Origin of the sequence: Erwinia sp. S38, from assembly GCF_016624545.1 — a bacterium.
GTDB lineage: Bacteria > Pseudomonadota > Gammaproteobacteria > Enterobacterales > Enterobacteriaceae > Erwinia > Erwinia coffeiphila.
The window spans coordinates 1-57,671 of the sequence record NZ_JACVTS010000015.1; the positions used below are offsets into that span (position 1 = coordinate 1).

Sequence of the window (57,671 nt, forward strand, 5' to 3'; positions counted from 1 at the left end):
CCCCACGACCCCACCACCACGCCGAGACAAATTACCGAGGTATGCAGAGTATTAATCAGCGAGGTGTTTTCGGTCACCCTGAACACCCTGGCGGACATCGCGGGCGTCAACGTAATTCCGGTCAGTCCCATCATCATCACCGATAGCAGCACGGCGGTTTTACTTTCCACCAGCGTGTAAAGCCCGATCAGCGCCGCAATTAATAGCAGGCCACCGTAAAATATCACCCGCAGCGGTATTTTATCCGCCACGCGGCCAACGATAATATTGCCGATCACACTGCATAAACCGTAGGCAAACAGAATGGCGGGGATCGATTTTGTTGAGAAACCCGCAGCCCCGGAAAAATAAGGCACGAAATAGCTGAATACGGCAAATGTGGCGGCAATAATAAAGAAGCTGGTGCTGTAGGCCAGCCACAGTCCGGGGTGAAATACAGAATTCACCTCAGCCCGAATACTGCCCTGTTTTTCCGCCTTCACCTCGGGAACAAACAGCATAATTCCCAGCGCAGCCAGCGCGGTCAGCACAATCACCAGAGAAAATGCCGCACGCCAGCCGAGATAGCGATCGAGCAGCGCTGACAGGGGCAGGCCAAAAACCATCGCTATCATCATTCCACCTAACACAATCGACGCCGCCACGCCAAAACGGGCAGGATCGACCATCTTCGACGCCGCCAGCAGAGCAAAACCAAAGAATGCGGCAGAGGATAAACCGGTAAAGAATCGCGCCACCGCCAGCAGTTCCCAGGAGTGCGAAAAGGTGGCAACGCTCTGCGCCGCAAGAAACAGCAGGCTGATGACGAGCAGCGCGGTCTTATTACCCACCTTAATTAAAACGGCCGCCAGCAGCGGACCGCCAACCACCATCCCCAGTGAATAAATGGTGATCAGATAACCGATATCGGGAATGGAAACCTGCAGGTCCTGCGCCATCGAACTGATTAATCCGGCCACCATAAATTCAGACGTGGTCATGGCAAATAACGTAAATCCCAGTATATATATTGGCAAAGGCATAATAACCATCCGGTAGTAATACAGCGTTTTAGATGATTCTCACCTTAATTTAAAAATCGCTGCCCGGTAAACGCGCCGATATTCATATTGGTTATGATAAAAATCATAAGCATCCTGTTATCCCTGAAGTGACAAACTCGCTAATATAGTCGGGCGATATTCCACAGCGGCAAACAGAGAATGGCAACGATATGGATCTGAACGCGTTAAAAATATTCGTTAAGGTCGGCGAGCTGCAAAGCTTTACCCGTGCGGCGCACGCACTGGGCTTCACTCAGTCCGGCATCTCCCGCTCGGTGGCCCGGCTGGAGGAAGACCTGAAAATCTCGCTAATCAACCGCAACACCCACAGCATCAGCCTGACGCCGGACGGGCAGTTTCTCTATGCAGCCTCCAGGGGACTGATCCGGCAGATGGATGAGATTGAGCACCGCTTAGATCAGCGCAGCAGCGTAGTCGAAGGCGCGCTGAAAATCACTACGCCCTCCGCCTTTGGCCGCCTGGTCGCCATGCCGCTGCTGGCAGAAATGCTGCATCGCCACCCGCAGCTGACCATTGATACCGTGATGAGCGATCGCGTGGTGGATATCATTGAGGACGGTTTTGATGCCGCCATTCGCATCGGCGACGTTGAGGATCAGCAGGTGATTGCCCGCCGGATAAAAGATCTGCGGCTGGTCACCGTCGCTTCCCCGTCCTTCGTTGCACGTTACGGTTGCCCCGCGACGCCTGCCGAACTCAGCCATTTCAACTGCCTGACGGTGAAAGGGCAAAAAGACGGGCGCAGCACCGACTGGATGTTCCGCCATCAGGGCGAAGATCTGCGGGTCAGCGTAACGGGAAATATGAGCGTCGATAACGCCGATGTGCTGCTGGACGCCGCGCTCAACGGCATCGGGCTGGTACAGGTGATGGATTTCGCCGTGGAACCGCTGATTGCCAGCGGCAAACTGGTGGAAGTACTGCCCGACTTTTCCGGCTTTACCCGCCCGCTGCATCTGATCTACTCCCCTTCCCGCCACCGTTCGCCGAAGATCACCGCGCTGTTGCAGGCTTTCGGCGTTGTCGATTTGGCAACGGCGGTGAAAGCGCGCTAGATAGCGCAGATGGCCGATCCGCCATCCGGCCGGTTTATTTCTCGGGGTGCAACAGCAGCTGGCGGAATTTATCGATATCGCAAATGACATAGTCGCTGGCGACCTTCTCAAGATACTTTTCGTCCACCAGCTGATGTAGTGTACGGCGGTAGGTGCGCTCGGAGCAGCCAAAGCGTTCGGCTTCCCGATAAACCTGTGAAAAATCGACCAGCGGTTTGTTCTGCTGATACCGTTCATACAGATCCGACACGATATTTAGCATCAGCGGCTGGAGGAAACGCTCCATGGTTTTCGCCATGCCGCGCTGGTAGCTGGTCGACAGCAGCTGGCTGAGCCAGACGCCGACCTCCGCATGGCGGGTCAGCAGCTCGTCCATCATCGTCCGGGGGATCACCTTCACCGTCATCGATTCATGGGCCACCACCGAAAACTGGCTGGGCGTATGGGTCAGATATTCAATTTCCCCGATGATCGTATCGCTGACGAAGCGCTGGCCGAGGCTGAAGGTTTTCCCGTTACCCGCGTTGTAATGCATGGTGTATTCACCCAGTGCAATCCAGTAAAGGGCTTTAATCTCCTCGCCCTGTCGCAGGATAACCTCACCGGCTCCCATCAGTTTACTTTTCAACGGTGCCGCATTAACCGCATCGCGCAGGATCTGATGCCCACGCTGCGCAAACTGCTGAATAATTGTCATAATATCGCGCTCTCAACGGCAAAAAAGTGGCTGAGACTAGCCGCCCGGCTGAAGCATTGTCAATACGCTATCAGCCGTTCATTCTCGCACTCCTTTCTTCAGCACACCGCGTTTTCTGTGGATTCACCGCCGCACAGAACGGCAAATAAATGAATTTTGTGATCGCCGTCGGCCAGGTCCGGACATTTGCCTTTTTCACGCCGCGCCGGGATTTCTACCATCGGGGCCTGAACCACAGCAGGAGCACTCTGATGACGCCACATATTAATGCCAGGCCCGGCGACTTCGCCGACACCGTAATTATGCCGGGCGATCCGCTGCGCGCGCAGCGTATTGCGGAAACGTATCTGACCGACGCCAGGCGCGTCTGCGATACCCGCAACATGTTCGGCTACACCGGCTACTACAAGGGGAAACGCCTCTCCGTCATGGCGCACGGCATGGGCATCCCTTCCGTTTCGATCTATGTCCACGAACTGATTACCGGCTTTGAGGTGAAAACGCTGATCCGCGTGGGCACCTGCGGCGCGGTGGATGACGGCGTGGATATGCGCAACGTCATCGTCGCCACCGGAGCGGGAACCTCGTCGTCGGTCAACCGCGACCGCTTCGGCGGCTACGACTACGCCGCCGTGGCGGATTTCGATCTGCTGCGCCACTGCTGGACCGTGGCACAACATCAGCAGATCCCCGCGCAGTTCGGCAACACCTTCACCAACGACCTGCTGTACGACAAGCCCGCCGGAATGCTGCCCGCGCTGCGCAAAATGAACATACTGGCCGTCGAAATGGAAACCTCGGCGCTGTATACCCTCGCCGCACAGCATCGCGCCAGGGCATTAAGCCTGCTGACCGCCTGTATTAACAGCAATACCGGCGAAGAACCCGCCGCAGAACAACAACAAACCGCGTTAGACAATATGTTCCGGCTGGCATTAGAAACCGCCATTTTTAGCGATTGAACCTCTTGATAAGGCTTATCCGATGACAAACTCTACACAGCAGCCCACCTCCGGCGGGCTAAAAGTTGAAGCCAACGGCGTCAATGCCGTCCCGGAATCTGAACGCTACGGCTCGCCGTCCGGGCTGTTCCCGGTGTGGTTTTCCTGGAACGTCTCAATCCTCGGCATCGCCTACGGGATTTACGTTTACTCCCTGGGACTGAATGTCTGGCAGTCGATCAGCGCCGGTATTGTCGGCTATCTGATCTCCTGCTTCCTGGTGGGTATTCTGGCCGTCGGCGGCCCGCGAACCGGCCTGCCGACGCTGACCCAGACCCGCTTCTGCTTTGGCTATCACGGCAATAAATTCCCGACTCTGTTTGCCTATATTTCCAATATGGGCTGGAAGATCACCCTGATCACCCTCGCCTCCACCTCCGGCGCGGCGCTGTTTGCCAAACTCTGGCCCGCCGCCTTCGCGCTGGCCGACGGTAAGCCGACGCTCGGCTGCATACTCGGCTGGTTTATTCTCAGCCTGGCGCTGACCATGTCGGTGGCGGTCTATGGCCACCAGCTGATTATGAAGGTGGAAAAATACATCGCCTGGCTGACCGGCTTTATGAGCATTATCTTTATTTTCCTGATCCTGCCGCACATTCACTGGGATCGCGTGGGCGTCAGCGCCCATCAGGGCAGCCTGCTGACCTGGATCGGCGGCGCGGTGATGGCGATGACCATGGTGGGACTGGGCTTCCTGAACTATGGCGGCGATTTTGCCCGCTATCTGCCGAAGAAAACCCCGGCCTCGAAGGTGATTTTCTGGACCACGGCGGGCATCTCCTTCCCGGTCAGTATTCTGCTGATCCTGGGAACCCTGCTGGCCGACAGCAACCCCGACCTCAGCGCAGCGGCGGCGCAGTCACCGATATCCTCGCTGACCGACCTGCTGCCAATGTGGTTCTACGTACCGTTCTCCGTGGTGATTATTATCTCCCTGCTGTCGGCGGCGATTACCGGTATCTACAGCTCCGGTCTGGCGCTGCTGGCGCTCGGCCTGCCGGTCAGCCGCGCGGCGACCACCGCGATCAATGCACTGATTATCGGCTTCGGTGCGTTCTATCTGATGTTTATCTCCGACTCCTTTCTGTCGACCTTCCAGTCATTCCTGGCGTCGATCTCGGTGGTCATCGGCTCCGCCGGAGCTATTCAGCTGATTGATTTCGTGCGGCAGAAGCGCCTGGGCTGGGATGTGACCCTGGCCAACAAACCCGAATCGGGCGGCAGAAGCGGACGCTGGACGGCGCTGCTGGCGCTGTGCGTCGCCACGCTGGTCGGCCTGGGGACCATTACCTCCAGCGATCCTTATATCGCACATATCGTCGGGTTTTTACTGACCGATGAAGCCCGCAAAAGCCTGTTTGCCACCGCTAATATTGGCGTGATTGTGTCGATGGTGACCGGCGGCGGGATCTATGCGCTGCTGACTTTTGTGCTGAAGATTGAATCGGTTTCGGCATCTGATACTCAGAGCAGAAACCTTAAGGCGAACCATCCGCAGAAAGCGCTGTAACATACTTAGCGATAGCCGCTGCGCCGGCGAAAGCACATCAGACAGGCGCGGTGGCACAGCGAAGCCGGACGTTAAGCGTATAACGTTCGGCCTTCGCCGCATAAACCGGGCGGGCGTCTATTCTCCCCGGCGGATATCACCGGGGAAAAGTCGGTCAAAGTTCGAAGCGGTCCAGATTCATCACCCGGGTCCAGGCGGCAACAAAGTCCTTCACAAACTTCTCTTTCGCATCCTCACTGGCGTAAACCTCCGCCGAAGCGCGCAGCACGGCGTTGGAGCCAAACACCAGATCCGCGCGGGTGGCAGTATATTTCACCTCCCCGCTCTGACGATCGCGCCCTTCAAACCGCTCGGCGCTGGCATCTGTCGCTTTCCATTCGGTACGCATATCCAGCAGATTAACGAAGAAGTCGGCGGTCAGTTCGCCCGGCCGGTCGGTAAATATTCCGTGCTGGCTGCCGTCGTAGTTGGCACCCAGCGCACGCAGTCCACCCACCAGCACCGTCAGTTCCGGCACGGTCAGCGTCAGCTGCTGGGCTTTATCGATCAGCAGGTTTTCAGTCGAACCGCCGCCGTGCCCGCGATAGTTGCGGAAACCATCGGCCAGCGGCTTCAGCCAGGCGAATGATTCGACATCGGTCTGATCCTGACGTGCATCCACGCGGCCCGGGGTAAACGGCACCTCGATGTCCACTCCGGCCGCCTTCGCCGCCAGTTCCACGCCCACCGCACCGGCCAGCACAATCACATCCGCCAGCGAAGCTTTTTGCACCGACTGCTGGATCGCTTCCAGCTTCGGCAGCACGCGGGCGGCAACGGCGTTGACCTTCCATTCGCGCTGCGGCAGCAGGGCCAGCCGTGCCCCGTTGGCACCGCCGCGCTTATCGCCGCCGCGGAAGGTGGAGGCCGAAGCCCACGCCACCGACACCAGCTCACTGACCGTCAAACCGGAGGATTTGATTTTCTCTTTCAGTAACGCAATATCGCCGACCGTTGGGTGATAAACCGGCTGCGGCAGCGGGTCCTGCCAGATTAAATCTTCTTTCGGGACTTCCGGTCCGATGTAGCGTGCTTTCGGCCCCATATCGCGGTGGGTCAGCTTGTACCAGGCGCGGGCGAAGGCTTCATTAAACGCCTGCGGATCGTTCAGGAAGCGGCGCGAAATCTTCTCGAATTCCGGATCGAAGCGCAGGGTCAGATCGGTGACCAGCATGGTTGGCTTATGCTTCTTCGCACTGTCGAAGGCATCGGGGATCACATCCCCCGCATTGCTGGCTTCAAACTGAATCGCCCCTGCCGGGCTGCGGGTCTGCACCCACTCGTATTTGAACAGGTTCTCGAAGAAATAGTTGCTCCACTGGGTTGGCGTTTGCGACCAGGTCACTTCCAGACCGGAGGTAATGGCATGCGCACCGGACCCGCTGCCGTAGCTGCTGGCCCAGCCCAGGCCCTGAGCTTCAATCGGTGCGGCTTCCGGATCGGCGCCCACGTGGCTGGCCGGTGCCGCCCCGTGGGTTTTCCCCAGCGTATGGCCACCGGCAATCAGCGCAACGATCTCTTCATCGTTCATACCCATATTGCCGAAGGTGGCGCGAATGGCGGGTGCCGCCGAAGCCGGATCGCCGCTGTGTTCCGGGCCTTCCGGGTTGACGTAGATCAGCCCCATTTCGGTTGCCCCCAGCGGCGACTGCGCCAGCGCTTCCGGATGACGGTGCTCAAGCCAGGTTTTTTCATCACCCCAGTTCACATCCTGATCCGGTTCCCAGACGTCTTCACGCCCGGCACCGAAGCCGAAGGTGCGGAAGCCGGAGTTTTCCAGCGCCACGTTACCGGCAAGAATATAGAGGTCGGCCCAGGAAATTTTCTGGCCGTATTTCTGCTTCACCGGCCACAGCAGGCGGCGCGCTTTATCCAGGCTGACGTTATCAGGCCAGGAGTTGAGCGGCGCAAAGCGCTGCTGACCGCGTCCGGAGCCGCCGCGTCCGTCAACCGAGCGGTAGGTCCCCGCGCTGTGCCACGCCATACGAATAAACAGTCCGATATAGCTGCCCCAGTCGGCGGGCCACCAGGACTGCGAATCGGTCAGCAGCGCTTTCAGATCGCCTTTCAGCGCGGAATAGTCGAGTTTGGCGAACTCTTTACGGTAATCAAAAGATTCACCTAATGGATTAGATCGGGAGGAGTGCTGGTTTAACAGGTCAACGCGCAGCTGGCTAGGCCACCAGTCGCGATTGCCCGTGCCGCCGCCGGAGGTTTGATTCGGTTTCCCCGCATGGAAAGGGCATTTACCGGCCGGGGCTTCTCTGTCTGCTTCAACAATCGGCTTTGCATCGTTTGCTTCTTGATCGGTCGAATTGCTCATTGCTCTACTCCTGTTGTTATTCTCTGGCTACTCTATACGCGGGTTTAAGCGGGTCACATTTGAAACACCCTATATATTTAATAGCCTTTTCCTTACTTTCTGAGAGAAGTAATAAACAAAACCTATTAAACAAGAGGTTAGTCAACTCCAGATTGGGATAGTCTTATTTTCAGTGATTTTACAGCCGTTGAATGAGCCGTAACGCAAAAAGCCTGCATTATGCAGGCTTTTATGCAGGAAAATCGCCGTTTAGAGCGCTTTCAGCACGGCACTCAGAATGCTCAGCGCCCTGTGGAATTGGGCATCAGGAATAGTGAGCGGATAAAGAAAGCGGATAACATTGCCGTCAGTGCCGCAGGAGAGCAGCAGCAGACCGTTTTCCAGCGCTTGCTGTTGTACCTTGCGAGTCAGCTCCGCCGACGGCTGGCCGGTGGCCGGATCGTTCAGCTCAACGGCAACCATCGATCCCAGCGCGCGAACCTCCGCAATCGCCGCGCATTCCGTTTTCAGGCCGTTCAGCACCTCAGCCAGTTCGCTGCCGAGGCGGCGGGAGCGTTCGCAAAGCCGCTCACCGTCGATAATATCCAGCACCGCATGCGCGGCGGCCAGCGCCAGCGGATTCCCCGCGTAAGTACCGCCCAGTCCACCCGGTGCCGGTGCATCCATCACCTCGGCCTTACCGGCCACCGCCGACAGCGGCAGACCACCCGCCAGGCTTTTCGCCATCGTCAGCAAATCGACTTCCACATCCGGGTAATGCTCCATCGCAAACATCTCGCCGGTGCGGGCAAAACCGGCCTGTACCTCATCGGCAATCATCAAAATACCGTGCCGATCGCAAAGCTCACGCAGCGCCCGCATAAAATCGGCCGGAGCAATATTAAAACCGCCTTCCCCCTGGACCGGTTCCAGAATAATCGCCGCCACCTGCTTCGGGTCGATATCGGTTTTAAACAGCGTTTCCAGGCTGGCAAGGGCCTCTTCGGTGGACACGCCGTGCAGCGCATTAGGGTAACGGGCGTGGAAGACCTGTCCGGGGAACGGCCCGAAGCCCAGCTTATAGGGGGCCACTTTGCCGGTCAGCGCCATGGTCATAAAGGTACGACCGTGGAAAGCACCGCCAAAAGCAATCACGCCGGGGCGCCCGGTATACGCGCGGGCAATTTTCACCGCGTTTTCCACCGCTTCTGCACCCGTGGAGAAGAATGCCGTTTTGCACGGCGCGGCAATCGGCACGCGCTGGTTAATTTTCTCGGCCAGCGAGACGTAGCTTTCATAGGGAACAATCTGGTAGGCGGTATGCGTAAACTGCGTCAGCTGGCGGGTGACGGCCTCAATGATTTTTGCATGGCGATGCCCGGTATTCAGCACCGCGATCCCGGCGGAAAAATCAATATATTCGCGCCCTTCCACATCCCACAGCGTGGCATTCTCCGCCCGTTCGGCAAAGAAATTACACATCACGCCGATGCCACGAGGTGTGGCCTGCTGACGTCGTTGATTCAGTTCTGCGTTAGTCATCATATCCCTCACTTAAAGTCGGCAACTGGCGGATACCGCACGTTGAACGAACAGGTATGAATGATTATATAGCCCTGAACTGACATCTAAGGCGAGAGCCCATACCGATTTTTTAACCGGAACCATGACTCTCGCTTCCCGCCCTTCACTCAGAACGAATAAAGCAACCCGACTGAAAAATCGGTGGAATGGTCTTTAAATACGATATTGCTCTCGCGGACGTTTTTACCGAGTTTCGTGTAGCTGACGTCAGCATAGCTCCACCAGTTCTTATTGAAAATATGTGTCCATGTCAGGCGGGTATCTACGCTGTATAATCCCGATCCTGCTTTATATTTCGCATACCCCGAATGCGCACTCTGTGTCTCGGATATTCCGTAGAAGGTATTATTCGATCGGGCATCACCAAAGTTTGCATTAGAACCAATAACCAACGTATCACTGTCATTGGACCATATGTTGTAATTTATTCCCGCACGATATTTAACCCCCTGACTGTCGGTTAATGGCGCGGTTAAATTCGCTTCAATAGAGAATTGGTTACCGTAACTCCAACCCAGCGTGGTCGATGAAGTTAATGCTCCTTTTATCGACCCCATTCCTTTGAGTTTTGCTGAGCCTTCTTTCCAGCTTGAATTTTTATCACTACGTCCGGATGAATATCCCAGCGCCTGTGAAAAATAAAATCCATCCGTAAGTTCAAACATCATCCCCAGCCCTTCGGCATCATCCAGGAAAATGTTATTGTACTGAAAATGAAAGAAAGGCGACGGAGTGAAGGTTCTTTCATCAGAACCGCTGTATTTCCCGGCACTGACAAAGCCTAAACCAACTGTACTTACATGGTGTTCATTTTCAGCTGCACTAACCAATCCTGAAAAAAACACGCCTGTAAAAACACCCGCAGTGGATAAGCATTTAAAATTCATCTTCTTCATTCCCCAAATATATCTTATACTTCCTGAAACAAAGATTATTACTTGACCCAGTCAAGATACTGACAACTCACCATCAAGGTTTTATCAAGATGAAAAAAGTGTTAATCGTAGAAGATGACCTGGATGCAGCAAATGTACTTGAAGCCTATCTAAAAAGGGATCAATTCCACACGATGATAGCCAGTGATGGACAACGAGGATATGACCTTATCCTGAGTTGGAAACCGGACCTGATTCTTCTTGACGTAATGCTGCCAAATAAGAGCGGCACCGAAGTTTTATTGGATATCAGAAGAAAGAGCGACGTCCCAATCATTATGATCACCGCGATTGGTGAAGGCAGTGATAAAATCAGTGCGTTAAGATTTGGTGCTGATGATTATATCGTCAAACCTTACAATCCCGGAGAAGTGGTCGCCCGGATCCATGCCGTTTTACGGCGGAGTTCAGCTGTAAAAATAGTAAAAGAACTGCAGTTTGAAAATATTTATGCCGACACCGATGCGTTCAGAGCCTACGTCGAGATCGAAGGGGGGAATAATCATCTGGAATTGACACCAACAGAGATGAAGCTTTTGTTTACCTTCATGGCTCATCCTTTTAAGGCCTTTAGTCGCCAGTCGCTTCTTGAAGCCTGTGACCCGGAAAGTGATGCTCTGGAACGAGTAGTAGACACTCATGTCTACAATTTAAGAAAAAAACTGGATCTCGCCGGAAAAAAAGGAATGATTACTAACATTAGAGGCATTGGTTACAGGTTTAGCGACAAATGAAATTTCGAAATTATTTATTTTCAAGAAATAAAAAAAACACTATCACTCTTTGGCGCTGGATCTGCACCAGACTGCTTTCACTGGCGATAGGCGCTATCCTTATAATCACCTCCATTATTTGGTTAAGATATTATATCCCTGCCGTATTAATGAAAAACAAAATACCAGAGAGTGAGCGAAACGAACTTAATTTTTTGATTAAAGACCCTACAATTGACATAAATCGCTATCATGAAATTATTGACAAATGGTACGGACTAGAATTTTCAAATCCTGATTTTGAATTTTCAGACTGGGCTCTGGTGATCTCTCTCGTCATGGCTTCTATCCCTGTCATCATTTTCATCACGCTAAGAGCTGTCAGACCCTTATCAAAACATATTTCGCATCTGGCCGAGGTCGCGCGCGCGGTTGCTAAAGGCAATTTTGACGTCAAGGTGGAAACGCCAGGATCGGTACCCATCGAACTCAACCGATTGACTGAAGACTTAAATCTTATGTCGGTACAGCTCGCTCGTTATGATAAAGAGTTAAAAGCATCACATGTTGCCATTGCGCATGAGCTGCGCTCCCCCCTTACCGCGGCTATAGGTCGTCTGCAGGGTCTGATTGATGGCGTCTTCAGTCCCGATGCGGATCAGCATTTAATGGTCATGCGGCAGCTACAGCACCTTAACCACCTGGTTGAAGATCTTCATCTCCTGTCACTGGCGCGTGCAGGCGAGCTGTATCTCAATTATCAAAAAATTGCTATCAATGATGTGGTTCGAGAGAAAGTGTCATGGCTCAAGCCGAAACTACTGGAACTGGGTGTGGAGGTGAATATTTATGGTGAAAAAGAGTTGATGTGCTATGCCGATCATTTCAGGATAGGCCAGGTCATCTCTATTTTACTGGATAATGCGTTAAGATATGCCGCAGAGGGAAAAATAATAGACCTTACCCTCTTGAATGTAGACAACAATATCCTCGTGAATATCAGGGATTATGGCAATGGTGTGTCAGATTCCTTTTTAGAAGAAATGTTTTTACGATTCTCTCGTGCCGAAACGTCCAGATCAAGAAACTCCGGGGGCTCAGGATTGGGATTATCGATTGCGGATGCTATCTGCCATGCTCATCATGGCTCAATTTCAGTCAAAAAAAATGAGGATGGTGGACTGACATTTACCGTTTCCATCCCCAGGAATGATGACGCCAATAAATAATCCTGGCCCAGGTTAACCTGGTATATACAGGTTAACCCTTTAAATAAGAGAATTAAATCACCACCTTTCCGGTCTTCATGACGTTAGCCCACCTTCGTTTGTAATCCCACTCGGCTTCAAGAGAACCAATTGAAAAATGCATGATTTTATTCCTTTCTTCAGCATAACGTTTTGCAGACTCAATATTTTTCCACATCAGTAAACTTCCCGTACTCAATGCCGAATGCTTCGGGTTAACGCCACCATTAGGGACATCAAAATAGATCATGCCCGAACTCTCCGCGCGGAAAACAAGATCGAAGGCGGAGGGTTCTCCTGCAACAAAAAGTACATAGCCAAACATAAGATGCCTGAGAGATGTTATTGTGTCCTTTAATTCTTCTCTGCCATAGCATCTCACCGTATTCTGGAATCTGTTATTGAATAATCTGATATAGATATCTACCAGTTCCTCAACGGAAAAATGAGTTTGATCGATACATTCCCCGCCTGCCGCGATGAATTTTCGGTACTCATTACGCCGGTTTTTGTGCGTTCGGCTGGAAAAGGTTTCTTTTACCAGACAAATGGTCTTTTTTCGTGCCAGAGTGTAATTGACATTTAACAGACACTCTTTCATCAGAGGCGATATCCGATTACCTGATTCCGGCAGAAGAAATCGTTTTGTTTTATCTAATGGGAAAAGGACTTCATCATAAGAAAAGGGATAGCGGGACCACAGGTTAATGCCGATATCTTTATCATCAACGACCGGATAGGCTGCTACAACGTTTCCCTTCACCCTCTTATGATAATACGCCAGTTTCTTACCTGTTTTTTGCGTTGCATAATCCAGGACGTCAGGGTGAACGTTAACGCTGCCGCCGAACATCTCATAACACGCGCGATATATTTCTGCACTGCACGTCGACCAGCCATATAAACGTCGTTTAAGATTAATCATGAAATTAACACTCTTTAAAAAATCAGAGTGTATAATCATTATGTCAACACCAGGTCAAGGCCGCATTAAGGAATACAGTTCTTACCTTCTCTTCTTATTAACCTATCGAAAGCATCAAAACCAAACCCTCTCATCTTGATAATGTCTTGATAAATCCCCGAATCAGAATTAACAGACTTATGACATCCTGTTCAGATACGTGAATTCAATACTTCATGATGAAACAGAAGAATTGAAAACCTCCTGAATTTTAATTTTCATGACTGATGACAACCTCATCGAATCATAAAGGAATATTATGTCCCATCAAGATGATGTAATAATGCTTCCCCTGCCCTTATCGCCATGGAAACTCTGTTTGTCGCTTTTTCAGGGAAAACATATCCCCCATGAACTCTGGAATTCGAAAAAATTCCGTCACAAGTTTTTAGCGCGCAGTCTGCTTATGCCGTTTACGACGCATAAACTGTTAAAACTGCTTACCGGGCATCCCAGCTACGAGAGACTCCTGCTTGCTCAGCCGCGCCTGCCGTGCAGACTACATCGCCCTTATCTGACCAGCATCCTCAGTCGACAGGATGGGTTGGAGGCGATTTTGTACCATTACACCGTTATGCAGACGGTTGTCACTCCCGATGTTTTTAACCGGCATCTTGATAACTCGCTGTGTATCGCAGAATTTGAAACGAAATACGCAGAATCGTTTCGTCTTAACTTTGTCTCCACGCACAAATTAGACCGAGAAGGCGAATCCAGTCTTATTCTTAGCGATGGCGCGGGTGATTTGCTGTGCTCCGTCACCTTCACGCTGATTGAGTGTGACGGCGTAAGAGGGATGATGGTGGGTGGCTTACAGGGTCCCAATGGTGAAAGCGCTCGGGAAAGGATCCAGCGCGCGACTAAAAATCTTCACGGCATGTTTCCCAAAAGGCTGGTTTTCGAGTTCCTACTGTCTATCGCGCAACGCTTTAAGGTGAAGACAGTACTGGCCGTATCTAACAGAACGCATGTTTATCAGTCACTGAGATACAGGAACCGTAAAAAACACATGCATGCAGACTATGATGAATTCTGGGAAAAATCAGGCGGCTACCCATCATTTGATGATTATTATTTGCTCCCTACCAGCACTCACAGAAAGGCACTTGAAGATATACCGAGCAAAAAAAGGTCCGAATACCGCAAACGCTATCAGCTACTGGATGACATTTCTGCCCAGATCGATCGGCAACTTTCCAGTAACCGCTGCATCTGAGCAGCTAAGGGGATTTGAGCAAAACCGGTCGCTGCAAACATCGCTTCAAATGGCTGCACGGTTGAAGGCGTTGGGGCGGCTTGCTGCACTGGCGCAAGTATGTCCCTATAGCCTGACGCACGGACAACAACCACCGAATTCAATATGTAAACTTAGTACACTTCACAAAACCACGTTACGGACTCAGTTTGTAGAGCCAGATTTCCCACAGCCATCTCCGCTATCAAGGGGACGGGGGGAAACTGCGCTAAGCCGGACGTAACGCGCCATGGACGGCGCGTTCCGAGGCACGCAGGGATGCGGGTTTTGCCGCTCCGGCGTGCGCAGTCTCCCCCCGGCCCTGACCACGATCGTCCGGGCGACCTTCGCACAGCCATCACCGGTCTGGCCCCCCGATCGCCCAGCCAGCCAGTCAACGATCCGATCAGCCGATCAGCCAGTTACACCACCGCTGCCCCCGGCCGCCAGCTCATTGCCTGCTGCTGCAACCCCCACATCTCGGCATACAGCCCGTCCGCCGCCATCAACTGCTGATGATCCCCCTGCTCCACAATCCGCCCGTCATCCATCACCACAATCCGATCGGCATAGCGTACCGAAGAGAGCTTATGGGCAATCACTAGAACCGTTTTCCCTGCGGTCAGCGACTGCATCGCCAGCTGGATATCGCGCTCATTTTCCGGGTCCAGCGACGCGCTGGCCTCATCGAGAATAATCAGCGGCGCATCCTTCAGCAGCGCGCGGGCAATCGACAGCCGCTGTAGCTCGCCGCCCGAAAGATGCACCCCGCCCGCGCCCACCAGCGTATCCATCCCGTCGGGCAGACTGTCGATCAGCGGCAGCAGCCGCGCGGCTTCGCACACCCGCCGCAGCGCCTGCAAATCCGCATCCGGCTTCGCCACCCGCAGGTTATTGGTGATGGTGTCATTCAGCACGTAGCTCTGCTGAAACACCACGCTGATATACGACTGCCAGTGGCTGGCGTCCATCTTCGCGGTATCAATCCGCTGCGAATCGCTGCCGACCCAGATAGTGCCGCCCTCCAGCGCCCAGAAGCGGGCAATCAGCGATGCCAGCGTTGATTTCCCCGAGCCGGACGGCCCGACCAGCGCAGTCACCTGCTGTGCCTCAATGGTCAGATTCAGCCGTTCGAACAGGCGCGGTTTATCGGGATAAGCAAAGCTGACGTTCTCCAGCCGAATGCGTAGCCGGTCGGGATCGCGCATCTCATTGCCCTGCGGCAGCTCCGGCAGATCGAACACTTTGGCAATGCGCCCGGCGGCCAGACCAAAGTAGTTCAGCTCGGCGAGGAACATCGAAATATTCAGCAGCGGGCGGAAGAAGCGCACGGCGGCGATCAGGAACATCAGCACCTCGGCCATCGGCAGGGTCTGCCCCAGCCAGGCCCAGCTGACCGCCGCCAGCAGCACGATAAATCCGCACTCCACCAGCAGATTAAAGCTGTAAACCGGCCAGGCGCTGGCCTTCTCGGCGGTCAGAGACTGCCGCCAGGTCGTCTCCAGCACCTTATCCAGTCGGCCAAACGCCTGCCCGGTCATCCGGCTGGCCTTCAGCTCTTTAATGCCGTCGATATACTCCATCAGCGCATCGTTCAGGCGGAACATCAGCGCCTGCATCTGCGCCGTCCAGCGGCGCGCGTAGCGGCGGGTCAGCAGGAAAGCCGCCACCGCCAGCGGCAGGGTCGACAGCATCGCCAGCCCCATACGCCAGTCCTTAAACAGCAGACCCAGCGCGAAGAAGCACACCACGGAAACGCTGGCGATAAACGGCGCGTACAGATGGGTGAAGATCTTCTCGCTCATATCGATATCCTTCAGCAGCGTATTGTTCACGCTGCTCATATCGGTGCGATAAAAGAAGCCCATCGGCAGCCGCCGCAGGTGTTCACCCAGCGATTTGCGCAGCTGATATCCGGCGCGGAAGCCCATCAGCGACAGGTTGAAGTTCAGCACCCTTGCCAGCGCCACGCGCACCAGCATCAACAGCAGGCAGCCCGCCGCCAGCGTGAACTGCCAGCGTAAATCCGGCGCGCCTGAAAGCATGTCGAGCAGGATGTAAAACAGCAGCGCGTAAGGCACCGAGGCGAGAAACGCATCCAGCACCGTCAGCAGCACCATTTTGCGCAGGCCGCTAAGCGCGTTGCCGACCTGTTTCATCAGCTTGAAAATATCATTCATGCACCACCTCCGGCTGCCGTACCGGCAGATGCCATTCGCGCGCCTGCTGGTGCGCCTGCCACATATGCAGATACAGCGGACAGGCCGCCAGCAGTTCAGCGTGCGGCCCTTCCGCCACGTTCGCTCCCTGGGACATCACCACAATCTTATCGACCTCGGTCAGCGTGTTCAGCCGGTGGGCAATCACCAGCACCGTTTTGCCCTGCATCAGCGCCGACAGCGCCTGCTGGATCAGCGCCTCGTTGCGCGCATCGGAAAACGCCGTCGCTTCGTCGAGGATCAGGATCGGCGCGTTTCTGGCGATGGCGCGGGCGATCGCCAGCCGCTGCGCCTGCCCGCCGCTGAGCATGCCGGGCCGTATTGGGGTGTCATAGCCCTGCGGCAGGGCGCGGATAAAGTCATCGGCGCAGGCCGCACGCGCCGCCGCCCGGATCTGCGACTCGCTCAGTGCGGTGTTGCGCATGCGGATATTGTTCTCCACCGTTTCTTCAAAGATAAACACGTCCTGGAATACCACGCTGACCAGCGACATCAGCTGCTCCAGCGGCATCGCCGTGATCGGCACGTCGCCAATCAGCACCTCGCCGCGCTGGTATTCGTACAGCCGGGGGATCAGCTGCGCTGCGGTGGTTTTCCCCGCGCCGCTGGGGCCAACGATAGCGGTGATCTGATGCTGGCGGGCGGTAAAACTGAGGTTTTCCAGCGTCGCTTTCTGACTGTTGCCGTGGGTAAAACCGACCTGCTCGAAGCGGATATCGTAGTGCTTCAGCGTCGCCCACTGCCCGCCTTCCTGCTGCACGGGCATGGTGGCGAAGTCGCGAATGTTTTCCACCCCTTTCAGCAGCTCGCTGAACATGCCGGCAAACTGCAGCAGATTAAACAGAGGCTCCATCAGCCCCACGCCAAGCAGCAGGAACATAAACAGCGTCGCCAGCGTCACCTCGCCCTGGGCGAACAGCCAGATCCCCACCGGCATCAGGCACAGCAGCCCGATGTCGATGCTGATTTTGAACAGCGCCATCGGCGTACGCGTGTCGCGTAGCCAGCCGCTGACCAGCTGATAGTGCTCATCCACCGCGCGGGCATAGCGGCGATGGGAGTCCACCGTCATATTGAAGGTTTTTACCAGCGGCATGCTTTTCACAAAGTCGGTGATGCTGGTATGCAGATCCGCCACCACCCGGTGATAGTCGCCGATGCGCCCGCTGAAGCCGCGAAAGATCCAGCACTGCATCAGGATCGCCACCGGCAGCGGGATCAGCGCCACCAGCGCCAGCCGCCAGTCAAAGAAAAACAGCAGCAGCGCGGCGGCGGGCGGGGTGACAATCGCTGCCGCCATATCCGGCAGATGATGGGCGACAAAAGTTTCGATGCGGCCAATATCGTCGGAGATAATCTTCTTCAACCGGGCGGAAGTATGCTGGTGGCAGACGCTGAGCGGCAGCCTGCCGACCCGTTCGATCACCCGGCGGCGCAGGTCGAACAGCAGCCGGAAGGCCGCCTGGTGCGACAGCAGGCCGGAGGTGAGCTGCAGGGCGATTTTCAACGCCAGCGCCAGCGCCGCCAGCCCGACCCACTGCCACACCTGTCCGGCGGTCAGCCCGCGATCGTTGAGCATACCGTCCACCAGCCGCCAGACCAGCACGTACGGCACCAGCGCCAGCAGCGAATAGCACACCGCCAGGCTCATCGACAGCGCCAGCCGCGCCCGCTGGGTGCTGACCAGCGCCATCAGCCAGCGAAAGGCGCTGCCGTTTTGCGGCTCGCTCATTGCGCCACCTCATTCAGCGGCTGCGGTTCATCGGGTGAACGGTCCGGCACGCGGCGGAAGCAGCGCATAATCACCAGCGCAATCACCGCGCCGAACAGGGCAGCCATATAGAAGGTGTTGGCAAAGCCGAGGTAGTGCGCCAGCGTGCCGCCAATCACCATCGCCGTGCTGCTGCCGAGCACTTCGCAGCACTGAAGCAGGGTAAAGTCGGTGCCCGGCTGCACCACCGAACCGTCTTTTTCCCCTTCGCTCCAGCACATAAACCAGGCGAACAGCGCCACGCAGCACAAGTTAAAGAAGAAGCCTTCCAGCACGAAGAAGGTGAAGACCCACTGGGTGGAGGCGCGATCCGCACTTAAAGACAGCGCCATCCCCAGCCAGCACAGCAGGCTGCCCGACAGGCCGATCAGCGTCAGCCGCGCGCTGCTCAGCCAGCGGTGCAGCACGCCGGATGCCACGGCCCCGGCGATATAGCTGACGATCAGCACGCTGCCGGAGATCAGCGCGATCTGGTCGAGGCTGACGCCCATATCCACCAGCAGCGGCGACACCAGGCTGGCACCCAGGGTGCTGGCGGATTTAAACAGCAGCGCGGTGAGGATCACCGGCTTCCAGTGTTTGCGGCGGAAGATATAGCGCAGTGCAGCGCCCTTCTCGCCCAGCGGTGCCACTTCAGCGGGCTGGCGGGCAAAGTGGCGCAGATGAAGCTGGAACGGCAGATGGCAGACCACCTGGATCAGCAGGCACAGCAGCACCGTGCCCTGCCAGCCGGTGCGGTAAAAGACATACAGGCTGACCACTCCGCCCACCAGCATACCGAGGCTGAAGCCCGCCACCTGGCCGACGTTGACGTTAACGTGGCGGCTACCGGCGAAGGTGCGCACCGCCAGCGCATCCACCGCCACATCCTGAGTGGCGTAGAACAGGTTCACCGCCGTGACCATCACCACCAGGCCGATAATATGCCCGGCGGGATCGAACCAGAACAGCGCCGCGATCGCCGCCAGCGACAAGAGTTTTAACAGCTGTATCCACGCCAGCCCGGCGGGCAGCGCGCGGAAGCCCCACGGGCGGCGGTTCTCCAGCCACGAAGCCCAGATAAACTTAAACGCCCACGGCAGCATACTCAGGCCAACCAGGCCGATAAAGCGCAGATCCGCCCCCTGCTCGCGCAGTATTCCCGGCAGGGCAAACAGGGCAAAGCCCAGCGGCGTGCCCTGCGCGCAGTAAAGGCCGAACAGGCTGACGATATTCGCATTATATTTCATGATATTCCTTCACTGAGGCACCGGATGCACGGCCGCACTCGCGGTTTAAAAATTCCAGCAGCGCACTGCGCTGATGCTGAAGATAGAAATGACCGCCGCTAAACACCTTCAGGTTGAAGCGATGTCCGGTCACCCTTTCCCACTGCGACATCTCCTCCACCGACACTTCGCTGTCGCGCTCGCCGACGGCGGCAAAGACCGGGCAGCTGAGTTTTTCCGTGCAGCGGCGCTGGTAGGTTTCAATCGCCTGGAAATCGGCGCGAAATACCGGCATCAATAGCGTCAGCAGCTCGCTGGCCTGCCCCGACGGCATCTCATCACCGGAAAGCCGGGTGACTTTATCCATCAGGCGGCTGTCGCTCTGGCGGTAGTAGTCGCTGCCGCTGTTGCGGTGCGGGGGCAGGCGGCCGGACACCGCCAGCCCGTCCACCGGTCTGCCCTGTTTTTGCAGGCGCAGCGCCACTTCAAACGCCAGCGCCGCCCCCATGCTGTGTCCGAAGAAAAAGGTCGGACGGCGCGGCAGAAAGTGGCAGGCGGCGGCCAGCCGATCGGCCATCTGATGCAGGCAGGTCAGCGGCGTTTCGTTCATCCGCGCGCCGTGGCCCGGCAGCTGGGTGGCGTAAAGCGCGCTTTCCTGCGCCACGCCGTCGCGCCACGGCAGAAAGTACTCGGCCATGCCCCCGGCGTGATGGAAGCAGACCAGCTGCCGGGAGGTGCCCGCACGCAGCAGGCGTAAAGGTTGTTCAGTCATCGTCTTGCTCCTCGCCCTGATTAAACGCGGCCCACGCGGCGGCAGGCAGCGGCGGCGGCGCGTCGAAGGTCACGCTCTGCGGATTGCCGACCTGGCTCATCAGATCCTTCCAGGCGGCGGTCAGCGCCAGCAGCTGCTGGGCATGCTGCGGCTGAGGATCGGCCATCCGCGCGGCAAATTCCCGCAGCGCATGGCGCACCGCCGACGGCCACTGTTCCGCCAGCACGCCGTCCAGATCGTCACGGTTATCCTCGGCCAGCGCGTACAGCGGCGTGCGGTAATAGTGCGGCGCATGCTCCGGCGGCAGCGGTTCACGGCAGCCGGTTTCGGTGCGTTCGCGCGGGATATGCATCTGCGCATGCCACAGCACCGGGCCGTGGGTATTGGCCAGCAGCAGGTTGCCGCCCGGCAGGCCCACGCAGATGCGGTGCATAATGTGGAAGTGATTATCGGGATCGGCGGGGTCGAGCTGATTTTGCAGATTCAGCGCGATCGGTACCCCGGCAATCACCCCACGCAGCGGGCTGAACGGCGGCGTGCCCTGCATCTGCGATCGCAGCGCCTGGCTCCAGCCGTCCGGCGCTTCAAAGGCGCAGGGGGCGAAGCGGCCAAAGGCGCGGCCCAGAATATCCAGCAGGCTACAGATCACCTGCACGCCGCAGGTGGCATCGATAAACAGCGCCTTTTGCTCCGCCAGCGCGTGCTGCACCACGCGGATGAAGCGCCGCACCGCCGGACTGTGCGGATAGTGGGTGTTCACGTGATAGGTGCAGCCGTGTTTACGGGCCAGCTTCAGGCACTGCGCCACGTCGCTCTGATAAACCGGATGCTCCTGCAATACCGAGATGCCGCGCTGCAACAGCGCCCGGGCGATTTCGCTGCCCGCCCCGCCGACGATGGCCGAGCGGATCACCACGCAGGCGATATCAATATCCCCCGGCAGATCGTCCACCTGCTGATAGAGCGGCACGCCGTACTTTTCCGCCAGATCGCGGGATCGCTGGCTGCCGCGCGCCACAATGCCCGCCAGCTCAAACCCGGCGAACGGCTGATTAAACGCGGAAAGATAGACCTGGCCAAACAGCGTACCGCAGACCACCACGCGTAACGGACGGCTCATAGCTCCCCCTCGGTAAACTGTGGCTGTTCGGCAGGCAGCACGCTGGAAGTGAACTGCGCCAGCAGGCCACGCGCGTGCAGCGCATTGAGCAGCGGTTCCGCCGTCAGTACCTGCGGCAGCCACTTCAGACCGCCCGCTGGCTGGCGCAGCAGCGCATCCGCCGCCAGCGCCGCCACGCTGCCGGTCAGGCGGTAGCTGTTGGCGAAGCGCAGCCGCAGCTCCAGGTTGACCGGCTGCCCGGCCTGGGTGCCCCGCGCCTGGAGCCAGAAGTGCTGCTGTTCGCCTTCGGCAGCGGTCAGTTCGGTGCTCAGCCGCACCAGTTCCGCCTGCGCCTCATCCTGCTGCTGGCAGGCCAGCAGCATCTGCGCATCGGCCACCAGGCTGTAGGCGGCCAGATTGCCCAGCCCGAACTCGCCGGCCAGCTGCTCCAGCTCGAAGCTGAGGAACGGCAGCGCGTCAAACGGCCGGGCGGCGGTGGGAATCCTCACCCGCTGCTGCACCGAAGCCCGCTGCATTTCCCCGTTGGCAATCACCGTGCCTGCCCGGCCCTGCTCCTGATAAGGATTGAGGCTGGCAATGAAATCCGCAGCGGAAACGGCGGTAAAGCGCTCGATGCCGCCGCCGTAAAGGGTGATATGGGAAACGTGCGCCAGCCGCGCCAGCGCATAGCGCGGCAGCATCGCCGCCAGGCCGGGGGTTAACCCGGCTCCCAGCACGCAGGCGCGTTGGGCCAGCGCGTGTTGCAGCCTGCCGTCCTGAGCGATTTCACGCCACAGCGGCGGATCGCCCGCCACATCAACGTAGTCCGCCCCCGCCAGCAGCGCCGCCTGCGCCACCCGCACGCCAATCAGCGAAGACGGACCGGCAGCGTTGAGCACCAGATCGGCCCCGCGACAGACGTCCGCCAGCGCCTGCGCATCGAAGATATCGCACTGCCGGTAGTCCGCTTCCAGCCCGCCGGGGCTGCGCCCGACCACCGTTACCCGGTAATCGAGCGACCGCAGCAGCGCTACCGCCGCGCGGCCTACTTCCCCCCGGCCGCCGGTGACAATAATGTGTTTCATCCTGCCCTCCGCTGCTGTTCCAGATGCTGCGCCAGCGGCGCGACGTTTTCCGCGCTCATGCAGCTGAAGTGGTCGCCCTGCAAATAGACATAGCGCACTTCATCGATGCACACCCCTTCCCAGAACGACTTCATATCGCGCTGGAGCGCAGGCAACAGATAGGTATCGCCCTGCTGGCAGGCGAAGGTCATCTCCCCGGCAAAAAAGCCCGGCTTGTAGCAGCAGATGCCGCGAATGCTGTGGCGGAACACCGCGCACATGCGCTGCCACTCGGCTTCCGCCAGGGCGGGCTGGCCGCCGGAATTGCCGACGATGGCGGCGGTCAGCTCGTTCAGACGCTGCTCCGGCGTGCGCTGCTGTACTTCTTCATAGGCGCTGGCGAAAGCGGTTTTGCCCTGTTCACGGGCGACGCGCGCCACGCACTGCGGAGTGATGGACGCCGGGTTGCGGTGCAGGATCTGCTGATAGACCTCCTCCAGCTCCAGTCTGTCCAGCGGCCACGGTGCATCAATGCCCAGCGCCCAGACGATAGCCATATCGATCATCAGCGGATCGTCAATCACATAAGGAATGCGGTAGCTGCTGGCTACCGTGACCGACGCCAGCGGGGTCTGGTTTTCCATCGCCTGACGGGCGATTTCATACGCCAGCAGGCCGCCTTTGCAGTAGCCGAACAGGTGAGCGTCCGGCGCGACGGCGCGGATCTCCGCCAGATAGTCGCTGGCCAGCCGCGCGATCAGCCCCTCGGCGGGCAGGTCGAGGAAGGCCTCGGTATTGGCAACGCTGATGGCGTATACCGGTCCGCTTAGCGCCTCTACCAGCGACAGGCACGGCAGCACCGTGCCGCTGCCTTCATGCAAAATAAACACCGCTTCGCCGTCGCCCGGCTTCAGGCAGGCGACCTTCGCGTAGCCGTCGCCGCTCTCTTCCTTTGCCGCGCCCTGCTCGCGCAGGTAGTCCGCCAGCGCGCGCACCGTCGGCTGTTGCAGCACCTGGCGCAGGCTGCCCTCCCACGGCACACGGTCGGCACCGAGCGCTTCGCGGATGCGGCTGACCCACTGGGTGATCAGCAGCGAGTCGCCGCCGCTGGCGAAGAAGTCATCCTCCGGTCCGATGGCGGCGTTATTCAACAGTTCGCGGCACAGGCTCAGCAGCTGGGTTTCCAGCGCGTCGCTGCCCGCCTCGCAGGCTGACTGCGCCGTATTTTCGGCGGCGGCAGGCAGCTCCGGCAGCTGGCGACGGTCGATCTTGCCGTTCACCGTTACCGGCAGCGCTTCCAGCACCGCCAGTCTGGCCGGGATCATCGCGGCGGGCAGCTGCGCTTTCAGGGCGGCCAGCAGCGCCTGCGGTTCACAACGCTGGCGGCGGGAGTTGAACTGCGCCAGCATAAAGCTCTGGCCGAGGCGCGATACCGCATCTTGCTCCGGCGGCCACGCCCACAGGGATTCCGCCCCGACGTCATCCAGCGCCGCCAGCCAGCGATCCTGCGGCATAAACGGCGAGTCAAACTCCAGACGCTCGTCGGCAAAGCCGGTCAGGCCGTGTTTGAACTCCATCGAGGTCATCAGCTGGTAGTTGTCCCGGGTGGCTTCGATAATCAGCAGCCAGCCGCCGGGGGCCAGCAGCTGGCGCAGATTAGCCAGCCCGTCGCGCGCCACTACCGCGTTATGCAGCACGTTATTGGAGACGATCATGTCGAACTGACCGCAGTCCAGCCCCTGTTCCAGCGGTGGGCGGTTGAAGTCGTAGAGCTGATAGCGGACGAAGTCGTGCTGCTGATAGCGCTGGCGCGCCTCGTTAAGGAAGAACGGCGAAACGTCGGTAAAGGTGTACTCCACGTCATAACCCGCCAGCAGCGGGATCAGCACGTTACTGGTGCCGCCAACCCCTGCGCCGATCTCCAGCACCCGCACCCGACGGCGTTCGGCCATCGTGCGGACCTTTTCTTCCGCCGCGTGCAGCAGCAGATGGTTCATCAGTCGGCTGATCAGGTTGTTCTGATAGGCGTGGGTCGCCACATCGAGCTTGCCGTCCGGGAACAGCAGATTCAGCGGATCTTCTTCGCCGCGCAGCAGCTCCGGCAGGCAGCGGCTGCTGCGCTCCAGATAGGTCAGCAGGCCGCCGTTGTCGTCCAGCCCGGCAATCAGCTGCTCACCGCGCTGCCACAGGCGGGCGATCACGGCGGTATCAACCGACTGTTGCAGACGATAGCGGTCGCCGTCCTGCACCAGCATGTCGTGTTGCACCAGCGCGCGCAGCCAGCGGCGCACCAGCTGGCGGTTTTCTTCCGCCACGCCGCCGCTCTGCATCATCTCATCAAGCGTTACCGGCTGGCCGACGTTCAGCGCCCGGCTGTCACACAGCGCCTTCACCATATGCATCAGCGCCACGCGGTCCAGCGCGTCGGTCAGTTCGGCAATCTGCCCGCGATCCAGTGAAGCGGTCACGCTGCTCGCCGCCTGCTGAAGCGACGGCACTACCGCCTGCCACTGGGCATTTTCCTGCGGACCGGCCGCCGCCAGCATCGCCGGTTCCACGTAAGCGTGCAGCTCTTTCTGCATCGCACCACCGCGCACCACCACCGACGCCTGCGCCACCTGCGGCAGCCGCGACAGCGCCGCTTCGATCTCGCCCGGCTCCACGCGATGCCCGCGAATTTTCACCTGCTGATCCAGTCGGCCGAGGAAGATCAGCACGCCGTCGGCGTTGTAGCAGCCGCGATCGCCGGTGCGATACCAGCGCACGCCGCGCTCGTCGGTGATAAAGCGATTGGTGGTTTTCTCCGCGTCGCCCCAGTAGGCCAGGGCCACGCCGCGCCCGCCGATCCACAGCTCGCCCGGCACCCAGTCCGGGCAGTCTTCGCCCACCGCGTTGACCACGCGGAACTGCTGATTAGCCAGCGGCAGGCCGTACGGAATGCTTTGCTGATAGTGATGTTTCGGGTCGATCGGCCAGCTGTTAGACCAGATTGCTGCCTCGGTCGCGCCGCCAAGGCTCAACTGGCGGGCCTGCGGCGCGCAGCGGGCGATGGCCGCGGGCAGCCCCACCGGTATCCAGTCGCCGGACATCATCACCGACCGCAGCGAGTCCAGCGTGGCGTTTTCGGTCGCCAGATAGCCGGTCATCATATTCATCAGCGCCGGAACCGAGTTCCACAGCGTCACCCGATGTTCACGGATCAGCCGCGCCCACTGCGCCGGGTTGCGCTGGTCGGCCTCGGCGGGCAGCACCAGCGCGCCACCGGCACCGAGCACGCCAAAGATATCGAACACCGACAGGTCAAAACTGATCCGGGAGAGCGCCAGCAGGCGGTCGTCGGCGGTTAATGCCAGCCGCTGTTGCAGATCGTGCAGCGTATTGCGCGCCGCATCGTGGCTGATGACCACGCCTTTTGGCTGCCCGGTACTGCCGGAGGTATAGATAATGTAGGCGGCATCCTGCGGATCGATCTGCGACGCTACGGTCTGCGGTTCCAACGCCACGGGGTGCAGCACATCCACCGCCGCCACGCCCTGCTGCTGCCACGCCTGCTGCTCAAGGTGCCCGGCGACCAGCACCGCCTTCACTCCGGCGTCGGCGACGATCTGGGCGATGCGCTGCTCCGGCTGCCCGGCGTCGACCGGGATATAGGTGCCGCCCGCCAGCAGCACCGCCAGCGCGGCGATAATCTGCTGGCGACGCACGTTCAGCACCAGCGCATAGCGGCCCGCACCGGCCAGCGCAGCGGCCAGAGTCTGCGCCTGGTGCAGCAGTTCGCCATAGGTTACTTCACCGTCGTCATCAATCAGCGCCACCGCCTGCGGCCGCTGTGCCGCCTGCTGCAGCAGATCGTCGTGCAGTAATCCGCTGGGGATATCGCGGGCGGTGTGGTTAGCGCGTGCGCGCGTCTGCTGCTGCGCGCCGGGCAGCGCCAGCTGGACCGGCTGCTGCCAGCAGCGATCGTCCTCCAGCACCCGAGCGATCTGGCTGCTAAAGGCATCAAACATTGCCGCCACGGTGCCTTCAGGGAACACACCGTCGATCACATCCCAGTTAATCAGCAGCCCGCCCTGGAACAGCATCACCTGGCAGTCGATCCACACCTGCGGCGTCTGGCTGATGCCCCAGGTAAAGTGCGCATCGTCCGGCAGCGCACTGGCGGTATCCGGCGCGTGCTCATCGCTGACCAGCGCACTGGTAAACACCACCGGCATACGGGCACGCTGGCTGCCGCGCTGGCGTGCCAGTTCACGGATGGTCGACACGCCGGAAAAGGCGTTATGCTCCAGGTCCTGCCACAGGCGGGTTTGCAGCTGGTTTACCCGCTCGCCGAGCGTGCAGGTAGCGCGCAGATCCGCCTCCAGCAGGCTGACCGAGGTAAAGTCACCGATCAGCGCGGCCACCTGCGGGTGCACGTCCGGGCGATCCATCACCGTCAGGTTGAGGCAGAAATGACGGCTGGCGGACCAGCGCGCCATGGTTTCGGCATACAGGGTCAGCAGCAGCGCGGAGGGCGAAACGCCCTGCTGCTGGCAGCGTGACCGCAGGCGCTGCCACTGGCTGGCGTCCCACTGCTGGCTGAGGCGGAAGAACGACGGCGTTCCCTCGTTGGCGGCCTCCGGCAGCAGCGGCAGCTGCGGGCATTCCGGCAGGCTTTCCAGCCGTTCCAGCCAGAAATCCCGCGCTTCGGCATAGCGGCGATGACGCTGCTGACGCTGCTGGTACTGGATCACATCGCGGAAGCTCACGGTGAGTTCATCACCGGCGGACTCCCCGCGATATTCCCGCCACAGCTCGGCCAGCAGGATCTGAATACTCAGCGCGTCGGCAATCAGCAGATCGATACTGAAGTGCAGGCAGTCACCGGCGTCGGTGTGGCTGAACTGTAAATCGAACAGCGGCCAGCGGTCGGTGGCATAAACCCGGTGGGACATCTCTTCGCGCAGCGCCTGCGGCGACGCATTGCGGCTGGCGATGTTAAAGTGCGGCACCGACGGCAGGATTTGCTGTTCGCCCTGCGGGTTGACGACGGCACGCAGCATCGCATGGCGGGCCACCAGCCGGTTCCAGGCCGCCTCCAGCCGCGGGGCATCCCAGCGCGAGGCTTCAATTTCAAAATAGCCGTGGCAGCCGATGCCGCCAAAGTTAAACGCCTGCTGGCGACCAATGTAGTAGGCGGACTGCACGTCGCTGAGCGCAAACGGCAGGTGCTGGTCCTGCGGTTCGGCGATAAAGGCATCTTCGCGGCTCCACTGCTCAAGCAGTGCGATAATCTGCGGTTTCAGCGCCTTAAGCTGCTCAATCTGCTGCGGACCAATCACCCCCTGCGGGGCGCGAAACTTCAGCGCGCCCGCATCTAACCAGAACTGCGCCTGCTGTTTTTCAAGGGAAAGCAGCAGGGAAAGCGCCTGCTGCGCCGATGGTGAATGGCTGGTCATAACGTTCCTTCCTCAAAATGGGTATCCGACGCCTGCTCGCAGGCGGAAGCCACGGCCTCCGCGATGCGGTCGAGCGTTTGTAACTGGAAGATTTGCCACAGCGGCAGCTCTGTTCCGTGTTCACGGCGCAGAGCGGCGGCCAGCCGCGTGGCAATAAAGGAGTCGCCGCCGATGGCGAAAAAGTTGTCGTAAATATCGATGTCGTCGCGCTCCAGCAGCGGGGCCAGCAGTGCAATCAACTGCCGTTCCGCGTCGCTGAGCGGGCGATCCGTCGCCTGTCGCGCCACGCCCTGGGCCAGCGCTTCAATGGCACGCCGGTCGCGCTTGCCGTTGTCGGTCAGCGGCCAGCTTTCGCAGTAGCCCCACAGGGAGGGGATGGCATAAGCCGGCAGCAGGCTGGCAAGATGCTGCGCCAGCGCGCGCCAGTCCGGCTGCTGCGCGGACTGCACCACCGCCGCCAGCGCCGGGCGACCGCCCTGTTCGGCTACCCATACCAGCGCATCGTTCACCGCCGGTGCGCTGGCGATAGCCAGGCGGATCTCATCCAGCTCCAGCCGGTAGCCGGAGACTTTCACCTGATTGTCGCGGCGGCCGAGGAACTCCAGCACCGCGCCGGGCAGCCAGCGGCCGATATCCCCGGTGCGATACCAGCGCTGGCCGTTCAGGGTGACAAACTGGCAGGCGGTTCGCTGCTCATCACCAAAGTAGCCCGCCGCCACGCCGCACCCGCCGATCCACAGTTCGCCCGGTACCCAGTCCGGGCAGTCGTCGCCCAGATCGTTAACCACGCGGAACGCCTGATTCGGCAGCGGCACGCCGTAGGGAACGGACGGGCAGCCGTCAACGCGCTGCGCCATCGGCCAGTGATTCGACCAGACCGATGCCTCGGTGGCGCCGCCCAGCGCGATGGCCTGTGCCTGCGGGGCAATCCCTTGCAGCCGCTGCGCCAGCGTTGGCGACACCCAGTCGCCGGAGAGCATCACCAGCCGCAGATCCGCCAGCCCGGCGGGCGCATCCTGCATCTCGCACAGCGGCAGCACCATTTCCAGCAGGGCCGGAACGCTGTTCCACAGGCTGATGCGGTGTTCCTGCCCCAGCGCCAGCCAGCGCCAGGCGTCTTTTTCATCCTGCCCGGACACCGTGACCAGGGTGCCGCCCGCCGAGAGCAGGCCGAAGATATCCCACACCGACAGGTCGAAATGCAGCGCCGACAGCGCCAGCCCGCGATCCCGTTCCGTTACGCCGTACAGCTGATTGATCGCCACCAGGGTGTTCACTGCCGCCGCGTGGGTAACGGCCACGCCTTTCGGGGTTCCGGTACTGCCGGAGGTAAAGATGATGTAGGCCAGCGCATCCGCTTCCACCTGCGCGGCGGCAGGCAGCCGCGAACCCAGCGGGCGGGCATCGGCGGCAATCTGCGCAATGTCCGACGGCCACTCAACATCATGACCGCTGATGACTCGCCGGATCGCCGCCTGGTTGACGATCTGCTGGCGGCGGTGCAGCGGCCACGAGACGGCCATCGGCACGTAGGCCGCGCCGATCCACTGCACGGCCAGCACCGCAATCACCTGCTCGCTGCCGCGCGGCAGCGCCACGCCAATATGCTCCCCGGCCTGTGCGCCTTGCTCCAGCAACGCCAGCGCCAGCCGCTGCACCTTCAGCTCCAGCTGTCGGAAGCTCAGCTGGCGCTCGCCGTCGATCAGCGCGGTGCGGTCGGCATGCTCACGCATGGCATCGGCCACCCGACCGTGCAGTGAACGGGGGTCTTGCGGAAGCGTGACGCCGTTAGCCTGATGCCGTGCGGCCCGCTGGGGCGCGGGCAGTTCGGGCTGAATCACACCGTCCCAGCTCTCGCTCTCGCTGAGCTGGCGCAGCAGATCGCCGTAGGCGGCAAACATCTCATCCACCATGCCTGCCGGGAACAGCCCCTCCACCACGTCCCAGTTGAAGTGCAGCTCGCCGCCGCGTTCAAAGACCTGATGGTCAATCCACACCTGCGGGGTCTGCGAGACGCCCCAGATCGACGGCGGGAAGTCAGCCTGCGGATAGTCGGCGTTCTGCGCACCCAGCGCGCTGGTAAACACCACCGGCATCATGGTCTGCGCGCTGCCGCGCAGGCGGCTCAGTTCGCGCATCACCCACACCGCCGAGACATCCATATGCGCCAGATCGTCGCCCAGCTGCTGCTGGAGCTGGCGGGCGCGATGCTGCCAGCTCTCACCGGCCTGGTGGTGGCAGGCCAGCAGCAGCAGCGAGGTGAAATCGCCCATCACGTGATTGATCGCCGGATGGACCGGCTGGCGGTCAAACAGCGTGACGTTGATGCTCAGCGACGGTGACGCCGACCAGCGAGCCAGCACCTGGGCATAGCAGGTCAGCAGCAGGCACGACGGGGTGATCTGATGGCGACGCGCTTTCGCAGTCAGCTGCTGCCAGCGTTCAGCAGAGAGCCAGCCGTTGCGGCGACGGAAGCGCGGCGTACCGAGGGTGCGCGGATCGCAGGCCAGCGGCAGCGCCGGGGCATCCGGCAGGTTTTCCAGCCGATCCAGCCAGTACTGTTCCGATTCCGGCCGCTGCCTGCCGTGAACGGCGGTCACGTAGTCGCGGAAACCGATATCCACCGCCGGCAGCGCGGCCTGCGGATCGGCATACAGTGCGGCAAGCTCGGCAATAAACATCTGCATGCTCAGCCCGTCCAGCACGAGGTTATCCAGCCCCAGGCAGAAGCGGTTTTGCCCGTCGTCACTTTCAATCAGCGTGGCGTGGAACAGCGGCCATTCACCCGGTGCCAGCACGCGGTGAGAGAGATTTTCACGCGTTTGTTCGGTAAAGGACGGCCATTCGGCGGCCGGGCAGCGCAGCACGGTCAGCGCGGCACCGGGCTGCTCGGGCAGCACGCGCTGCATTCCCTGTTCGTCGAAAATCAGACGGAGGGCATCATGACGTGCCACCAGTTGGCTGAGCGCCTGCTCCAGCCGGGCGGCGTCAAACGCGTCGCCCTGATATTCCGAATAGTAATGAGTGGCAACGCCGCCGAGATCGAAGCCGGACTGCCGCCCGGTCAGGTAGGCGTGCTGCACGTCGGTGGCGGCAAACGGCTGGTAGCGCTGTTCAGCATCGTGGGCCAGGGCAGCAATCTGCACGCTGGCCTGCTGTTCGGGCAGTTGGCCGACAAAATCTCGCAGCACCGGGCTGGCGAACAGCTGGCCGAGGGTGGCACCGCCGATGCCGAAATCGCCGAGCTGCGCCACAATCCGCGTGGCGTGCAGGCTGTCGCCGCCCAGCTGGAAAAAGTTGCTGGCGGCGTCCGGCATCACGCCGAGCACCTGCTGCCACACCGCAGCGACCTGATGCTCGCGCTCGCCGTGCAGCGCGGCGCTGACCGTACTGCCCGTCGCCTGCGCATCAGCGGCGGCCCGCACCGCCAGTTCACGGCGGTCCACTTTGCCGTTGGCGCTGAGCGGCATCGCCTCCAGCAGATGGATCTGCTGCGGCAGCATGTACGCTGGCAGCTGCTGCTGCAGCCAGCTACGCAGGGCGGCGGCGTCCGGCATCGCGCGCGACCGGCCCGCAAGGCTTTGCAGCAGCAGCGCGCCTGTGCCCACCGCGCAGGACGATGCCACCGTCATTCCCTGTTCGGCCAACGCCTCGTGCCAGCCGTCGGCGGAAAGCAGCGGCGACAGGCTGCCACGGCGGCGATCGGCGTAAGCGGCTTCCTGCGGCAGCAGCAGCACCGTCAGCTGCGCCAGCGGGCTGAGGGTCAGCGTTTCCAGTATCAGCGCGTGGCTGTCGGCGGCGCACAGTCCGCGCAGCGCCTGAACGCCTGTCGCAATGTTATTGAAGCGGTGCAGCGCGTTGTTGCTGAGCACCACGTCGGCGCTGAAGCGGCAAGGGTCCGCAGCCGCCAGCAGCAGACTGCGGTGGGGATAGCCGCTCAGGCGAAACTCAGCCTGCTGGCGCAGCGACGAGGCCGACTCAACCAGGCAGTATTCAATCGCCGACTCCGGCAGCGCCGCCAGCAGCGCGCTGGCGAACAGACCGCTGCGGCCGTTCAGCTCCGCTACGCGCACCGGGCGCTGTAGCTGCTCTGCCAGCGCGGCAATCTGCGCCACCACGGCATCGATAGCCGCCTGGGTTTCCGGCGATCCGGCCACCAGCGTTTCCGGCGACAGCACCGGATCGTCCAGCAGCGCCAGCGCATTCTGCTCGCCGCGTACCACCCCTGCGATCCACTCAAGCCGCTGCTGTAGCGACTGCACGATTGCCGCCAGGTACGGGTGCGGCGGCACGGTAAATTCGCCCGGCCACTGCCCGGCTTTCACGCCCTGCTCGCCGGAGATCAGACAGCCCTGCCCGACCAGCCAGCTCAGCCAGTGGCGCACCAGCGGCCGATAGCGCGGGGCGATCTGCGCCTTAGCCAGCAGCGCATCCGGCTGATGCCATTCGCTCATCGCCAGACCCAGTTTTGTTGTCAGTAACTGGCAGAGCAGATGGCGCACCGCGTGGGCTTCCTGCTGAGCGGTCTCTTCCACCGCTAAGGCGTTCAGCAGCGGCGCAGCCGGAGTCGCCGTGGCCCGGGTTTCGCGCTGCGCTTCCCCCTCAACGAACAGCCGTAAGTGCTTATGCGGTTTGTCCAGATAGATCGCCACCGCGCGGCCCACCCGGCTGAAACGTTCGGCCTGGGCTTCAATATCGCCCAGCTCGATGCGGTAACCGTTCAGCTTGATTTGCCGATCCTCCCGGCCAAGGAATTCCAGGCAGCCGCCGGGAACAAAGCGCCCGCGATCGCCGGTACGGTAGAAACGTTCGCCGTCCTGAATAACGAAGCTGGCGGCGGTTTTGGCTTCGTCGCCATAGTAGGCCATCGCCAGCCCGACGCCGCCGATCCACAGCTCACCGGCGACCCAGTCCGGGCAGTCACGGCCCTGCCGATCCACCACGCGATAAAACTGGTGCGCCAGCGGATAGCCGTAAGGGATCGCCTGCCACTGCGGATCGATCTGCTCAACGTCCAGCGCGTTAGACCAGATGGCCGCCTCGGTTGCGCCGCCGAGCGCGGTAAATCCGGCCTGCGATCCCAGCGCGCGCAGGCGCGGCAGCAGATCCAGCCCCACCCAGTCGCCGGAGAGCATCACCCGGTTAAGCGACGGCGGCAGCCCGCGCGGATCGTGTTCTGCGGCAGTCAGTAGCATATCGAACAGCGCCGGAACGCTGTTCCAGTGGGTCACTTCCTGCTGATGCAGATGATTCAGCCAGCGCGGGGCGTCTTTCTCTTCGCCCTCCGCCGGAATAACCAGCGTGCCGCCGCAGGAGAGCGCGCCAAAAATGTCGTACACCGAGAGGTCGAAGTTCAGCGCCGACAGCGCGAAGACCCGCATCGCATCCTCACCGACGTAGCGGCGGTTGATCTCATCCACGGTGTTTGCCGCCGCCTGATGGCTGACCATCACCCCCTTCGGCACCCCGGTGGAACCGGAGGTAAAGATGATGTAGGCGGCATCCGCCGGATCGCCGCAGGCGATTTCGCTCAATGGCAGCAGCGTGTCATCACATTGGGTGATATCCAGCCAGGTGTATTGCATATTCGCGGCGGGAGCGATTAACGCGTCATCAGCATGGCCAGTCACGGCAGACGCATTGACCGGTTTTTCAGCATGCTGTTCGTAGGCGGATGCATTGGCCTCGCCAGCGACCGGCGCAGTTCCATACGTATCCGCCGGGTTTTGACCGGCGTCGAAAATATTTTCACCCACGCCCACCACCAGCCGCACCTGCGCCTGGCGGATAATCTGCTGTAAACGGGTTGGCGGCTGCGCCACATCCAGCGGCACATAAATGCCGCCCACCGCGTGGCAGGCCAGCACCGCGACGATCTGCTGGCGGCCTTTCGGCAGCAGGATCGCCACGCGATCGCCCGGCTGCACCCGCGCTTCACGCAGTCGCCAGGCCAGTTCCCGAGCCTGATTGCCGAGCTGCCGATAGCTGAGATCGCCGTCGGCATCCACCAGCGCTCGCTGCTGCGGCTGCTGCTGCACGCTGTGCCAGAATGGCGCAGGCAGCAGGCGCGGGCTGAACGGCGGCACGGTGTGTCGATCCTGCGATAGCCGACGCTGCGCCAGCGTGGCGCTATCAACATGGTGCGCCACCGGGGCATGCAGCAGCCGTTCGTCGCTGGCGATGCCGTCGATCAGTCGGCACATAAAGCCAAACATCTGCTCAACCATCTGCGGCGGGAACAGCGAATCGACGCTGTCCCAGCACAGCAGCAGCGCGCCCTGATGCTCCATCACCTGGCAGTCAATCCACACCTGCGGCGTCTGCGAAATCCAGTAGTGCAGCTCGCCGAGCGTATTGCTGCCGATCAGATCGCGGCCCAGATTGCTGGTGAACACCACGGGCATATCCATCTGGCGACCATGCAGCTGTGCGCCATCACGCATTACCTCCACCGCGCTGTAGTCGGCGCGATCGAAGTCGGCCATAAAGCGCTGGTTGAGCCGCCGGATACCGGCCAGCAGGGTGTCGTCAGGCTGGCTTTCGCAGGCCAGCAGCAGCAGCGTGGTGAAGTCAGCCACCAGTTCCGGCAGCTGAGGGTGATCGCCACGGCGGTTAAAAATAGTGAGGTTCAGGCTGAAATCCGGCACCGCCGACCAGCCGCGCAGCGTGGCCGCGTAGCAGCCCGCCAGCAGCATCGACGGCGTCACGCCCTGCCCGCGCGCCAGCGCTTTCAGGCGGCTCCAGCGTTCCGCGTCCAGCTGCCAGTCCCGGTGGCTGAATCGCGGTGCGCCCTGCCCGGCCTGGCTTTGCCGAGGCAGCTGCGGTGCCTGCGGCAGCCCCTGCATCAGACGCTGCTGCCAGTAGTCGCGGCTGGCGCTGAGATCGTTCTGCTGCTGTTCCAGCAGGTACTGCGGGAAGCTGTATTCCAGCGCGGGCCACGCCGCCTGCGGCTGATGAATGGCGCGGCTCAGCTCGGCCAGCAGGATCTGTACGCTCATGCCGTCGGCAATCACCATATCAATGTTGATATGCAGGCGGCTGCCTTCGCTACGGTGGCTGGCCGCCAGATGGAAGCCGCTTTCCCGGCTGAGATCGGCCACCCGGTGGGACAGTTTTTCACGCAGCGCCCGGCGTTGATTTGCGGCCTCGTCATCGGCCAGCGTCTGCCAGTGATAGCTGTTAACGGTCGCCGGACGCCAGGCTTCAATGACTCCCTGCTCGTCGGCGTTAATGCGCATCCGCAGCAGGTGGTGACGCTGATGCAACTGGTTCAGCGCCGCGCTGAGCCGTTCATCGGCTAGCGGCGGGCAGTCCAGCTCCAGATAGATCTGGCAGGCCACACCGCCCAGCTGGCGATCGCCCTGACGCCCGCGCCAGTAGGCCAGCTGCACCGGGGTCAGGGTAAAGGCCCCGCCGTCCCACTGTACCTGCGCCTTTTCAGCCTGCGGGGCAGATTCCGCCTGCCGCTCCGCCTGTTGCCAGCACTGCTGCCAGGCGTTGAGGGTGGTTTTTTCAAACAGCTGCGCCAGGGTCAGGGCAACGCCGAGCTTTTTCCCCTCATCCACCAGATCCAGCATTTGCAGGGAGTCCAGCCCCAGGGTCAGCAGATCGTCATCGCCGTTCAGATCTGCCGCTGACAGGCTGAGGGTGTCTGCCACCCAGCCGCGCACGAACTCGCTGCCTGGCTGGTCCGGCGAGGATTGTCCCTCAATACTGGCGCTGCTTTCGCGCGTCGCGTTGCCCGACTCGGCTGTATTGTGCGTTTCAGACGGAGTAAAACGCAGCCCCGGCGGCCAGTGGCGCTGGCGGTCAAACGGATAGAGCGGCAGCAGCGCCAGCGCGGCCGGATGCGCCTGCTCTCTGCCCTGCCGCCAGTCGAAGCGACCACCATTCAGCCATTCAGCGGCGCTGCCAGCCTGGCGGAAGCGGCTCAGGCGTTCGGTGGTGACGATCTCCGGCTGTTTCAGCTGGCTGATTAACTCATCCAGCGAACGGTAGCGGATCAGCGCGCGCAGCGGGAAATGATGTTCGCGCCCGGCACACCAGGCATTCAGCAGCGCGGCGGCGTTTTCCGGATGCTTCACCAGGACATCGGCCAGCGCCGAGGCGGTCCGCCGCAGTGCGGTTTCGCTGTGGCCGCTGACGGGCAGCAGGCCGCTAACCTCTTCGCGAGAAGCGGGCAGCGAAGCTGTTTCCGCACGCTTAATCAGCGCGGATGCCATGGTGCCGGTAAAGCTGAAGGCGTTGACCGCCACCCGCTCCACGCGTGCTGACTGCGTCTGCTGCGGATAGCGATAGCGCGGCCAGCTTTCCGCCAGCTGCGGGTTAACCTGATGAAAATGAGGATGGCCGAAGTGCTGCTGGCGCTGGATCTGCGCCACGGCGCGTAACACCGAGTAAAGTCCGGAAGCCGCTTCCAGATGGCCGAGCTGGGTTTTACTGGCCCCCAGCGGCAGCGGCTGCTGGCGGTCGCCGTACACCGCCGCCACGGCGCTCAGTTCGACCGGATCGCCAAGCGAAGTGCCGGTACCGTGGGTTTCCAGCAGCGATACCGCGTCCGGCGTGCAGCCCGCCTCGTCCAGCAGCAGGCGCATCATCGCGCCCTGCGCCTGCGGGTTCGGGGCGGTCAGGCTGCTGCTTTCACCGTCCTGCGCCGCCACGCTGCTCTCAATCACCGCCAGCACCGGATCGCCGTCGCGCAACGCCAGGGCATAGGGTTTCAACAGCATCATCACCGCGCCTTCGCCGCGCGCGTAGCCGTCCGCCTTATCGCTAAAGGTGGCACAGCGGCCGTTCGGCGACAGCATTCCGGCGCTGGTCAGCGCCTGCTCCACCTGCGCGGAGAGCAGCAGGTTAACCCCGCCGACCACCGCCGCGCTGCACTGGCCTGCACGCAGGCTGCGCACCGCGCAGTTCAGCGCCACCAGCGACGAGGAACAGCCGGTATCCAACGTCAGCGCCGGGCCACGCGTGCCGTAAAACTTCGCCAGACGGCCCGAACTGGCGCTGGCGCTGATGCCGGTTGCCAGCCAGCTTTTGGCGAAGTCGGGATTGTTCTGCTGCATCAGCTGCATGCCGAACTCGCTGCCGCTCTGGCCGATCCAGACGCCCAGCGATGAGGCTTTCAGGCTCTCAGGCCGCCAGCCCGCCTGTTCAAACAGGTGCCAGCTCAGCTCCAGCAGCATGCGCTGCTGCGGATCAAGCAGCTGCGCCTCTTTCGGGCTGATGGCGAAGAAGGCGGCGTCGAAGCCGTCGATATCCGCCAGCGCCCCCACCGGCAGCGCAAAGCGGCGCAGGTCGTTTGCTTCGTGGCGCACCGCCGATTCCCCGGCGGAGAGCCAGTCGGCGTACGCCTGCCATCCCTCGTGCTGCTGGCCCGGCAGGCGACAGCTGATGGCGACAATCGCCACCTCGTTATCGTTCACCGGCGGTACAGGATGTTCGTCTGTACGTTGCACGGCGGTGTGGCTAGCAATCCAGCCGCTCAGCTGTAGCAGGGTCGGATGGGCAAACAGATCGGTGACCCGCAGACGGCAGCGGTATTTTTCATTGATCTGCTGGCACAGGCGCAGCGCCTGCAGGCTGCTCAGCCCGGCGTCCAACAGTCCCTGTACCGGGTCCAGTTCACTGACAGACAGCAGGCGGCATAGCGTGTCGTGCAGCCACGGCAGGATCTCATCGTTCAGAGCACGACTCGCCGCAAGGTCGCGATCGGCAGATGCTGACGATGACGATGACGATGACGATGATGAGGTTAATCGTGCAGCCGCCGCATTATCAACGCGGGTAGATCCGCTTACTGGATTGGCACGCTCGGCCAGTCCTTGCTGCGCGGCAGACAGGCGATCCTTCTCTGCCATCCCGCCTTCGGGATTGTCAGCGTGATAAGCCAGGGCAGAGATGCCCGCCGGATCGTTCTGCCAGACAAACAACGGGCTAAGCTCGTTGCCCTGCCACTCTTTCATCATCTGGCGGCGCTGGATCTTACCGCTGGAGGTTTTCTTCAGTTTGCCCTGCGACAGCACGATAACGCGCCCCACCGTCAGACCAAAGTGTTCCGCCACCACCGCGCAGGCGGCGCGGGAAAGCGTAGTGTAAACCTCGTCGCTCTGATGGCGGCGCGCTTCCAGCATCAGCAGGATCTCGCCGCTGTCGGTATCCTGACAGGCGCAGACGCCGCCGGTTTTTATCTCTTCGCACTGCTTTTCGATCGCCTGTTCCAGATCGTTGGGCATGTGGTTTTCACCCGCCACAATGATGATGTCCTTCAGGCGTCCGCAGATGTACAGCTCCCCCTGCCACAGGAAGGCCAGATCGCCGGTGCGCAGATAGCGATGCCCTTCCGGCTCACCGGCAACGGTGGCTTCAAAGGTTTCCGCGCTGAGCTGCGGCTTGTTCCAGTAGCCGTACGCTTTCGATGCGCCGCTGGCCCAGACTTCGCCGATATGCCCTTCCGGCAGCGCCTGATGGCTGTCGGCATCAACAATACGCAGCTGCCACTGGGGATCGACGCGCCCGGAGCTGACCAGCGGCCTGCCGTGTGCATCCGGCTGCGCCCTGCCCGCCGCCAGCGCCGCGCCGTTGAAGCGCTGGATCACATAGTCGGTGTTGGCCGGTTTATAGGTGATAGCCAGGGTGGACTCCGCCATGCCGTAGGCCGGGGTGAACGCCTGCGGTTCAAATCCCGCCGGAGCGAAGCGATCGGTAAAGCGCGCCATGGTATCGGCGCGGATCGGCTCGGCGGCGTTGGCGGCCACCTTCAGCGAGCGCAGATCCAGCCGGGCAACCTGTTCATCGCTGACCATCTCGTTGCACAGCGCCCAGACGAAGTCCGGCGCGGCGACGGCGTTGGCACCGTACTCTTCAATCAGCTTCAGCCACTGATGCGGGTCGGCCACCATCTGCGCCGGCGGCATAAAGTTGCAGCAGCCGCCGGAAAGCAGCGGCATCATCAGGCCGCTGAGCATACCCATATCGTGATAGAACGGCAGCCAGTTGGCAGTGATCACCTCCGGCTGGCAGCGGCAGTGCAGATCCAACAGCAGCTGCTGCTGGGCACGAATATTGTCGTCGTAGTTACAGACGGCTTTCGGTTTTCCGGTCGAGCCGGAAGAGTATTGCAGGTAGACCGGGCCGCCGGGATGGTAGATCTGTTCAAGCGCTGCGCTATCCGGCAGATCGCCCGATGCCAGGCTGGCAGGCAGCTCGTCAACGACGATCAGTTTGCGCTGATGATGCCAGCCCTTCGACTGGATCTCTTCAACCATCGCGCGGTAGGTGAAGATGTATTCCGGCGCGCTCTCTTCGACAATATGGCCGATAACCCCGGCGCTGCGGTGAATACGAAAGGCGTTAGTCAGATGGACCGGAATGGCGGCCACGCCGCTAAGAATGCAGGCGCTGAGGCTGGCAATAAAATTGGCATCGCCCGGCATCAGCAGGATGGCACGCTGATTCACGTTCAGCGAATCGCCCATCTCCTGCGCCATGGCGAAGGCGGTATTCACTAACCGACGATAACTCCATTCATCGGTGTTCTGCTTGTCACGATAGCGCAGCGCGATGCTGTCCGGCTTATGTTGCGCATGCTGCAACAGTTTCTCTCTCACCCAGCCACTGGCAATAGACGATCGCTTCATCCAACCTCCCTCAATTTCCCCACGGGGGATATAAAAAATAAGGCCCTGCTGAAAAAGCCCGGCCGCAAGAAACGGCCAGAAAAGGTGGCTGCACGCAGCCACCTGAGGTTCCGCTTACATCAGAACTTGTAGTTAACGCTGACGCCAAAGTTGACCGGTTCCCCTGCGCGGGCATACCAGTCGCCGTTCATATTGAATGCACGGGTGACGTAGGTTTCGTTGGTGACGTTTTTCACGTAGGCCGTGATGTCGTACTCGTTGGTGGTGTAACCCGCAAACAGGTTAAGCAGGCCGTAGGCCGACTGTTTTTTGGTGTTGGCATTATCGAAGTAGATGCTGCCGGTGACGTTATAGTCGGTGCGCACAAAGAAACCGTTGGCGAAGTTGTAGTCCGCGCTGAAGCCGTAGTTATAGGCTGGCGCATTCGCCGGACGCTTGTCTTTGTAGTTGGTGGAAACGTAGGTGCCGGTGCCGTTATCGACTTCGGTCGGGAAGTCTTTAAATTTGGCATCGGTATAGCCCGCGTTGGCCGCCAGACGCAGTGCGTCGGTCGCCTGCCAGGTCAGGTCGGTTTCCACCCCACGGCTAACCGATTTGCCGCTGTTGGCGGTATAGGAGTCAGGATAGAAGGTGACTTCGGTCTGCTGGTTTTTCATGTCGATCCAGAACAGTGAGGCGTTCCAGCGAACGCTGTGATCGAACCAGTCGGATTTCAGACCCACTTCATAGTTGGTGGTGTGTTCGGCATCGTAAGAGCGGGCCATGTTCGGGCCAAGGGTGTTAAAGCCGCCGCTCTTGTAGCCTTTGGAGATGCTGGCGTACAGCATCGCTTCCGGCGTGACGTACCAGTTCACTCCGGCCTTCGGCAGCCAGGCATCGAACGAACGATCGTTGTTATCTTCGCCGTCGCCGGTCGGATAACCCATCATGGTGCCGGTTGACGTGTAGTGCAGGCGTTTTTTGTCGTAGTCGTAGCGTACGCCCGCCACCAGCTCGACGTTATCCAGCACGTAGTAGCCCGCATTACCAAACACCGCATAGTTGTCGGTTTTGATCTGCGTGTTGCCCGACTGGAAGTAGTCGTAGGAGTTGTAGCGATAGGCAATGGTGTTGTTATCGTCCTGGTGCAGGAAGTAGGTGCCCAGCAGCCAGTTGAACGGCCCCTGATCGGTGGAGTTCAGGCGGAATTCCTGCGAGAAGTAGCGCGTTTCACGATCCATCAGCAGTTTGGCTTCGTCGACGTTGGTGAAGTCGAGGTCCTCGTTGTCGATTTTTTTATCGTGGTTGTAGGCGCTGATCGAGGTGAAATCGATGGTATCCCACGAGTACACCGCCTTCATCTGCGCTTTCCACACGTCGACGTCGGCCTGGCCGCCGTAGTCGGACTTCACGTATTTACGGCCGCTTTTGATGTCGTTCCAGTTAACGAACGGCGAGTTGCCGTCGCGCTTGTTCTGCGACTCAAAGGTGGAGATCACGTCCCAGTTGCCGTCCATCGGCTGCCAGCGCAGCTTGACGCGGCCGTAGAAGTCGCGGATGCGGTCAACGTCTTTCGCGCCGTCGGACTCACGTTTGAAGTAGCCGTCGCCGTAGACATATTTCAGCGCGGTACGGTAAGACCAGTCTTCACTGTCGCCGATTGCGCCGCCCGCCAGCGCGTCGGCCTGGGTGCGGTTGTAGCTACCGTAGGAAAGGCCGACTTTGTATTCCGGCACGGTATCAGGATCTTTGGTGATGACGTTAAGCACGCCCGCTTCGGTGTTGCGGCCGTAGAGCGTGGCCTGCGGCCCGCGCAGCACCTCGACCCGGTCAACATCCAACAGTTCGGCGTCGAACAGCGCGCTGTATACGCCATCAACGAAGAAGCCTACGGCCTGTTCGCCTTCCATGCCCGGCGTCAGGCCGCGAATGGTGAAGAATCCCGCATCGGACGTGTTGCCCGCTTTGGTCATGTAGAAGTTCGGTATGTAGGTCGAAACGTCATAGATATTGTCGATTTTGCGTCGTTCAATATCAAAATCCGTCAGCGTATACATGCTGATTGGCGTTTGCTGTTCGCCTTTAGCCACTTTTTCTGCGGTGACGGTAATGGTGGGCAGTTCGCCCGGTTTGGTTTCGTTATCGGTTTTTTTGTCGGTTGATGCCGCACCTGCCATAAATGATGCGGCGCTTAATGCGACAAAGATAGTTTTGCGATGAAATCTCATCGTAATACTCCATGAGGTAAAGGCTTTTAAAAAACCTGAATCTGCTCACGGTACATTCCAGTGTAAATTATAATGATTATAGCGCTGCCAACTGCCTTGCAATAATAAACCCATCATCATCAGGGTAAATAAAGTCACGAAAAAATCTATTTATAGCTAACAACGGATCGCCGGCATTGCCGCGTTCCGCGATGGACTCTTTCTGTTATGCAAACTGTCCCACAGGCTCTGTAAGGGCTAATTTTACATAAAAATAACAAATTATTCTTATGTTATCTTTTTTAAGAATCTCTTACCGCAGGCTGTGAAAAAGCCTTCACAGCCTGAAAATTCGATCAACAACCTGATGTATAAAGGAGATTCCTTTACATTCCCTTATGCGGTTTTTGTTATATCATTACCAAAATTGACAAAACAACGACAATAACCGTTAGTATTCTTTATGTGTGATAAAGATCACATTTTCTTATGCAATCGATGTTTTATTTATTTTAATAACACTTTTTGCGTGGGTAAAAATAACAACAAAAGACGCGGAAATAATTCAACAAGCTAGCAGGAAATATTATTTCCAGCCTTGAGTGGTACGATGAGATATATCCTTTTATTCATTGCCGCCATTAGTCGAAATTACCTGACCGTTAATGTGGAAGTTTGAAGAAATTAATTTCCCAAGCGCTGAATCGAATCGGCACAGCGAATAATTCGTTGCTATTTTCCGCCTCAACGCCCGGCGTCACAACGAATAAAGACCCCGCCGTTTTCTCTACTGACCCGCTGCTGGCCGCGATGCCGGTTCGCCAGGCCAAATACGCTGGCTGCATAAGCAAAGCAGGCTTTGTCGTTTCTGCTGCCTGCCGTTAATCCCTATAGTCTGGGTTTTAGATCGGTTAACAACCCATGCCTCAATCTGCTGAACTTTTCTTAGAAACCGCCGGACCCCTTTCCGCTTATCTGTCCCAGCGTGCTGATCCGGCGATCGCCTGGCCGCAGCTGCATGGTGATACTGACGCTGATGTTGTGGTGATCGGTGGTGGCTTTACCGGCCTTTCCTGTGCGCTGAGCCTGGCGGAAAACGGCGTGCGCACGGTGCTGCTGGAAGCGCGGGAAATCGGCTGGGGCGCTTCCGGCCGTGCATGGGGACAGGTCGCCGCTGCCGCCAAGTTTATGCCCGCGCAAATAGAGAAGGATTTCCCGCCTGAAATCGCCGCACGTATTAACCGCGCGGCCGAAACCGCACCGGACGTGGTGTTCAATCTGGTAAAACAGCACGACATCCGCTGCGACGCGGTGCGCAGCGGCAATCTTATCGCCGCGCATAATCCGGCGAAGGAACAGTGGGTGCGCACTACGGCGCAGGATCTTCAGCGGCGCGGCTATCCGGTTCGCCTGCTGGATGCCGCTGAAACACAGCAGTTTACCGGCAGCCAGCGCTATCGCAGCGCGCTGCTGGATGAACGCGGCGGCGCGCTGAATCCTCTTGGCTACGCGCGCGGACTGGCGCGGGCCGCCGGGCAGGCAGGCGCAGAGATCTACACGCAGTCACCTTTTACTTCACTACAAAAGTCGGGCAGCGGCTGGCGTGTTGCCACCCCTCACGGCAGCGTGACGGCGGGCCAGGTGGTGTTTGCTACCGGTGCCTTTACCGGCGATCTGCTCGGCCAACAAACCCAGCGTGAAATCATCCCGGTGCGAGCCTATCAGGCCGTCAGCCAGCCGCTGGCACCGGAGATACTCAGCCAGATCCTGCCCGGCGGCCAGCCGCTGAATGATACCCGCCGGATGTTTTCCGGGGTGCGCATCTGGCCCGATGGCCGTCTGCATGTGGGTCTGGACGGCCCGCTGTTTCGCCACCACGCCGACGGCTGGCTTAACGCTGCGACCCGACGGCTGCAAATGATGTTCCCGCAGCTCACCACGCTGAACTGGGAAAATCACTGGGCGGGTTGGGTGGATATGACCGTCGATCACTATCCGCGACTGCACCGGCTGGCGCCCGGCGTGCTGACCGCTTACGGCTTCAGCGGGCGCGGCGTCGCCATCGGTACGCTGATGGGGCGCGATCTGGCGGCGCTGGCGCGGGGTGAAGAGGAAGATCGGCGGGTGCATCCGCTGACCGACGTCCGGCCTCTTTGGTTCCACGCCGTCCACCGTCCGCTGGTCAGTTCCCTTACCGCTCGCTACCGGCTGGAGGATCGTCTGAACGATGCCCGCTACGGCCGCGAGCCTTCTTCACTTCATCCTTAACACCAGAGATTGCTATGTATCCGATTATTACCTACCACCGCGACGAGCAGCGCCTCGATATTTTCCGCAGCTGGCTTAATGGCCGACCGCAGCTTGATGAGGATCTGCTGATCGAGCGTGCCTTTTACTACAGCAAAAACGAGCAGCACGGCGTTTATTCCGGCTTTGCGAATCTGCGCGCCTTTTCTCAGCAGATCGACGCTTTTGATGCCGATCTGTGGCTGATTGTTATCGGCGGGCGGCTGACGCTGCGGCTGAGCAACGGCGATGAGATCACCGCTAACGCCGAGGATAGTCTGGTGATCCCGCGCGGTGCGCAGTTTGCGCTGCGCAGTGAAGCGGGCACCCGGGTGTGGTTCAGCGCCTATCAGCCGGAGGCGATTGCTGACGGCCATAGCGATGCGCCGCCGTTTTCGCTCGCTGCCGATCATGCCACTGTGCAGCCGTTCAAAGTGGACGCCGACGTGGAGTTGGGTCTCATCGACGGGCCTGCCGCCGATCTGATTAGCTCCGCCGAACGCCCGACGGTGCATCGCCGCGTGCTGTACCTCAGCGCCGACGGAAAATTCAGCGTGGGGATCTGGCAGGCAACGCCCTATACCCGTCGCCTGGCCGCCTTTGGCGACTACGAGTTGATGTACCCGGTGCAGGGAGAAATCGAGCTGAGCAACGCGCTGGGGGAATCCTTCGTCTACGGGCCGGGCCAGGGCGTGGCGGTCAACCGTGGCGTCAGCAATGCCTGGCACAGCACCGGGCTGGTTAAAAAAATCTATAGCAAAATCAGCGTTTAACTTTTTTATTACTTCACCAGGAGAACACCATCATGAACCGTCGCGAGCTTCTTACCGCCATGCCGCTGGCCTTTGCCGCCGCCAGCCTGCCGCTGATTGCCACCGCCGAATCTACCCCGCAGCCGCTGAACCCCGGCGACAGCACCTGGGACCGCATCCAGAAAACTAAAATCCTGCGCATTGGCGCACCGGTGATGGAGCCCTGGTACTTTAAAGACAGCAGCGGCTCGGACCTGCCGGGCGCGGTAGTCAGCAACGGCGTGACCTGGCGCGGCGTCGGCATCAGCTTCGCCAAAGCGGTGGCGGATGCGATGAACGTGCAGCTGGAGATTGTAGAAACCACCTGGGCGAATGCCGTGGCCGGGCTGCAAACCGGGCAGTTTGATACCTTCGTGCTGCTGGATGCCACCCCGGCCCGCGCGCTGTCGGTGAACTTTATCCCCACCCCGCTGCTGTGGTATCCGCTGGCGCTGCTGGCGAAGGACGATGCCAAAATTGAAAACTGGCAGCAGATCAACGACCCGAGCTTTACTATCGGCGTCGGCCTTGGCACCACCTGGGATGAGTTCATCACCAAGGAGGCACCGAAGGCCAACATCAGCCGCTTCCAAAGCAGTGCGGAAATTTTTGCTGCTTTCCAGGCCGGGCGCATTAACGCCGGGCTGATTTCCGCCGTGGCTGCCGACCTGGCGCGCGCGCGCATCGGCAGCGGTAAAACCCTGGTACCCGCACCGAAGGTTTATATTCCCGGCGGCATTGCGGTGCGCCAGGAGAACGACTCCCGCTGGCTGAACTACCTGAACACCTGTGCGGGCTACTTCTACTACACCGGCAAATCGCAGCAGTTCTATGAAACCTTCCTGAAGTTCCGCGGCATCGATCCGAAAAGCGTGATCCCGGTGCAACGCGAATCCGCGTAATGCGATCCGTTTCCGGCGGGCGTTCAGCGCCCGCCTCCTTCGCCTGAAGTCACTGAGGACGTTATGCATTATCAATGGGACTTCTCCCAGGTTTTCCGGCTGCTACCGCTGCTGCTGGAAGGGCTGGAGGGTACGCTGCTATTAGTGGCCTGGTCACTGCTGGCCGCCATCCCCCTCGGCCTGCTGCTGGCGGTGCTGCGCCTGTCGCCGTCGGCGCTGCTTCGTGCTTTTGCCGGGATTTACGTGGCCTTTTTCCGCTCCGCCCCGGCCATCGTGCTGATTTACTGGTTTTTCTTTGCCGCTCCGATTCTGTTTGCCTTCAGCCCCGCGCCGCTGACCTCCGCCGTGCTGGCCATCAGCCTGCAGGCCGCCGCCTTCTTCTGCGAGGTGTTCCGGGCCGGTATTCAGGGCGTCGATCGCGGCCAGTGGGAAGCCGCCGCCGCACTCAATATGCGCGGCTGGACGCGCTTTCGGCTGATTGTGCTGCCGCAGGCGCTGCGCCACGTGATGCCCGCGTTTATGAACCGGCTGATCGATCTGATCAAAACCACCACCCTGGCGTCGGTGATCGGCTTCAGCGAAGTGGTGTATAACGCCGGGCGGATTTCGTCGCAAACCTTCCGCCCGCTGGAGACCTTCACCCTCCTCGGGGGGTTGTTTTTCGTACTGCTGGCGATGATCAGCCTGGCGGCACGCGGGCTTGAACGACGCTGGCAGCAGGAGGCACGCCGATGAACTACAGCCTGAATTTTCATTTCCTGCTCAACTACCGCGCGGTGCTGTGGGAAGGGTTACTCAACACCGTACAGCTGTCGCTGGCGATTATGGTCAGCGGTTTTCTGCTCGGCACCCTGCTGGCGCTGCAGCGGCTGTCCCCACGCCCGGCTGTGCGCGCAGTGGGGCAGATCTACGTTAATCTGCTGCGCAATCTGCCCGCGCTGATCGTGCTGTTCTGGTTCTTCTACGCCCTGCCGCTGTACACCGGGATGCAGGTGAGCCGTTTTCTGACCGCCTGGCTGGCGTTCAGCCTGTATACCGCCGCCTACTTCTGCGAGATTTTGCGCGGCAGCCTGCAAAAACTGCCTGCCGGGCAGTGGGAAGCCGCCAGTATGCTGGGCTTTTCCCGCCGCCGGGCGTTTGCGGTGCTGATGCTGCCGCAGGCGCTGCGCCACAGCCTGCCCGCGTTGGTTAACGAGGTGATTGAGATCGTCAAAATCAGCGCGGTAGCGGCGACTATCGCCTTCCCTGAGCTGCTGAGCCAGGCGCGGATGATCAGCGACAGTGAATATCGCCCGGTGGAAACCTACACCGCCGTAGCGGGCATCATTATGGTGTTTATCCTGCTGTTAAGCGCGCTGGCGTGGCTGATTGAGGCCCGCTACGCCCCCGCCAAATCGAGGTCGTTATGATTGAATTACGCAATATCCAAAAATCGTTCGGCGGGCAGCCGGTGCTGCGCGGCATCGATCTGCGCATTGAAAAAGGGGAAGTGGTGGTGATCCTCGGGGCCAGCGGCTCCGGGAAAAGTACCCTGCTGCGCTGCATGAATCTGCTGGAAACGCCCGATCGCGGCGAGATTGTCATCAACGGCCAGCCGCTGGGTAAACCCGCGCGCGACGGTGCACGGCGCTACGACGACCGCGATTTGCAGGCGCTGCGCGAGAAAACCGGTATGGTATTCCAGCAGTTTAACCTGTTTCCGCACCTGACCGTGGAGCGCAATATCACCGTGGCGCAGACCCATATTCTGCGCCGCAGCGCCAGCGAGGCGAAAAGCATCGCCGAACACTATCTGGCCAAGGTCGGGCTGGCGGATAAAGCCACGTCGCTGCCGACGCAGCTCTCCGGCGGGCAGCAGCAGCGCGTGGCGATTGCGCGGGCGCTGGCAATGAAGCCGGAGCTGATGCTGTTTGACGAGGCGACCTCGGCGCTGGACCCGGAACTGGTCGGCGAGGTATTGAACACTATCAAGGCGTTGCGCGATGAGGGCATGACCATGGCGATTGTCACCCACGAGCTGGGCTTTGCGTGGCACGTTGCCGACCGCATCGTCTTTCTGCGCGACGGCAAGATCTACGAGCAGGGTACGCCGGATGAGATCCTGCTGCGCCCTTCTCTGCCGCATACCCAGCGCTTTCTCGCCAGCCACACCACCTTCACGCTGCCGACGGCATGAGTACGGACTGCATCGTAATGGGTTCCGGGGTGATTGGCTGCGCCACCGCACTCCGGCTTCAGCGTGAGGGGCATTCGGTGCTGCTGCTGGATGCCCGTCGCCCCGGCGCGGGTGCCTCATTTGGCAATGCGGGGATGGTCGGGCCGAATGCGGTGGTGCCCATGGCGACGCCCGGCTTCTGGCGACAGCTGCCTGCCCTGCTGTTCGGCCACAGGAAGAGCGTGATCGTCAGGCCGCACGCGCTGCCTGACGCCCTGCGCTGGCTGCGGCTTAGCCGGACGATGGCCAACGAGGCACAGCTTCTGCGCAGCCGCGATGGGCTGCACAGGCTGCATCATCAGGCCATTGAGGGCTGGCGCGAGCTGCTGGGTGAAGAGGCCTGGACGCCGCTATTTCGCCCCGGCAGCACCGTTTCCCGCCATGAATCCACTCGCGCAGAGGCGGTGATGGCTTCGCTGGCCACCCGGCTGCGGGAGCAGATTGGCGTGGCGACACGCCTTATCTCCCCTGCAACTATTGCCCGCTGTTTCCCGGAGATCGCGGCCGAAAGAGCCATTTTTACCGCCGTTGACCACACTGCCGCCGTGCGCGACCCGGCCGCACTGCTGGAGACGCTACGGCAAAAATTTATCGCCGCCGGAGGCCGCTGGCAGCGCTACCGCGCCGAGCGGCTGGCGGTCAGCGAGGGACGTATCCGCAGCCTGACCGGCGACGGAGGCAGGCTGCACGCGGACCACTACATTCTGGCTGCGGGCCACGCTTCCACCGACCTGCTCCCCACCAGCAATCTGCATATTCCGCTGATCGCCGAGCGCGGCTATCACATTATGCTGGAACGCAGCCGCCCGCTGTTTGCCGACTCGCCGCAGGACGGTTTCACACCCTGCGTACTGCACGATGCCAGCCATAAGTGCGTGATAACGGAAATGTCCGGCGGCATTCGGGTCAGCGGCTTTGCTGAATACGCCCATCCGGGCAGCCCCGCCCGCCGCGACTGCTATGACCGGCTGGAGCGCTATTTTCGCCAGCGCTTTCCGCGCTATCCCCGGGTACGCCTGTCGCAGTGGTACGGGCATCGCCCGTCAACGCCGGACTCGCTGCCCTATATCGATCGCCATCCCGCCGCTGCGAACCTGATTTGCGCCTTCGGCCACGGCCATTACGGCATGTCCGGCGCGCCAGCGACAGCGCGGTGGGTGAGCGATCTGATCGCCAGTGCTGATGATTCTGCCGCGCGGTCGCCGTTCAGCCTGCGCCGCTTTACCGACGAATAAAAGGAGCGCCCGATGAGCGTTACTCTCTCTTTTGAACAGCTGCATGAACGTATACAGGCGTTACTGGCCGCCGCAGGTATTCCTTCCACCATCGCCGGGATACTGGCTCAGCGTATTGCCATTGCCGAGCGCGACGGCACGCTGAGCCACGGCCTGATGCGCCTGCCGGACTATCTGGCCTCGATACGGGCGGGATGGATTACGGCCGATGCGCAGCCGGTGATTGACGCGCAGCCGTCGCCGTTTGTGCAGGCGGACGGCGGCAATGGCTTTACCCAGGCAGCCGCACAGCTGGCGCAGCGGGCAGTGCTCGAACGGCTGTCCCGTTACGGTATCGCTCTGTTGAGCATTCGCAACGCGCACCATATCGGCGCGCTGTGGACCGATATTGAGGAGTACGCCGAACGCGGCTATGTTGCACTAAACTTTGTCAATTCGCGCCCGCGCCTGGCGGTGTACGGTTCACCGGGGCCGCTGGTCGGCACCAATGCCATGGCCTTTGCCTTCCCCGATGGTAAAGGCGGCGTGCTGGGCTGGGATCAGGCCTCCAGCACAATGTCGCTGGGCGAGGTCAAGCAGCATGCACTGCGCGGCGTGCCGATGCCGGAAGGCACGGGGCTGGATCAATCCGGCCAGCCAACCACCGATCCGGCGGCGGTGCTGCACGGCGGAACGCTGCTGCCGTACGGCGGCCACAAAGGTTCGGGGATAGCGTTGATGGTGGAGGTAATGGCCGCCGCGCTGACCGGCGGTCGCTTCGGCTTTGAGGATCGCTCAGCGCAGTATCCCGGCGCGGCCAGTTCCAACGCCGGGCAGACGATTATCGTTATCGATCCGGCGTTCAGCACCGCCACGCCTTTTGCCGAGCGCATCGCCAGCCTGGTGACGCATCTACACGGCGATGCCGATCTGCGCCTGCCGGGCGAGCGCCGCCGCCAGCAGCGGCAGCTGACCGAACAGCAAGGCTTTACTGTGGCGGGTGAAACGGCGGTGCTGCTGGGTGAGGCTTCGCACTGAGGGCATACCCTACGCTATCGGGCGTGCCAAAGCACTGAAGGTCTGAAGGCTGTGCTGTTGAGTATTGCTTTGCGCAAAGCATAAAACAACGTTGCTGTCGGGTATCGCTTTGCGCTGAGCAGCGTATATTTTAACTTTTGCAATGGAGAGTGTTATGAGTCAACTATTCAGCCCCGCCCATATCGGCCAGCTGGCGCTGGACAACCGCATCGTGATTGCGCCGATGTGCCAGTATTCTGCCGATAACGGCCACGCCACCGCCTGGCACCGCATTCATCTCGGCCATTTAGCGCTTTCTGGTGCCGGGCTGCTGATTCTGGAGGCCACGGCGGTGGAACCCGCGGGCCGCATCTCTCCCGCCGATTTAGGGCTGTGGGATGATTCAACCGAGGCAGCACTGGCCGAGGTGGTGCGCGATATCCGCACGTATTCGCCGATTCGGCTTGGCATCCAGCTGGGCCACGCCGGGCGTAAAGCCGCCTGCGCCGCACCGTGGAACGGCGGCCACCAGCTGAGACAGGATCAGGGAGGATGGCAAACCGTTGCGCCGTCGGCGGCCCGCTTTGCCGAGGGCGATGCACCTCCGCATGCGCTGACCAAAGAGGAACTTGGCGAACTCAAGCAGGCGTTTGTTCGCAGCGCCGAGCGCGCGGTGCGTCTGGGCTTCGAGCTGATTGAGCTGCACGCGGCGCACGGCTATCTGCTGCACCAGTTCCTCTCGCCGCTCAGCAATCAGCGTGAAGATGAGTACGGCGGATCGCTGGAAAATCGCCTGCGTTTCCCGCTTGAGGTATTCCGTGCGGTGCGCGAGGCCGTTCCGGCATCGGTGGCGGTGGGCGCACGATTGTCGGCCACCGACTGGGTGGCGGGCGGCTGGGATGTACAGCAGTCGATTACCTTCAGCCGGGAACTGGAAGCGCTGCGCTGCGACTATCTGCATATTTCCAGCGGCGGACTGTCCACCGCTCAGGCGATTACCGTACGGGATGGCTATCAGCTGCCGTTTGCACGCGATATTCGCCAGCAGGTCACTATTCCGGTGATTGGCGTGGGGCTGATCACCGATCCGCACCAGGCCGAAGCCGCTTTGACCGATGGCGATGCCGACCTGATCGCGCTGGGGCGCGGTATTCTTTATAACCCGCGCTGGCCGTGGCATGCCGCCGCCGCGCTCAAAGGTGAGGTCAGCGTTCCGCCGCAGTATCTGCGTTCGGAACCGCACGGGGTTAAGGGCACGTTTAAAAGCGGCTCGTGAGCAATTAAAGCAGATGTTTCGGCATCTGCTCATCAGAGTCATGGCGGGAAGAATATCTACCCGCCATTTCGCTTAGTTATCCAGATTATTCGCTTTTAAGTACTGATTAAACACCGGATCGACACTAAACAGGCCATATTCTTGCAGCTTATCCAGTTCGAGTATTTCCAGTCTGGAAGAAGGAACCTGCAGCATCGCATCCATCAGGTAGCCCGGCACGCGCATTTCACTCAGGTAGGCTCTGATCGCCTTTTCGGTATCCACATAGAGCTGTTCCTCCCGATCGTAGTCCGCACCAGGCTTTTGCGAACTCAGGCTGTAAAAGGAGTGGATGCCGATTTCTCCCGCCGCAAAGCGGCCCACGCCCCCCGCCAGCAGCAGCACGCAGGAGGAATAGCAGTGCGCATTCATCGGCACCAGCACCTGAATTTTGTTTTTCCGCAGCAGTCGGCCGATGCGCATTGCCTCTTCCACATCGCCGCCGTTGGACTGGATCTGGATCATGCCGGTTCGCGTTGAGGGGTCTATTTTCGCCAGCTTTTCGATCCGGCTCGCTATCTTATCCGCATCGCCCTTCACGATGTCACCTTCGTACACATCCATCAGGCACATACCGTAGCCCATTAGTGGGCAAAACGATCCCGGCTTCTGGAACTCCCAGTTACTCAGGGTTAAGGCAGAGGAATTGCATGAGACTAAAAACAACAGCGAAATAAAAAACTTCTTCATTTTGGATTACACCACTGAATTTGCAGGGATTTCCAACCCGCTTTGAGGCCGATAAGAGTAAAGGATTTTCATACCTCTCGCCAGTCGCCCTTCTTCTTGTATTTCTGATGCATAAAGGACGGGGCTATCAGCGTTAACTGATAGCCCCGTAAGCAGAGGATTAGTAAATACACGATAATAACTGCAGGTGGTAATCTCATAGCCGTTTCTGTCAACGCAAAGCAGAAAAGACACCTTCGTCATCAGACAGGAAGGTCCTGTGAGTGACTTAAGTGTCTTATGGCAGATAAATGCCAGGAGCGGACCTGTTACCTTTGCCTGCGTATAACCGCGACTTCATTCCTAAATTCTCAATGTATCGATAACAGCTCGTAGAGCAGGCGACACATTACGGTGCGGATAATAGAGAAATGAACCTTCCAGGCGCTGGCTGTAACGTTGCAAAACTCTGATGAGCGAACCCTGTTCTAAATCATCAGATACCAACTCTTCCGGAACATAAGCCAGTCCCAGGCCCAGCCTGGCTGCTTTGGCCTCCATATAGCTGTCAGCGAAAACCCACTGTCCCTGCGGTCGATGGGTGATTCTTTTTCCGTTATGGTGAAGTTCCCATGAGTACAGTTTCCCGTCCCCAAACTGATAGGCAATGCAGGGATGAACCGCTAAATCTACGGGGGCTTGCGGAAAGCCATAGCGACGAAAATGGTCAGGCGTGCCGACAACAGCCATCTCCATGTCAGGGGAAATACGCACAGCAACCATGCCACTACCTACTTCAGGCCCCAGGCGAACCCCCGCATCAAACCTCTCGGCAATGATATCGACAAATCGGCTTTCGCTAATGAGTTCCAGTCGAATATCCGGGTAGCTCTTCTTAAACACCGCAAGCTTTGGCAGAAGCAATTTATCAATAGCATGCTGACTGGCATTGATGCGTACCGTGCCCGATGGGGACTGGCGATAATGAGCCAGCGTTTCCAGCCCCATATCTAAAGCGTCGAATCCTGCTTCAATGGTCCGGTAGAGCTTTTCACCGGCATGGGTGAGCGATAATCTCCGCGTGGTGCGCACCAGGAGCTGAACGCCCAGTCGTTCTTCAAGTTCCCGTACTGAACGGCTTATTCCTGATTGTGCCAGGCCAAGGCGATGTGCTGCAGCTGTGAAGCTCCCTTCCCGTACTACCTGCATGAACAGGTATAAATCGTTATAGTTTTCCCGTTTTGCCATCATTCCGCTCCCGAAACCACATTTCGATTTAGAACAATATGGTATTAATCCTAGCATTTACCTCCCTCTAATCAGCACTATTTCTGCTAACTATAATGAGCGCATTGCTACAAAGCACAGCAGTGTTGTCCGTATGAAACCTGTTTCAATCACGTTTTATAAGGAGAGTTTTGATGACTGTTTTCACCCAAAAACTGGCAACTGCAATACCCGCCATGCTGCTATGTGCATCATTAAGTGGAGTTACAAACATGAGTTATGCTGATACAACTAATCCGAACGCACCTGTTTCGCTGGTCGAAAAATGGGATAAAACATTCCCTGAAAGCGCGAAAGTGGATCACCGTAAAGTGACTTTTCAGAACCGTTACGGGATCACTTTAGTAGGGGATCTCTACATTCCTAAGGATCGCGGTGAGCGTAAGCTGGCGGCCATTGCCGTTAGTGGGCCTTTCGGCGCAGTGAAAGAGCAATCTAGCGGTCTGTATGCACAAACGCTGGCTGAACAGGGGTTTATTACCCTGGCGTTTGACCCTTCTTATACGGGAGAAAGCGGTGGCTCTCCACGTAATGTCGCCTCTCCGGATATTAATACCGAGGATTTTAGCGCGGCAGTTGACTTCTTAGGTCTGCAAAAAGAGGTGGATCGTAACCGTATCGGGCTGCTCGGTATTTGCGGCTGGGGCGGCATGGCCTTAAACGACGCCGCAATGGATACTCGCGTTAAAGCGGTGGCGACCAGCGTGATGTATGACATGAGCCGTGCGATGGGGCATGGTGTAGGTGATGGTAAAGACCGCTATTCCACTAAAGATCGTCGCGCCGTACTACAGTATCTGAACGCACAGCGTTGGAAGGATGCGGAAAATGACACTTACGCGGCCGGCAGCCATGACATTAATGTTGATGAGAAGGGTAACGTCAGTGCATCGGATCGTGTTTTGCCGGAAACGTTACCTGCTAATCCTCATCCTGTTTTGAAAGAGTTCTTTGATTATTATCGTATGCCGCGTGGTTTCCATGCGCGTTCGGTCAATTCAACCGGAGCCTGGAATGCGACAATGCCGCTGTCATTTATGAATATGCCGCTGCTGAGTTACGCCAATGAAGTCACTATCCCTACACTTATTGTGACCGGCGAAAAAGCCCACTCACGCTATTTTGCTGAAGATGCCTTTAAGGCCATTGGCAGTAAAGAGAAAGAGCTGGTGATTGTTCCAGGGGCAAACCACGTTGATTTGTACGATAACGTTGCGGGCAAGATCCCGTTCGTTAAATTTGAGCAGTTTTTCAAAGCTAACTTAAGATAACGACCTGAAACCGTCTGCTAATTGCAGACGGTTTTAATCGTCCGCTACCCATTCTCATCCACATGTTCTCGTTATTCTCTAAATAGCGTCTGCCCCGGCTGCCGCTGAATCTCGCCGCGTCCATATAAAGAGATGCTGATAATGTCCATAGTAAGTCTTAAAAGATCACCAAAGAAAACAGATGCACACTGGGGGGGCGTGTTTGCCATGACGCTCTGCGTTTTTGTACTAATCGCTTCCGAATTTATGCCGGTCAGCCTACTGACGCCTATTACCCGCGAGCTGCACATCACGGAAGGCCTCGCAGGCCAGGGAATTGCAATATCTGGCGCGTTGGCGGTACTGACCAGCCTGACTATCTCCCATATCGCCGGAGATCTGAATCGTAAATATCTTCTGCTGGGGCTAACCGTCCTGATGGCCATATCTGGATTGGTTATCGCCATAGCGCCCAGCTATCCGGTTTATATGCTGGGAAGGGCCCTGATTGGCGTCGTCATCGGTGGATTCTGGTCACTCTCAGCTGCAACCGCCATTCGGCTCGTACCGCAACATCAGGTTCCTCGTGCACTGGCAATTTTTAATGGTGGGAACGCGCTGGCTATCGCTGTGGCTGCGCCACTCGGTAGCTATCTGGGGACAACTGTCGGCTGGCGTGGGGCTTTTTTATGCATCGTCCCCCTGGCGATAGCCGCGTTCATCTGGCAATGGGTCAGCCTGCCCACTATGGAAAGCGATAAAAAACAAAAGCCACAGGGAACTCCGTTTCGTCTGTTCAGAGACGCCATTGTACTTACAGGACTGCTGGCCTGCGGGCTCTTCTTTATTGGGCAGTTTGCCTTATTTACCTATGTGCGCCCCTTTCTTGAGACGGTGACCAACGTAGGTCCTGCCGGGCTCTCTCTGATTTTGCTCGCAATAGGCACAGCAGGTTTTGTTGGCACATTAGTCGTATCGACATTCCTGAATTCCAGGTTGTTTCAAATCTTAATAATGATCCCCCTGCTTATGGCAGCGGTAGCCGGTACATTACTGCTAGCCGGACACAGTATCTGGGCGGTGACCGTTTTGCTAAGCCTGTGGGGGTTACTGGCCACGGCTGCGCCAACGGGGTGGTGGACATGGATTGCACGGGCGCTGCCTGAAGATGCAGAGGCGGGTGGGGGTCTAATGGTTGCGGTTATCCAGCTTTCGATTGCACTTGGTTCGACGGCAGGAGGAGTGGTATTTGACAGCCTGGGATGGCAAAGTGCTTTTGGCTTGAGTGGTTTATTACTGCTGGGCGCGGCAGCGATGACATATGTCACATCCCGTCAAAACAGTAAAGCACACTAGCACAATCCATTTATTTCAGGCGCGCTCTTTGTCATGGCATATGGCAGAGAGCTGAATGTCCGCTCTTCGCTGTGAGTTCAACTGATGGGCGCAACACACTTATTGAACCGCTCTGCGGGTGATTCATAGTCTAGCGTTTTTCTCGGTCTTTCGTTGAGCTGTCTGGCAACGCTGTTTAGTCTCTGCTGACTGTGAACCGATAAGTCAGTTCCCTTTGGAAAATATTGTCTGAGCAACCTGTTCGTATTTTCATTTGAGCCACGTTGCCAGGGAGATTGAGGATCACAGAAGTAAATCTGGATGTCTGTTGCTACAGTAAACCGGGTGTGGCTGGTCATTTCAGCTCCCCGATCCCAAGTTAATGTTTTATATATTTCAACAGGTAATTCCCGGGCTTGTCTGATGAGTGCAGATATAACCGTTATGGTCTTGTTGTCCCTGATTTTGGCCAACATAACAAAGCGGGAATGGCGTTCTACGAGGGTGACGATATAGGAGTTTTTTGAGCCCTGGATCAGATCACCTTCCCAGTGACCAGGTATGGCTCTGTCTGCGGCTTCCGGTGGCCTTTCGCTGATAGGTATCGCATTCGGGATTTTCCCTAATCCTTTCCCTTTAAGTGATGACGTTCGGGATCTACGAACCGCTCTCCTGCTTCTGAGGCATTGCTGTAGCTCTTTTTTTAATGCCCCCCTGGTTTGTATAAAAAGCGTTTTATAAATCGTTTCGTGTGACACATGCATTTCCTGATTATCCGGATAACTGCGTTTCAGCCAACCGGCGATCTGTCCTAATGCATCTTCTCTGCAATGATTTTACACAATGTGGGGCTTTCAATTAGCTTGCAAGGTTTTGGTCTCAGAGCATTTTCCCACGCAGCAGTATCGGCTTTTGCTGCACGATATTGCCTGGCACCTCCATGCCTCCTGACCTCGCGGCTAATCGTTGAGGGTGCTCTTGATAAGTTGGCAGCGATGTCCCTGATACTGAGTTTTGCTACCAGTCCTCTGGATATCTCCTCTCTTTCGTCAAGCGTAAGCGCTAATCTATGCCGTTTTCGAACGGGAGGACGGTAGCCACCTGTCTGGTGGATTGTGGGCATGATAGAAGAATGAAATCGGTCGAACATTCTGGCGATATCATGCAGGGAATCACCTTGCTTATATCTGTCCCAGATAATCGCCTTCTGCTCTGGTGTGTAGTTAATCCGAGTTCTTCGTTTCATGGCAACGTCCCCCTTGATTAAGGATAGCGTTGCATCGACCCATTGAACTCACAGCTCATAGCGGACACGACCTCAGACTATTTACCATAACGCTTTATTGTGCGCTCCGTTAAAATCAGTAGAACACGTTCCAGACATATCCCCTTAAAAACAGTAACAAATCACCCAAAAAGTACGCCATGAACACCATGTAAGAATCAACGCTATGCCTGGCTATGCACTCAACTGAATAGCGTCGGGTTTCAATCAGCTTGACCCACATCAGCCCTGTTTCCACCTGTTTCGATAAGCTCCTGCCGGATGATATATAACAATGAAAATCGCCGCTTGATGAAAGGCACCTTTAAAAGCACTTTCAAGTGACCTATAATTGAAGCTCTTAACAGGAGGATTTATTATGGCA

The 57,671-nt window shown here is 59.2% G+C and carries 36 protein-coding genes and 1 pseudogene (1 of these 37 running past the window's edge); 19 read left to right on the forward strand and 18 right to left on the reverse strand.

Going from position 1 to position 57,671, the window contains the following annotated elements; all coding sequences use genetic code 11:
* Window positions 1-980 (reverse strand): MFS transporter (locus IBT46_RS16765; protein WP_200546593.1); only part of this gene is annotated, 980 nt, incomplete at its 3' end.
* A gap of 233 nt (window positions 981-1,213) precedes the next feature.
* On the opposite strand from IBT46_RS16765, the gene IBT46_RS16770 reads away from it, so the two are divergent.
* Window positions 1,214-2,119 carry a LysR family transcriptional regulator gene (locus IBT46_RS16770; protein ID WP_200546594.1) on the forward strand — a complete coding sequence of 302 codons (906 nt, stop codon included), beginning with the start codon at window positions 1,214-1,216 and terminating at the stop codon, window positions 2,117-2,119.
* Window positions 2,120-2,153: 34 nt separating this feature from the next.
* Here IBT46_RS16770 and IBT46_RS16775 read toward each other — a convergent pair whose 3' ends face one another.
* Window positions 2,154-2,816, reverse strand: coding sequence for a Crp/Fnr family transcriptional regulator (locus IBT46_RS16775; protein WP_200546595.1), 663 nt, complete (start codon window positions 2,814-2,816; stop codon window positions 2,154-2,156).
* A gap of 248 nt (window positions 2,817-3,064) precedes the next feature.
* Between IBT46_RS16775 and deoD the strand changes: the two genes are divergently transcribed.
* Together deoD and IBT46_RS16785 are read left to right on the forward strand one after the other, a co-directional pair.
* Window positions 3,065-3,778: a purine-nucleoside phosphorylase gene (gene deoD, locus IBT46_RS16780; protein ID WP_370569488.1), complete on the forward strand. Its 714-nt coding sequence runs from the start codon at window positions 3,065-3,067 to the stop codon at window positions 3,776-3,778.
* A 22-nt stretch (window positions 3,779-3,800) separates the two neighbouring features.
* Window positions 3,801-5,327: a cytosine permease gene (locus IBT46_RS16785; RefSeq protein WP_200546597.1), complete on the forward strand. Its 1,527-nt coding sequence runs from the start codon at window positions 3,801-3,803 to the stop codon at window positions 5,325-5,327.
* A 154-nt stretch (window positions 5,328-5,481) separates the two neighbouring features.
* On the opposite strand, the gene katG is transcribed toward IBT46_RS16785, so the two are convergent.
* From katG to IBT46_RS16800, 3 genes are all read right to left on the reverse strand, one after another.
* Window positions 5,482-7,689: a catalase/peroxidase HPI gene (gene katG, locus IBT46_RS16790; protein ID WP_200546598.1), complete on the reverse strand. Its 2,208-nt coding sequence runs from the start codon at window positions 7,687-7,689 to the stop codon at window positions 5,482-5,484.
* Between the two features lie 249 nt (window positions 7,690-7,938).
* Complete coding sequence (locus tag IBT46_RS16795) at window positions 7,939-9,210, reverse strand: 4-aminobutyrate--2-oxoglutarate transaminase (protein ID WP_200546690.1); 1,272 nt, start codon at window positions 9,208-9,210, stop codon at window positions 7,939-7,941.
* Between the two features lie 149 nt (window positions 9,211-9,359).
* Window positions 9,360-10,148 carry a MipA/OmpV family protein gene (locus IBT46_RS16800; RefSeq protein WP_200546599.1) on the reverse strand — a complete coding sequence of 263 codons (789 nt, stop codon included), beginning with the start codon at window positions 10,146-10,148 and terminating at the stop codon, window positions 9,360-9,362.
* 83 nt (window positions 10,149-10,231) lie between these two features.
* On the opposite strand from IBT46_RS16800, the gene IBT46_RS16805 reads away from it, so the two are divergent.
* On the forward strand, window positions 10,232-10,921 hold the full coding sequence (locus IBT46_RS16805; RefSeq protein WP_200546691.1) for a response regulator transcription factor: 690 nt from the start codon (window positions 10,232-10,234) through the stop codon (window positions 10,919-10,921).
* Window positions 10,918-12,129: a cell wall metabolism sensor histidine kinase WalK gene (locus IBT46_RS16810; protein ID WP_200546600.1), complete on the forward strand. Its 1,212-nt coding sequence runs from the start codon at window positions 10,918-10,920 to the stop codon at window positions 12,127-12,129. The genes IBT46_RS16805 and IBT46_RS16810 overlap by 4 nt, the downstream gene beginning before the upstream one ends.
* Before the next feature lie 52 nt (window positions 12,130-12,181).
* Here the strand turns inward: IBT46_RS16810 and IBT46_RS16815 are convergent, their stop codons facing one another.
* Window positions 12,182-13,072 carry a GNAT family N-acetyltransferase gene (locus IBT46_RS16815; protein ID WP_200546601.1) on the reverse strand — a complete coding sequence of 297 codons (891 nt, stop codon included), beginning with the start codon at window positions 13,070-13,072 and terminating at the stop codon, window positions 12,182-12,184.
* 298 nt (window positions 13,073-13,370) lie between these two features.
* On the opposite strand from IBT46_RS16815, the gene IBT46_RS16820 reads away from it, so the two are divergent.
* Window positions 13,371-14,327 carry a VirK/YbjX family protein gene (locus tag IBT46_RS16820; protein ID WP_200546602.1) on the forward strand — a complete coding sequence of 319 codons (957 nt, stop codon included), beginning with the start codon at window positions 13,371-13,373 and terminating at the stop codon, window positions 14,325-14,327.
* 440 nt (window positions 14,328-14,767) lie between these two features.
* Here IBT46_RS16820 and IBT46_RS16825 read toward each other — a convergent pair whose 3' ends face one another.
* From IBT46_RS16825 to IBT46_RS16865, 9 genes are all read right to left on the reverse strand, one after another.
* A complete protein-coding gene (locus tag IBT46_RS16825; RefSeq protein ID WP_234480171.1) occupies window positions 14,768-16,525 on the reverse strand; it encodes an ABC transporter ATP-binding protein in 1,758 nt (585 codons plus the stop codon).
* The gene (locus IBT46_RS16830; protein WP_200546693.1) at window positions 16,518-18,215 is read right to left on the reverse strand and encodes an ABC transporter ATP-binding protein; all 1,698 of its coding nucleotides are present in this window, start codon (window positions 18,213-18,215) and stop codon (window positions 16,518-16,520) included. Before IBT46_RS16830 ends, IBT46_RS16825 begins: the two co-directional genes overlap by 8 nt.
* Window positions 18,216-18,292: 77 nt before the next feature.
* On the reverse strand, window positions 18,293-19,564 hold the full coding sequence (locus IBT46_RS16835) for an MFS transporter (RefSeq protein WP_200546603.1): 1,272 nt from the start codon (window positions 19,562-19,564) through the stop codon (window positions 18,293-18,295).
* Entirely contained in the window at window positions 19,554-20,315 is a 762-nt protein-coding gene (locus IBT46_RS16840; RefSeq protein WP_200546604.1) for a thioesterase II family protein, read from the reverse strand. The genes IBT46_RS16835 and IBT46_RS16840 overlap by 11 nt, the downstream gene beginning before the upstream one ends.
* The gene (locus tag IBT46_RS16845; RefSeq protein ID WP_200546605.1) at window positions 20,308-21,435 is read right to left on the reverse strand and encodes a Gfo/Idh/MocA family oxidoreductase; all 1,128 of its coding nucleotides are present in this window, start codon (window positions 21,433-21,435) and stop codon (window positions 20,308-20,310) included. The genes IBT46_RS16840 and IBT46_RS16845 overlap by 8 nt, the downstream gene beginning before the upstream one ends.
* On the reverse strand, window positions 21,432-22,499 hold the full coding sequence (locus IBT46_RS16850; RefSeq protein ID WP_200546606.1) for an NAD-dependent epimerase/dehydratase family protein: 1,068 nt from the start codon (window positions 22,497-22,499) through the stop codon (window positions 21,432-21,434). The genes IBT46_RS16845 and IBT46_RS16850 overlap by 4 nt, the downstream gene beginning before the upstream one ends.
* Window positions 22,496-27,916: a non-ribosomal peptide synthetase gene (locus tag IBT46_RS16855; protein ID WP_200546607.1), complete on the reverse strand. Its 5,421-nt coding sequence runs from the start codon at window positions 27,914-27,916 to the stop codon at window positions 22,496-22,498. Before IBT46_RS16855 ends, IBT46_RS16850 begins: the two co-directional genes overlap by 4 nt.
* A complete protein-coding gene (locus IBT46_RS16860; RefSeq protein WP_200546608.1) occupies window positions 27,913-39,555 on the reverse strand; it encodes a non-ribosomal peptide synthetase in 11,643 nt (3,880 codons plus the stop codon). The genes IBT46_RS16855 and IBT46_RS16860 overlap by 4 nt, the downstream gene beginning before the upstream one ends.
* Window positions 39,556-39,674: 119 nt before the next feature.
* Window positions 39,675-41,762: a TonB-dependent receptor gene (locus tag IBT46_RS16865; protein WP_200546609.1), complete on the reverse strand. Its 2,088-nt coding sequence runs from the start codon at window positions 41,760-41,762 to the stop codon at window positions 39,675-39,677.
* 654 nt (window positions 41,763-42,416) lie between these two features.
* Between IBT46_RS16865 and IBT46_RS16870 the strand changes: the two genes are divergently transcribed.
* The 10 genes from IBT46_RS16870 (at window position 42,417) to IBT46_RS16915 (ending at window position 51,442) form a co-directional block, all read left to right on the forward strand.
* Complete coding sequence (locus tag IBT46_RS16870) at window positions 42,417-42,626, forward strand: hypothetical protein (RefSeq protein ID WP_200546610.1); 210 nt, start codon at window positions 42,417-42,419, stop codon at window positions 42,624-42,626.
* Between the two features lie 36 nt (window positions 42,627-42,662).
* Window positions 42,663-44,009, forward strand: coding sequence for an FAD-binding oxidoreductase (locus tag IBT46_RS16875; protein WP_200546611.1), 1,347 nt, complete (start codon window positions 42,663-42,665; stop codon window positions 44,007-44,009).
* A gap of 14 nt (window positions 44,010-44,023) precedes the next feature.
* Window positions 44,024-44,800: a cupin domain-containing protein gene (locus IBT46_RS16880; RefSeq protein ID WP_200546612.1), complete on the forward strand. Its 777-nt coding sequence runs from the start codon at window positions 44,024-44,026 to the stop codon at window positions 44,798-44,800.
* Window positions 44,801-44,832: 32 nt separating this feature from the next.
* Complete coding sequence (locus IBT46_RS16885; RefSeq protein WP_200546613.1) at window positions 44,833-45,720, forward strand: transporter substrate-binding domain-containing protein; 888 nt, start codon at window positions 44,833-44,835, stop codon at window positions 45,718-45,720.
* Between the two features lie 63 nt (window positions 45,721-45,783).
* Window positions 45,784-46,455: an amino acid ABC transporter permease gene (locus tag IBT46_RS16890; RefSeq protein WP_200546614.1), complete on the forward strand. Its 672-nt coding sequence runs from the start codon at window positions 45,784-45,786 to the stop codon at window positions 46,453-46,455.
* Entirely contained in the window at window positions 46,452-47,129 is a 678-nt protein-coding gene (locus IBT46_RS16895; RefSeq protein ID WP_200546615.1) for an amino acid ABC transporter permease, read from the forward strand. Before IBT46_RS16890 ends, IBT46_RS16895 begins: the two co-directional genes overlap by 4 nt.
* Window positions 47,126-47,896 carry an amino acid ABC transporter ATP-binding protein gene (locus tag IBT46_RS16900; RefSeq protein ID WP_200546616.1) on the forward strand — a complete coding sequence of 257 codons (771 nt, stop codon included), beginning with the start codon at window positions 47,126-47,128 and terminating at the stop codon, window positions 47,894-47,896. Before IBT46_RS16895 ends, IBT46_RS16900 begins: the two co-directional genes overlap by 4 nt.
* Entirely contained in the window at window positions 47,893-49,170 is a 1,278-nt protein-coding gene (locus IBT46_RS16905) for an FAD-binding oxidoreductase (protein WP_200546617.1), read from the forward strand. The genes IBT46_RS16900 and IBT46_RS16905 overlap by 4 nt, the downstream gene beginning before the upstream one ends.
* A 12-nt stretch (window positions 49,171-49,182) precedes the next feature.
* Window positions 49,183-50,187: an Ldh family oxidoreductase gene (locus IBT46_RS16910; RefSeq protein ID WP_200546618.1), complete on the forward strand. Its 1,005-nt coding sequence runs from the start codon at window positions 49,183-49,185 to the stop codon at window positions 50,185-50,187.
* A 154-nt stretch (window positions 50,188-50,341) separates the two neighbouring features.
* Window positions 50,342-51,442: an NADH:flavin oxidoreductase/NADH oxidase gene (locus tag IBT46_RS16915; RefSeq protein WP_200546619.1), complete on the forward strand. Its 1,101-nt coding sequence runs from the start codon at window positions 50,342-50,344 to the stop codon at window positions 51,440-51,442.
* 72 nt (window positions 51,443-51,514) lie between these two features.
* Here the strand turns inward: IBT46_RS16915 and IBT46_RS16920 are convergent, their stop codons facing one another.
* Both IBT46_RS16920 and IBT46_RS16925 read right to left on the reverse strand, forming a co-directional pair.
* The gene (locus tag IBT46_RS16920; RefSeq protein ID WP_200546620.1) at window positions 51,515-52,171 is read right to left on the reverse strand and encodes a hypothetical protein; all 657 of its coding nucleotides are present in this window, start codon (window positions 52,169-52,171) and stop codon (window positions 51,515-51,517) included.
* A 342-nt stretch (window positions 52,172-52,513) separates the two neighbouring features.
* Window positions 52,514-53,398, reverse strand: a complete 885-nt coding sequence (locus tag IBT46_RS16925; protein WP_200546694.1) for a LysR family transcriptional regulator — start codon at window positions 53,396-53,398, stop codon at window positions 52,514-52,516.
* Between the two features lie 173 nt (window positions 53,399-53,571).
* Between IBT46_RS16925 and IBT46_RS16930 the strand changes: the two genes are divergently transcribed.
* Window positions 53,572-54,708 (forward strand): alpha/beta hydrolase, encoded by a 1,137-nt coding sequence (locus IBT46_RS16930; protein ID WP_200546621.1) that lies wholly within the window; start codon window positions 53,572-53,574, stop codon window positions 54,706-54,708.
* A gap of 141 nt (window positions 54,709-54,849) precedes the next feature.
* A complete protein-coding gene (locus IBT46_RS16935; RefSeq protein ID WP_200546622.1) occupies window positions 54,850-56,043 on the forward strand; it encodes an MFS transporter in 1,194 nt (397 codons plus the stop codon).
* A 77-nt stretch (window positions 56,044-56,120) separates the two neighbouring features.
* Here IBT46_RS16935 and IBT46_RS16940 read toward each other — a convergent pair.
* A pseudogene (locus tag IBT46_RS16940) lies at window positions 56,121-57,268 on the reverse strand (IS30 family transposase).
* 397 nt (window positions 57,269-57,665) lie between these two features.
* Between IBT46_RS16940 and IBT46_RS16945 the strand changes: the two are divergent.
* Window positions 57,666-57,671, forward strand: partial view of a type II toxin-antitoxin system Phd/YefM family antitoxin gene (locus tag IBT46_RS16945; RefSeq protein WP_105592672.1) — the beginning only. The gene runs 243 nt beyond the window's last position; only the first 6 of its 249 coding nucleotides appear in the window; the start codon lies at window positions 57,666-57,668; its stop codon lies beyond the right edge, outside the window.

Excerpts from the sequence above, each read along its gene's own strand:
- IBT46_RS16800 (WP_200546599.1), bottom strand. The coding sequence starts at position 10,148 with ATGAAGAAGATGAATTTTAAATGCTTATCCACTGCGGGTGTTTTTACA.
- IBT46_RS16850 (WP_200546606.1), bottom strand. The coding sequence starts at position 22,499 with ATGAAACACATTATTGTCACCGGCGGCCGGGGGGAAGTAGGCCGCGCG.
- IBT46_RS16865 (WP_200546609.1), bottom strand. The coding sequence starts at position 41,762 with ATGAGATTTCATCGCAAAACTATCTTTGTCGCATTAAGCGCCGCATCA.
- IBT46_RS16935 (WP_200546622.1), top strand. The coding sequence starts at position 54,850 with ATGTCCATAGTAAGTCTTAAAAGATCACCAAAGAAAACAGATGCACAC.
- IBT46_RS16830 (WP_200546693.1), bottom strand. The coding sequence starts at position 18,215 with ATGAGCCTGGCGGTGTGCTATTCGCTGCTGGCGCTGGTGCCGTACGTG.
- IBT46_RS16900 (WP_200546616.1), top strand. The coding sequence starts at position 47,126 with ATGATTGAATTACGCAATATCCAAAAATCGTTCGGCGGGCAGCCGGTG.
- IBT46_RS16880 (WP_200546612.1), top strand. The coding sequence starts at position 44,024 with ATGTATCCGATTATTACCTACCACCGCGACGAGCAGCGCCTCGATATT.
- IBT46_RS16845 (WP_200546605.1), bottom strand. The coding sequence starts at position 21,435 with ATGAGCCGTCCGTTACGCGTGGTGGTCTGCGGTACGCTGTTTGGCCAG.
- IBT46_RS16810 (WP_200546600.1), top strand. The coding sequence starts at position 10,918 with ATGAAATTTCGAAATTATTTATTTTCAAGAAATAAAAAAAACACTATC.
- IBT46_RS16910 (WP_200546618.1), top strand. The coding sequence starts at position 49,183 with ATGAGCGTTACTCTCTCTTTTGAACAGCTGCATGAACGTATACAGGCG.
- IBT46_RS16820 (WP_200546602.1), top strand. The coding sequence starts at position 13,371 with ATGTCCCATCAAGATGATGTAATAATGCTTCCCCTGCCCTTATCGCCA.
- katG (WP_200546598.1), bottom strand. The coding sequence starts at position 7,689 with ATGAGCAATTCGACCGATCAAGAAGCAAACGATGCAAAGCCGATTGTT.
- IBT46_RS16930 (WP_200546621.1), top strand. The coding sequence starts at position 53,572 with ATGACTGTTTTCACCCAAAAACTGGCAACTGCAATACCCGCCATGCTG.
- IBT46_RS16920 (WP_200546620.1), bottom strand. The coding sequence starts at position 52,171 with ATGAAGAAGTTTTTTATTTCGCTGTTGTTTTTAGTCTCATGCAATTCC.
- IBT46_RS16860 (WP_200546608.1), bottom strand. The coding sequence starts at position 39,555 with ATGAAGCGATCGTCTATTGCCAGTGGCTGGGTGAGAGAGAAACTGTTG.
- IBT46_RS16775 (WP_200546595.1), bottom strand. The coding sequence starts at position 2,816 with ATGACAATTATTCAGCAGTTTGCGCAGCGTGGGCATCAGATCCTGCGC.
- IBT46_RS16875 (WP_200546611.1), top strand. The coding sequence starts at position 42,663 with ATGCCTCAATCTGCTGAACTTTTCTTAGAAACCGCCGGACCCCTTTCC.
- IBT46_RS16885 (WP_200546613.1), top strand. The coding sequence starts at position 44,833 with ATGAACCGTCGCGAGCTTCTTACCGCCATGCCGCTGGCCTTTGCCGCC.
- IBT46_RS16785 (WP_200546597.1), top strand. The coding sequence starts at position 3,801 with ATGACAAACTCTACACAGCAGCCCACCTCCGGCGGGCTAAAAGTTGAA.
- IBT46_RS16770 (WP_200546594.1), top strand. The coding sequence starts at position 1,214 with ATGGATCTGAACGCGTTAAAAATATTCGTTAAGGTCGGCGAGCTGCAA.
- IBT46_RS16855 (WP_200546607.1), bottom strand. The coding sequence starts at position 27,916 with ATGACCAGCCATTCACCATCGGCGCAGCAGGCGCTTTCCCTGCTGCTT.
- IBT46_RS16835 (WP_200546603.1), bottom strand. The coding sequence starts at position 19,564 with ATGAAATATAATGCGAATATCGTCAGCCTGTTCGGCCTTTACTGCGCG.
- IBT46_RS16925 (WP_200546694.1), bottom strand. The coding sequence starts at position 53,398 with ATGGCAAAACGGGAAAACTATAACGATTTATACCTGTTCATGCAGGTA.
- IBT46_RS16840 (WP_200546604.1), bottom strand. The coding sequence starts at position 20,315 with ATGACTGAACAACCTTTACGCCTGCTGCGTGCGGGCACCTCCCGGCAG.
- IBT46_RS16895 (WP_200546615.1), top strand. The coding sequence starts at position 46,452 with ATGAACTACAGCCTGAATTTTCATTTCCTGCTCAACTACCGCGCGGTG.
- IBT46_RS16915 (WP_200546619.1), top strand. The coding sequence starts at position 50,342 with ATGAGTCAACTATTCAGCCCCGCCCATATCGGCCAGCTGGCGCTGGAC.
- IBT46_RS16890 (WP_200546614.1), top strand. The coding sequence starts at position 45,784 with ATGCATTATCAATGGGACTTCTCCCAGGTTTTCCGGCTGCTACCGCTG.
- IBT46_RS16825 (WP_234480171.1), bottom strand. The coding sequence starts at position 16,525 with ATGAATGATATTTTCAAGCTGATGAAACAGGTCGGCAACGCGCTTAGC.
- IBT46_RS16815 (WP_200546601.1), bottom strand. The coding sequence starts at position 13,072 with ATGATTAATCTTAAACGACGTTTATATGGCTGGTCGACGTGCAGTGCA.
- IBT46_RS16905 (WP_200546617.1), top strand. The coding sequence starts at position 47,893 with ATGAGTACGGACTGCATCGTAATGGGTTCCGGGGTGATTGGCTGCGCC.
- IBT46_RS16795 (WP_200546690.1), bottom strand. The coding sequence starts at position 9,210 with ATGACTAACGCAGAACTGAATCAACGACGTCAGCAGGCCACACCTCGT.